This is a genomic window from Microbulbifer sp. YPW16 (assembly GCF_021290385.1).
Lineage (GTDB): Bacteria > Pseudomonadota > Gammaproteobacteria > Pseudomonadales > Cellvibrionaceae > Microbulbifer > Microbulbifer zhoushanensis.
On sequence record NZ_CP089928.1, the window covers coordinates 575,801 to 633,471 of the forward strand.

General features: G+C 61.2%; 52 protein-coding genes and 5 tRNA genes (2 of these 57 running past the window's edge). 22 read left to right on the forward strand and 35 right to left on the reverse strand.

Going from position 1 to position 57,671, the window contains the following annotated elements; genetic code table 11:
• From rfbD to LVE68_RS02510, 6 genes are all read right to left on the reverse strand, one after another.
• A protein-coding gene (gene rfbD, locus LVE68_RS02485) for a dTDP-4-dehydrorhamnose reductase (RefSeq protein ID WP_232942818.1) crosses the window boundary here: on the reverse strand, positions 1-292 show its beginning. Its footprint begins 617 nt before the window's first position; 292 of the gene's 909 nt are visible here — the first part of the coding sequence; the start codon lies at positions 290-292; its stop codon lies off the left edge, out of view.
• An 18-nt stretch (positions 293-310) separates the two neighbouring features.
• Complete coding sequence (gene rfbC, locus LVE68_RS02490; protein WP_232942819.1) at positions 311-868, reverse strand: dTDP-4-dehydrorhamnose 3,5-epimerase; 558 nt, start codon at positions 866-868, stop codon at positions 311-313.
• Between the two features lie 2 nt (positions 869-870).
• Entirely contained in the window at positions 871-1,749 is an 879-nt protein-coding gene (gene rfbA / locus LVE68_RS02495) for a glucose-1-phosphate thymidylyltransferase RfbA (protein WP_232942820.1), read from the reverse strand.
• 149 nt (positions 1,750-1,898) lie between these two features.
• Positions 1,899-2,834, reverse strand: coding sequence for a 1-aminocyclopropane-1-carboxylate deaminase/D-cysteine desulfhydrase (locus tag LVE68_RS02500; RefSeq protein WP_232942821.1), 936 nt, complete (start codon positions 2,832-2,834; stop codon positions 1,899-1,901).
• Between the two features lie 69 nt (positions 2,835-2,903).
• Positions 2,904-3,689, reverse strand: coding sequence for an RES family NAD+ phosphorylase (locus LVE68_RS02505; protein ID WP_232942822.1), 786 nt, complete (start codon positions 3,687-3,689; stop codon positions 2,904-2,906).
• A complete protein-coding gene (locus LVE68_RS02510) occupies positions 3,686-4,051 on the reverse strand; it encodes an MbcA/ParS/Xre antitoxin family protein (protein WP_232942823.1) in 366 nt (121 codons plus the stop codon). The genes LVE68_RS02505 and LVE68_RS02510 overlap by 4 nt, the downstream gene beginning before the upstream one ends.
• A gap of 224 nt (positions 4,052-4,275) precedes the next feature.
• Between LVE68_RS02510 and LVE68_RS02515 the strand changes: the two genes are divergently transcribed.
• Positions 4,276-5,256, forward strand: a complete 981-nt coding sequence (locus tag LVE68_RS02515; protein ID WP_232942824.1) for a zinc-dependent alcohol dehydrogenase family protein — start codon at positions 4,276-4,278, stop codon at positions 5,254-5,256.
• A gap of 122 nt (positions 5,257-5,378) precedes the next feature.
• Here LVE68_RS02515 and LVE68_RS02520 read toward each other — a convergent pair whose 3' ends face one another.
• From LVE68_RS02520 to LVE68_RS02555, 8 genes are all read right to left on the reverse strand, one after another.
• On the reverse strand, positions 5,379-7,337 hold the full coding sequence (locus LVE68_RS02520) for an acyltransferase family protein (protein WP_233006758.1): 1,959 nt from the start codon (positions 7,335-7,337) through the stop codon (positions 5,379-5,381).
• Positions 7,338-8,053: 716 nt separating this feature from the next.
• Positions 8,054-8,130: transfer RNA gene (locus LVE68_RS02525), tRNA-Asp, on the reverse strand.
• Positions 8,131-8,175: 45 nt separating this feature from the next.
• Positions 8,176-8,251: transfer RNA gene (locus LVE68_RS02530), tRNA-Val, on the reverse strand.
• A gap of 132 nt (positions 8,252-8,383) precedes the next feature.
• On the reverse strand, positions 8,384-10,756 hold the full coding sequence (locus LVE68_RS02535) for a DUF6351 family protein (protein WP_232942825.1): 2,373 nt from the start codon (positions 10,754-10,756) through the stop codon (positions 8,384-8,386).
• Between the two features lie 317 nt (positions 10,757-11,073).
• Entirely contained in the window at positions 11,074-11,697 is a 624-nt protein-coding gene (cysC, locus tag LVE68_RS02540; RefSeq protein WP_232942826.1) for an adenylyl-sulfate kinase, read from the reverse strand.
• Positions 11,698-11,914: 217 nt separating this feature from the next.
• Positions 11,915-11,990, reverse strand: a tRNA-His gene (locus LVE68_RS02545).
• A 288-nt stretch (positions 11,991-12,278) separates the two neighbouring features.
• Positions 12,279-12,355 (reverse strand) — tRNA-Arg (locus LVE68_RS02550).
• 20 nt (positions 12,356-12,375) lie between these two features.
• Positions 12,376-12,452, reverse strand: a tRNA-Pro gene (locus LVE68_RS02555).
• Between the two features lie 387 nt (positions 12,453-12,839).
• On the opposite strand from LVE68_RS02555, the gene folD reads away from it, so the two are divergent.
• The 3 genes from folD to LVE68_RS02570 all read left to right on the forward strand — a co-directional run bounded on the left by folD (position 12,840) and on the right by LVE68_RS02570 (position 15,532).
• Positions 12,840-13,688, forward strand: a complete 849-nt coding sequence (gene folD, locus LVE68_RS02560) for a bifunctional methylenetetrahydrofolate dehydrogenase/methenyltetrahydrofolate cyclohydrolase FolD (RefSeq protein WP_232942827.1) — start codon at positions 12,840-12,842, stop codon at positions 13,686-13,688.
• 106 nt (positions 13,689-13,794) lie between these two features.
• Positions 13,795-14,487 carry a 16S rRNA pseudouridine(516) synthase RsuA gene (gene rsuA / locus LVE68_RS02565; RefSeq protein WP_232942828.1) on the forward strand — a complete coding sequence of 231 codons (693 nt, stop codon included), beginning with the start codon at positions 13,795-13,797 and terminating at the stop codon, positions 14,485-14,487.
• Between the two features lie 34 nt (positions 14,488-14,521).
• Complete coding sequence (locus LVE68_RS02570; RefSeq protein WP_232942829.1) at positions 14,522-15,532, forward strand: class I SAM-dependent methyltransferase; 1,011 nt, start codon at positions 14,522-14,524, stop codon at positions 15,530-15,532.
• A 68-nt stretch (positions 15,533-15,600) separates the two neighbouring features.
• On the opposite strand, the gene LVE68_RS02575 is transcribed toward LVE68_RS02570, so the two are convergent.
• The 10 genes from LVE68_RS02575 to LVE68_RS02620 form a co-directional block, all read right to left on the reverse strand.
• Entirely contained in the window at positions 15,601-16,056 is a 456-nt protein-coding gene (locus LVE68_RS02575; protein WP_232942830.1) for a hypothetical protein, read from the reverse strand.
• 108 nt (positions 16,057-16,164) lie between these two features.
• On the reverse strand, positions 16,165-16,920 hold the full coding sequence (locus tag LVE68_RS02580) for a spermidine synthase (protein ID WP_232942831.1): 756 nt from the start codon (positions 16,918-16,920) through the stop codon (positions 16,165-16,167).
• The gene (locus tag LVE68_RS02585; protein ID WP_232942832.1) at positions 16,920-17,390 is read right to left on the reverse strand and encodes a GAF domain-containing protein; all 471 of its coding nucleotides are present in this window, start codon (positions 17,388-17,390) and stop codon (positions 16,920-16,922) included. The genes LVE68_RS02580 and LVE68_RS02585 overlap by 1 nt, the downstream gene beginning before the upstream one ends.
• Before the next feature lie 153 nt (positions 17,391-17,543).
• A complete protein-coding gene (locus LVE68_RS02590) occupies positions 17,544-17,996 on the reverse strand; it encodes a hypothetical protein (protein ID WP_232942833.1) in 453 nt (150 codons plus the stop codon).
• Positions 17,997-18,166: 170 nt separating this feature from the next.
• The gene (locus LVE68_RS02595) at positions 18,167-21,793 is read right to left on the reverse strand and encodes an ATP-binding protein (RefSeq protein WP_232942834.1); all 3,627 of its coding nucleotides are present in this window, start codon (positions 21,791-21,793) and stop codon (positions 18,167-18,169) included.
• 124 nt (positions 21,794-21,917) lie between these two features.
• Positions 21,918-22,691: a DUF4194 domain-containing protein gene (locus LVE68_RS02600; RefSeq protein WP_232942835.1), complete on the reverse strand. Its 774-nt coding sequence runs from the start codon at positions 22,689-22,691 to the stop codon at positions 21,918-21,920.
• Positions 22,684-24,144 (reverse strand): Wadjet anti-phage system protein JetA family protein, encoded by a 1,461-nt coding sequence (locus LVE68_RS02605; RefSeq protein ID WP_232942836.1) that lies wholly within the window; start codon positions 24,142-24,144, stop codon positions 22,684-22,686. Before LVE68_RS02605 ends, LVE68_RS02600 begins: the two co-directional genes overlap by 8 nt.
• A gap of 15 nt (positions 24,145-24,159) precedes the next feature.
• Positions 24,160-24,360 carry a DUF3012 domain-containing protein gene (locus LVE68_RS02610; protein ID WP_232942837.1) on the reverse strand — a complete coding sequence of 67 codons (201 nt, stop codon included), beginning with the start codon at positions 24,358-24,360 and terminating at the stop codon, positions 24,160-24,162.
• Positions 24,361-24,468: 108 nt separating this feature from the next.
• Positions 24,469-25,842, reverse strand: a complete 1,374-nt coding sequence (gene cysS, locus LVE68_RS02615; RefSeq protein WP_233006759.1) for a cysteine--tRNA ligase — start codon at positions 25,840-25,842, stop codon at positions 24,469-24,471.
• A 106-nt stretch (positions 25,843-25,948) separates the two neighbouring features.
• Positions 25,949-27,622 carry a glutamine--tRNA ligase/YqeY domain fusion protein gene (locus LVE68_RS02620; RefSeq protein ID WP_232942838.1) on the reverse strand — a complete coding sequence of 558 codons (1,674 nt, stop codon included), beginning with the start codon at positions 27,620-27,622 and terminating at the stop codon, positions 25,949-25,951.
• Positions 27,623-27,842: 220 nt separating this feature from the next.
• Between LVE68_RS02620 and LVE68_RS02625 the strand changes: the two genes are divergently transcribed.
• From LVE68_RS02625 to LVE68_RS02640, 4 genes are all read left to right on the forward strand, one after another.
• A complete protein-coding gene (locus tag LVE68_RS02625; RefSeq protein ID WP_232942839.1) occupies positions 27,843-28,352 on the forward strand; it encodes a peptidylprolyl isomerase in 510 nt (169 codons plus the stop codon).
• 21 nt (positions 28,353-28,373) lie between these two features.
• Positions 28,374-29,099 carry a UDP-2,3-diacylglucosamine diphosphatase gene (locus LVE68_RS02630; RefSeq protein WP_232942840.1) on the forward strand — a complete coding sequence of 242 codons (726 nt, stop codon included), beginning with the start codon at positions 28,374-28,376 and terminating at the stop codon, positions 29,097-29,099.
• A gap of 78 nt (positions 29,100-29,177) precedes the next feature.
• Positions 29,178-30,338 carry a saccharopine dehydrogenase family protein gene (locus tag LVE68_RS02635; protein WP_232942841.1) on the forward strand — a complete coding sequence of 387 codons (1,161 nt, stop codon included), beginning with the start codon at positions 29,178-29,180 and terminating at the stop codon, positions 30,336-30,338.
• Positions 30,335-30,799, forward strand: a complete 465-nt coding sequence (locus LVE68_RS02640; RefSeq protein WP_232942842.1) for a DUF2269 domain-containing protein — start codon at positions 30,335-30,337, stop codon at positions 30,797-30,799. Before LVE68_RS02635 ends, LVE68_RS02640 begins: the two co-directional genes overlap by 4 nt.
• 21 nt (positions 30,800-30,820) lie before the next feature.
• On the opposite strand, the gene LVE68_RS02645 is transcribed toward LVE68_RS02640, so the two are convergent.
• Positions 30,821-31,453, reverse strand: a complete 633-nt coding sequence (locus LVE68_RS02645) for a malonic semialdehyde reductase (RefSeq protein WP_232942843.1) — start codon at positions 31,451-31,453, stop codon at positions 30,821-30,823.
• A gap of 55 nt (positions 31,454-31,508) precedes the next feature.
• Positions 31,509-32,000, reverse strand: coding sequence for a DUF3429 domain-containing protein (locus tag LVE68_RS02650; RefSeq protein ID WP_232942844.1), 492 nt, complete (start codon positions 31,998-32,000; stop codon positions 31,509-31,511).
• A gap of 81 nt (positions 32,001-32,081) precedes the next feature.
• Between LVE68_RS02650 and LVE68_RS02655 the strand changes: the two genes are divergently transcribed.
• On the forward strand, positions 32,082-32,339 hold the full coding sequence (locus LVE68_RS02655) for a DUF3081 family protein (protein ID WP_232942845.1): 258 nt from the start codon (positions 32,082-32,084) through the stop codon (positions 32,337-32,339).
• A 70-nt stretch (positions 32,340-32,409) separates the two neighbouring features.
• Here the strand turns inward: LVE68_RS02655 and LVE68_RS02660 are convergent, their stop codons facing one another.
• Complete coding sequence (locus tag LVE68_RS02660) at positions 32,410-33,039, reverse strand: tRNA-(ms[2]io[6]A)-hydroxylase (RefSeq protein WP_232942846.1); 630 nt, start codon at positions 33,037-33,039, stop codon at positions 32,410-32,412.
• Between the two features lie 147 nt (positions 33,040-33,186).
• Positions 33,187-33,927, reverse strand: coding sequence for an iron-containing redox enzyme family protein (locus LVE68_RS02665; RefSeq protein ID WP_232942847.1), 741 nt, complete (start codon positions 33,925-33,927; stop codon positions 33,187-33,189).
• Positions 33,928-34,087: 160 nt separating this feature from the next.
• Between LVE68_RS02665 and LVE68_RS02670 the strand changes: the two genes are divergently transcribed.
• Positions 34,088-35,065: a hypothetical protein gene (locus LVE68_RS02670; RefSeq protein WP_232942848.1), complete on the forward strand. Its 978-nt coding sequence runs from the start codon at positions 34,088-34,090 to the stop codon at positions 35,063-35,065.
• Positions 35,066-35,086: 21 nt separating this feature from the next.
• On the opposite strand, the gene LVE68_RS02675 is transcribed toward LVE68_RS02670, so the two are convergent.
• The 3 genes from LVE68_RS02675 to LVE68_RS02685 form a co-directional block, all read right to left on the reverse strand.
• A complete protein-coding gene (locus LVE68_RS02675; protein ID WP_232942849.1) occupies positions 35,087-35,521 on the reverse strand; it encodes a hypothetical protein in 435 nt (144 codons plus the stop codon).
• 17 nt (positions 35,522-35,538) lie between these two features.
• Positions 35,539-36,486, reverse strand: coding sequence for a lipid kinase (locus LVE68_RS02680; protein ID WP_232942850.1), 948 nt, complete (start codon positions 36,484-36,486; stop codon positions 35,539-35,541).
• A gap of 84 nt (positions 36,487-36,570) precedes the next feature.
• Positions 36,571-37,026: a DUF1289 domain-containing protein gene (locus LVE68_RS02685; protein WP_232942851.1), complete on the reverse strand. Its 456-nt coding sequence runs from the start codon at positions 37,024-37,026 to the stop codon at positions 36,571-36,573.
• 320 nt (positions 37,027-37,346) lie between these two features.
• On the opposite strand from LVE68_RS02685, the gene acnB reads away from it, so the two are divergent.
• Positions 37,347-39,962, forward strand: a complete 2,616-nt coding sequence (gene acnB / locus LVE68_RS02690; protein WP_232942852.1) for a bifunctional aconitate hydratase 2/2-methylisocitrate dehydratase — start codon at positions 37,347-37,349, stop codon at positions 39,960-39,962.
• A 98-nt stretch (positions 39,963-40,060) separates the two neighbouring features.
• Here the strand turns inward: acnB and LVE68_RS02695 are convergent, their stop codons facing one another.
• Positions 40,061-40,642: a hypothetical protein gene (locus LVE68_RS02695; protein ID WP_232942853.1), complete on the reverse strand. Its 582-nt coding sequence runs from the start codon at positions 40,640-40,642 to the stop codon at positions 40,061-40,063.
• 566 nt (positions 40,643-41,208) lie between these two features.
• A complete protein-coding gene (gene katG, locus LVE68_RS02700) occupies positions 41,209-43,479 on the reverse strand; it encodes a catalase/peroxidase HPI (protein ID WP_232942854.1) in 2,271 nt (756 codons plus the stop codon).
• A 436-nt stretch (positions 43,480-43,915) separates the two neighbouring features.
• Between katG and LVE68_RS02705 the strand changes: the two genes are divergently transcribed.
• The 5 genes from LVE68_RS02705 to LVE68_RS02725 all read left to right on the forward strand — a co-directional run bounded on the left by LVE68_RS02705 (position 43,916) and on the right by LVE68_RS02725 (position 49,804).
• On the forward strand, positions 43,916-45,223 hold the full coding sequence (locus tag LVE68_RS02705; protein ID WP_232942855.1) for a cytochrome c: 1,308 nt from the start codon (positions 43,916-43,918) through the stop codon (positions 45,221-45,223).
• Between the two features lie 2 nt (positions 45,224-45,225).
• Positions 45,226-45,729 carry a (2Fe-2S)-binding protein gene (locus tag LVE68_RS02710; protein ID WP_232942856.1) on the forward strand — a complete coding sequence of 168 codons (504 nt, stop codon included), beginning with the start codon at positions 45,226-45,228 and terminating at the stop codon, positions 45,727-45,729.
• Positions 45,722-48,052, forward strand: a complete 2,331-nt coding sequence (locus LVE68_RS02715) for a xanthine dehydrogenase family protein molybdopterin-binding subunit (RefSeq protein WP_232942857.1) — start codon at positions 45,722-45,724, stop codon at positions 48,050-48,052. The genes LVE68_RS02710 and LVE68_RS02715 overlap by 8 nt, the downstream gene beginning before the upstream one ends.
• Positions 48,053-48,454: 402 nt before the next feature.
• Positions 48,455-49,033 (forward strand): antibiotic biosynthesis monooxygenase, encoded by a 579-nt coding sequence (locus LVE68_RS02720; protein ID WP_232942858.1) that lies wholly within the window; start codon positions 48,455-48,457, stop codon positions 49,031-49,033.
• A gap of 96 nt (positions 49,034-49,129) precedes the next feature.
• Complete coding sequence (locus LVE68_RS02725; RefSeq protein ID WP_232942859.1) at positions 49,130-49,804, forward strand: haloacid dehalogenase type II; 675 nt, start codon at positions 49,130-49,132, stop codon at positions 49,802-49,804.
• A gap of 22 nt (positions 49,805-49,826) precedes the next feature.
• On the opposite strand, the gene LVE68_RS02730 is transcribed toward LVE68_RS02725, so the two are convergent.
• Entirely contained in the window at positions 49,827-51,401 is a 1,575-nt protein-coding gene (locus LVE68_RS02730) for a hypothetical protein (RefSeq protein WP_232942860.1), read from the reverse strand.
• Positions 51,402-51,699: 298 nt separating this feature from the next.
• On the opposite strand from LVE68_RS02730, the gene LVE68_RS02735 reads away from it, so the two are divergent.
• From LVE68_RS02735 to LVE68_RS02760, 6 genes are all read left to right on the forward strand, one after another.
• Positions 51,700-51,975: a hypothetical protein gene (locus tag LVE68_RS02735; RefSeq protein ID WP_232942861.1), complete on the forward strand. Its 276-nt coding sequence runs from the start codon at positions 51,700-51,702 to the stop codon at positions 51,973-51,975.
• A gap of 100 nt (positions 51,976-52,075) precedes the next feature.
• The gene (locus LVE68_RS02740) at positions 52,076-52,468 is read left to right on the forward strand and encodes a thiol-disulfide oxidoreductase DCC family protein (RefSeq protein ID WP_232942862.1); all 393 of its coding nucleotides are present in this window, start codon (positions 52,076-52,078) and stop codon (positions 52,466-52,468) included.
• Between the two features lie 12 nt (positions 52,469-52,480).
• A complete protein-coding gene (locus tag LVE68_RS02745; RefSeq protein WP_232942863.1) occupies positions 52,481-53,143 on the forward strand; it encodes a flavin reductase family protein in 663 nt (220 codons plus the stop codon).
• Positions 53,144-53,178: 35 nt separating this feature from the next.
• Entirely contained in the window at positions 53,179-53,613 is a 435-nt protein-coding gene (locus LVE68_RS02750) for a DUF4174 domain-containing protein (RefSeq protein ID WP_232942864.1), read from the forward strand.
• 551 nt (positions 53,614-54,164) lie between these two features.
• On the forward strand, positions 54,165-55,010 hold the full coding sequence (locus LVE68_RS02755; RefSeq protein WP_232942865.1) for an alpha/beta fold hydrolase: 846 nt from the start codon (positions 54,165-54,167) through the stop codon (positions 55,008-55,010).
• A 304-nt stretch (positions 55,011-55,314) separates the two neighbouring features.
• Entirely contained in the window at positions 55,315-56,691 is a 1,377-nt protein-coding gene (locus LVE68_RS02760) for an MBL fold metallo-hydrolase (protein ID WP_232942866.1), read from the forward strand.
• A 37-nt stretch (positions 56,692-56,728) separates the two neighbouring features.
• On the opposite strand, the gene LVE68_RS02765 is transcribed toward LVE68_RS02760, so the two are convergent.
• On the reverse strand, positions 56,729-57,671 hold the 3' portion of the coding sequence (locus LVE68_RS02765) for a SulP family inorganic anion transporter (protein WP_232942867.1). It continues 845 nt past the right edge of the window; 943 of the gene's 1,788 nt are visible here — the last part of the coding sequence; its start codon lies beyond the right edge, outside the window — the gene reads right to left on this strand; its stop codon occupies positions 56,729-56,731.

The following is a 57,671-nucleotide window of genomic DNA, read 5'->3' on the forward strand; positions in this document are numbered from 1 at the left end:
GTACCAGGGGAATGCCCTGCTCTGCTGCGATAGCCGCGATATTCGCGACTGCCTGCTGGTTGAGGGCATAGGCCTCATCCCGCTCGGACTCCGCCTTGTCCACCGCCGTGTAGGCAGCGGCATTGATCAGCAGATCCGGCTCGAGCTCGGCAACCTGGCCAGCCAATGACGAGAATTCTTGCAAATCTACTTCTTCACGCCCACAAGCTTGTGCTTGCCAGCCCTGCGGGCAGGCACGCATTAGCTCCCAGGCGACCTGGCCATTCTTGCCCAGAATCAGTGCCTTCTTCATTATGAACCTCAATGATGACTAAGCGGTGGCAGGTAGTGTGGGCGCCTGGTCCAGTTGCAGGCCGTCGATATCTTTTTGTGACAACCTGGGCTGCTGCCCCTGACCGAGGGGCCAGGAGATCCCGATTTGGGGGTCATCCCAGCGGATACTGACTTCGCTCTGCGGGTGGTAATAATCGGTGCACTTATAGACGAACTCAGCCGATTCCGAAGTCACCAGGAAACCGTGGGCAAAACCAGCGGGCACCCAGAGCTGGCGGCGATTCTCAGCGGACAGGAATTCACCGACCCACTGGCCGAATGTGGGCGAGCCTTCGCGGATATCCACCGCAACATCAAAAACCTCGCCATGCACCACCCTGACCAGCTTTCCCTGGGTATGCTCCATCTGGTAATGCAGCCCGCGGAGGATTCCGTTGGCAGACTTGGAGTGATTGTCCTGTACAAAACTGACGTCAGCGACATGCTCCCGGAACCAGGAGTCACGGAAGGTTTCCATAAAGAAGCCGCGTTCGTCGCCGAAGACTTGCGGTTCGATAATCTTGACGGCGGGTATTTTTGTATCCAGCACCTGCATGATCAAAATACCCGGTCTTGCAGTACTTGCAGGAGATAGTCGCCATAACCGCTCTTGCGCAGCGGTTCCGCCAGGGATTCCAGCTGGGAGGCACCGATATAACCCATGCGGTAGGCCACCTCTTCCGGACAGGCGATTTTCAATCCCTGGCGGGCTTCGATGGTCTGCACAAAATGGTTGGCTGCCAGCAGGTTGTCGTGGGTACCGGTGTCCAACCAGGCCGCACCCCGCCCCAGAACCTCTACGGTCATGGTCCCGGCCTCAAGGTATGCCCGGTTGACGTCGGTGATTTCCAGCTCGCCCCTGGCGGAGGGCTGGATGGACTTGGCGATATCGATCACCGCATTGTCGTAGAAGTACAGGCCGGTGACCGCGTAGTTTGATTTCGGCTGCTCGGGCTTTTCCTCGATGGACAGTGCCCTGCCCTCATCGTCAAACTCAACCACCCCATAAGCACGGGGATCCTTGACGTGATAGCCGAATACGGTAGCACCGTGGTCCTTGGCTGCCGCGCGCTGCAGCAGACCCAGGAAGTCGTGGGAATAAAAAATATTGTCGCCAAGCACCAGGGCGCAGTCGTCATTGCCAATAAATGACTCACCGATCACAAAAGCCTGTGCCAGGCCGTCAGGAGAGGGCTGCTCCGCATAGGAAAGGTTGATGCCCCAGGATTCACCGGAGCCAAGCAACTTCTGGAAAGCAGGAAGGTCGTCGGGCGTGGAGATGACCAGGATATCCCGGATGCCCGCCAACATCAGCGTGGTGAGCGGATAGTAGATCATCGGCTTATCGTAAATCGGGATAAGCTGCTTGCTCACCGCTTTAGTCAGCGGAAAGAGACGACTCCCGGTCCCCCCCGCCAGAATGATTCCCTTTCGCACACATTCCCCCAGAAACTTCTTCTTTTGACGATTTTGTGACTATTCGCACCGCCGCATCCCATCGCCGAGGCGATCGGCAATTATGCAGGAGAGCGCCAGTCAGGTCGAGTCCGGGCACCCCTGTGTCAGGCCGCGTAATTGCACATTTTTCAACCAGAATAGCCGCGCCTTCCCTGCAATCCACCTGAGTGCAGCAGCAGGACTTTTGATCCCGAGGGGACCTTTCCGAGCAACAGCTCAGACTGCAATCCACAGGCCAACTTTGCCGTATAGACGGGATCCAGGGGAATGCCCTCGCCGCTCTCGAAATCCTGCATAAACTGGCGCAGTTGTGGCTTCATCCGCGCATAGCCGCCGAAGTGGTATCCCTCTCGAAGCGGCTGCAGTCGTCGCCGGCACCCCGACCGGTCGAGCCACCTCCCGGCCTGTTCAAAGATTGAGCTCCCCGCCTTGAGAACAGGCAGACCAATGACTGGCGTGCCCCCAAGGCCCGCCTGTATTCCGGCCAGCGACAAGCCAGTGCCACATGCCAGCCAGGCCTGGTCGAACTCCACCGGAGCGGTCTCCGCGATCACCTCGCCGAGCAACCTCAGGCCCATAAAGCCTTCCAGGTTCGCCCCGCCCTCCGGCACAAAACAGGCATTGCGACCATCCAGCCCGACCCTTGGCAGGAATTCAACAGAATGGCGCTGCCGGTATTGGTCCCTTGACACAAAATAGAGTTCCATCCCTAACCGCTCGGCATCACGAAGCATGGCACTGGGTGTCTCTGGCTTGTGCCCCCGGATAATCCCGACGGTCTTGAAACCAAACCGGCGGCCAGCCGCAGCTGTCGCATGTATATGATTTGACCAGGCGCCGCCGCAGGTAACGATGGTATCGAGCCCCATCTCCCGCATGCGCTGTATGTTGTAGAGCAGCTTGTAGGCCTTGTTACCCGAAACCAGGGGATCCAGCAGGTCGTCACGACGCATCCACACCTCTATACCCGGGAAGAGTCCCCCTTGCAGCCGCTGGTATGGAATCTGGCGAGCGACGCCGCGGATATAGTCCGGGTCAAAGCGGGTCAGGTAACGCGGGAGCATGGCTGGGCCTCGAGAGAAAGTTCCTTTGCCGGCCTGGAGCAAGAACGCACCAGGCCTGGCGGGCGCGGGTCAGGCCGGCTGTGGCAGGCGGCCGCCGACCCGGAAAGCAGTGGCGGGAAAGCGATGGGTAACGGTGCCGTCACCCAGCTTGAGCAGGAAGGCGACCCCATCGGCACCGGTTTCCGCCGTAACCTCCGCCTCCTGCATCGGCGCCCGCCGCAGCAGGACCTCCGGGGAGAACAGCGCCACATTGACGCCCTCACTGTCAGTGGGCGGAAATGGCGAGATGCCAGCCTGGCGGGCCCGGGCGGAGGGAGCTTCAATGCCGACAATTCCCGATGCCCGCATACGCGCCCCCAGTTGCTGGCAGAAGCTGTAATTCACCGGGTCGGCAATCCTGTCCCAGTGCGACTCCCAGTCCGGCGCCTGCAGGCGCACCCCGGGATCGGCGGCATAGCGGGCGGAGAAAATACTATGGTAACTGGTGATCGGCACCGCTGGCGGGATTTCCATGTCATTGAAGAACAGCTGGCGATAATAGGCGGATTCCGCCAGTACGGTGGGAATGGTCTTGCTGCCATAGAAAATGCCGTTCTCCGCAGTGCTGCCGAAGCGGGATCCCCAGGGCAGTGGTGGATAGCGGAAAGGCGTGGCCAGCAGGTAATGGAGTTGTTCTGTGCCGGGCAGGCGCTTCGGCTTACTGCGCTCGAGCAGGTTTTCCAGGGCCTCCTGCTTCTGCAGGCTGTCCACCAGGCTGCGGGTAGCGACATCCTCCTGTGACTCCACCATCCGGAAAAGCCTGCCCATCAGTCGCTGGCGGCTGTTGTCGATCAGCTGGCCCAGCCCGTCGCTCATACCTTGCCCCGCATGGCATCGAGGTAATTGACCACCCGCACCAGGCCCTCAATCTGGACAACCATTTCCCGCGGGGTGCCATTGAGTGACTTGTTGGGGGTATCGAACCAGTGCCGGGCCCCTTCCGCGCCGCCCATTAATACAAAGGCCGCTCGATAGGCCCGCACCAGCAACAGGGCCAGCTGGCCCGGGGCACTGTCCGGGGCCAGGCCGGATTTTCGCCTCAGGGTACGCTCATCCATATGGATGATGTCGGCCAGCTCGCGCTTGCGCAGGCCCAGGTAGGATGCGGTATTCAGCAGGGCCTCCAGCAATACCTCGTCTTCTGCCGGCTGCGGCTCCAGGGAAGGCATTGACGCCATATCCACCCCTCCGTTTTGGTCTGGACATATGACCAAATTTATCCGCTTTTCGGCCATTTGGCAACCCTGGCAAGGATCCACGGCACCGCCCTGACCTGACGCTTATCAAGCTGCGTGATAAGGCGCCATCAATGATTAAAAGTGGTCACGGCAAAAACAGATCGACTAAATTGCGGTCCATGGTTCTAACGGAAGCCAGAGACCCGAAACAGGAGGAGCAACAGATGCTCAAAGCAGAATACCAGTCCCGCGGCCCGGTACCGCAGGAAGTCATCGAAGCAGTCGAATGTGAAACACCCGAACTGAAGGAAGGCGAGGTGCTCCTGGAGCTCCTGGCCTCCCCCATCAACCCTTCCGACGTCCTGACCCTCACCGGTGATTACGGCATGCTGCCGCCCCTCCCCGCTGTCGGCGGCAACGAGGGGGTCGCCCGGGTGGTCGAACACGGGCCAGGCGTCAGCGCGCCAGAAATCGGGCAGACAGTACTGCTCCCGGTAGGCATCGGTACCTGGCGCACCCATTTCACGGTTCCGGCAGACAAGTTGCTTCCCCTCCCCAATGAGGCAGACCCGCTGCAGCTGTCGATGATTTCCATCAATCCGCCGACGGCCTCACTGATGCTCAGCGAGTTCGTGGATTTGCAGCCAGGTGACTGGGTAATCCAGAACGCAGCCAACTCCGGTGTGGGAAACTACCTGATCCAGCTGGCGCATATCCGCGGGTTCAAGACGGTCAACATTGTCCGCCGGGAATCCCTGGTGGAGCCTCTCAAGGCACAGGGCGCCGATGTGGTGCTGGTAGACGGTGACGACCTGCCTGCCCGGGTCAAGGAGGCGACTGGCGGGGCGGATATCAAACTGGGGATCGATGCCGTGGGCGATACCGCCACTGGCCGTATAGCTGATTGCCTGGCTGAAGGTGGAACCCTGGTCAATTACGGCATGATGAGCGGCAAACCGTGCAAGATCTCCCCCACCGCGCTGATCTTCAAGGGGGTTTCCATGCGCGGTTTCTGGCTGGCCCGCTGGTTCGAGGCCGCCTCCCCCCAGGACCAGCAGAAAGTGTACGGTGAACTGACAAAGCTGATTATTGCGGGCAAACTGAAAGCGCCCATCGACAGCACTTTCAGCGTGAAGGATATCAAGGATGCGGTTGCCGCAGCCGCGGAGGGCGGCCGGGACGGAAAGATACTCGTTACAGCCTGAACCTGCCTCCCAGGAACCCTCCAGTAAAAGCCCGCTACCGCGGGCTTTTTCTTGCACGCATGCCCGGCACTGAACTTCGGGACCTGGCACAATCCCGACATTGCAGAAGGCAAGTATTTAACCTACCTGGATGCCAGCTTGATAACACTGTCCCCCGCCAACTGGTACTCCCTTGCTATCGCGTCCCCAAACGCAAGGGAGAACTCAAGGCTCAAGTGATGCTGGTCGTAAGTAAAGGGGACACCATTGACAGACTCCGCGCAGTCGCCCTTCTCGCACATCAGCTCGAATTTGTTGATATACAATGGCTGGAGCACTTGCGCTACATCACTGCCAGACCATGCGGCAAAGGCCTCTGACTCATCGTCAGGGCCATAAGTGATGTAATCCGGATCGAGGCAGGCACCCATCTCCCCTGCCTGGCCGATGTAGTATGAGCAATCACGCCGCAAATTGAAGTAACCACCCAGCACGACAAACTGAATTTCCGGGTTAACAGCCTTCATTTCTGTAAACAGGCGGAAGAGGGAATCCTTGTTACGCGCGAATGGCCTGTTTGAATTGTAGACAACAATATCAAGTGACTGGACAAAGCTTTCATCACGCAGGTACCTGAACCGCTCGGCACACTTGCGCTTGTCGGGAACATCCGCGCCGGCATCCTCAATGAAGGCATTGCACGTGTTGGTAGAGCCAAATGAAATGATATTCTGTTCTGGTGTATCGAACGCCCGTTTCCACATGTTATAGCCATCGGGCTGGTGTGAATTCCCGATTACCAGTGTCTGCAGCCTTGCCGCTGTATCACATTGCCCGGAAGTCTCTAACTCATGCAGCCGGCAGCTCTTCCGGGTCAGGTCATATCGCTGGTTCTTACCATTAGCGACATCTTCGGCAGTGAGCGCGGTGGACCGAGCCAGAATTCCGCTATTTGTGTGGAATAAAACAGCACTCAACAGGCAAACAGCCAGGGAAGAGGATGCATAAATTGCCAGCGGGCTTCTTCTCACCGCATCACCTGCCGCCGAACCTGCAGGCATACTGGCAACTCGAAAGTACTGCTCCACCCAGCGCCAGCTTAGGTACCCGAGCCCGATGGACAACGCCACGATTGCGGCCTGGTCCCCGGCCTGCAGCCCCTCGGGATCGAGGTATAGCCAGAAAACCACCAGCGGCCAGTGGACCAGGTAGACAGAATACGAAATTTTCCCCAGCCAGAGCGCTGCCCGGTTCTGGAGCACAGGACGGGAAACGGCGTTTTCCCCGGACCAGATAACCAGGGTTGCACCAAAGCACGGCAGCATCGCCAACAGTCCCGGAAAACGCGTATCTTCCCCAAACACAAAAACAGGCACCAACATGAACAGCAGGCCTGTTAATGTGACCAGCCGCCGCTGCCACTCCCCCAGAAGTTGCATGGCACTGGGCAGGAAAACCAACATGGCGCCAATCACGAACTCGCAAACCCTGAATGGCAGAAGATAGAAAGCGGCCGAGGCCGAGTCCCTCTGAATAAGTATTTCAGCCGCCGCTAGCGAAAGTGCCCCAATGGCCAACATTGCAAGCAGCTTTGCCTTTTCTCCCCTCAATAAACTGAAGACAAGCAGTAGACTTGGCCAGAGCAGGTAAAATTGCTCTTCAACGCTGAGCGACCAGGTATGTAACAGCGGTTTCAGGTTTCCATCGAGGTCAAAGTAGCCAGATTCACTCCAGAAGAAGAAATTGGATACGGAAAATAGCGATGAAATAATCTCCAATCCAAAACGAGAGAGGTGTTCAGGAGAGAAAAGTGCCCAGGCCAGTATTGAACTAACTGTTACCGTGGCAAGCAAGGCGGGGTAAAGACGGCGAAACCTGCGGATATAGAACTCTTTAAGGGAGAAGCTTCCCGCATGAATGCTTTGCTGGATATTCCTCGTGATCAGGTAGCCAGAGATCACAAAGAAAATGTCCACTCCTGCATATCCCCCCGAGAAAAGGGATATATCGACATGGAATAGAAGTACCGCTAGAACTGCGAGAGCCCTGAGCCCGTTGATCTCGGGCCTGAATTTATTGCTATCAAGGACATTACCAGGCATTGCCGCCCCCCCATTTTTATTGTCCTGGCCACAGCCCTTCCAGGGCTTGTGCGCCACCCAGCCAACCTGGTCTGCCAGTCTCTGGCTCCTCAGCGGCCCTGTCTCTTGTTATTCCCCATAAGGGGATAGATGATTCACCGGGGCATTCTATCCGCTCCCCCATAACCGGTGAAGCAAACCCGAGCCCCACATGGCGCGTGACGCTCGAGCTGTATGAGTCTGCAGCGTGCAGAACTGTTCCAGGGAGTTTTGCCGCACGTCGATACAGCACATACAAAAACGCCCCTCTCTTGGATAGATCGTTCCGTGCCAGCTGAAAGATCTGTGGCGGGACTGACTCGGGCCATCCATGGCCCTCGCCCTGCGGGCGCCTTTCGGCGTCCAAAATTGCTCCAGGCAATTTAGTGACTCGGGCTATTCATGGCCCTCGCCCTGCGGGCGCGTTCGGCGTCCAAAATTGCTCCTGGCAATTTTGTCGAACGGGGGCTCTGTCACGACGATCAGCCATATACGAAAAAGGCCCACACTTTCGAAGAACGCCCCTGCCAACTGAAACTCCAGTTGCGGGACTGACTCGGGCCATCCATGGCCCTCGCCCTGCGGGCGCCTTCGGCGTCCAAAATTGCTCCTGGCAATTTTGTCGAACGGGGGCTCTGTCACGACGATCAGCCATATACGAAAAAGGCCCACACTTTCGTGTGGGCCTTTTTCGTATATGGCGGACCGGACGGGACTCGAACCCGCGACCTCCGGCGTGACAGGCCGGCATTCTAACCAACTGAACTACCGGTCCGCGGTAGGCGCATCTCTCAATTTTTGCAGGCTACTGCCAGAGAGATGGTGGGTGGTACAGGGGTCGAACCTGTGACCTACGGCTTGTAAGGCCGTCGCTCTCCCAACTGAGCTAACCACCCGTATTGCTCCGGGCTGTGCCTCTCGAGCGACGCGAATCATACCCGATTGGGCTGCCCTGTCAACAAATTCCGCGCCACAATTTGCATCTTTTTCCTTTCATTTCCGGCACTTGGGGTATACCAGTGCCGGCCTCAATCGCTGTTACTGGCCGGCAGGGCCACCGGCTCGGGGGTGACAGGGTCCGGGGCGTCTTCTTTGTCCCCGGCAAAGCGCTGGATTGGCTGCCGGTAGTCCGGCAGGATCATGTGGCCCGCGATCGAAACCGGGGTCCGGCCGGGTATCAGCTGTTCTTCGGGGCGGGCCAGGTCTGGCGCACTGTAGTCACACACCCCGGATGGGAACACCCGCTCCAGGTCCTGCAACCGCTCGGCGACGGATTCGGTTGCCCCACCGTATACCCCCCGCTCAACCGCTGCCGCAACGGGCTGAAGGCGACACTTGAATACGTCATCCGTCATCGGGCCACCAGCCATCTGGCGCGGAGTGCTATGAATCGGGTATTTCCGCATGCAGGCACCTGCCGGGCGGCCGTTCCATTCCCCGTCCCAGACACCCTCCCCCGCCGCAATCACATTGCCCTGGCTATCGAAACACTGGTCGCTGGCATCCACCGGGCGGTTTGCGGCAACCCCGAGTTGCGGGCTGTCGATGATGTTCTGCATCCACCGGTCTATGGTATCCAGGGCCTCATCCAGCGGCGTATAGTCCTTGTGGCTGGTCCAGATCAGCTGGTTATCCGCATGGCCGCGGGCCCGCCGGATGCGCTCCCGCGCAGAAAAGGAGGCCACACTGTGATGCATGTCCAGGTCGTCATCCAGGTAGTGACGCAGGTCGATAATAGGGATTTCCACATCACCCAGGAAAACATGGCCGGACCGGTAAATACCCTCGATTGCCGCCGTGCTGGCGCGGGATCGCGGCGCAGGATTATCCAGGCTACCCAGGTTCATGTTGTGTTCGCTCCAGACGGAGAGTTCCATCGGGAACACGCGCCCATTCAGGAACCACAGCTTCTCCCCGCCCTGGTTTTCAGGGGCCTTCCAGCCACCCACCGTGGCGTTCATCCGCAGGAAGGTGTCCATCGACAGGTCACCAGACCGCAATGCCTCCAATCCGTACTGGACGCCCTCGTTGTCCCAGGCGCTGTTGGCATAACCGGTTTCATCGGCACCATAGAATGCCCGCAGGTCCTCCCAGTGGGACCAGTGTGTTTGCTCCGCGACATCATCCGCATAGCTCTTGATAAAGTGCACGAAATTGGGGTTGTTAACCAGCGGCACCAGCCCCCGCCAGCCCTGGGTGCACTCGGTGGTGCCATCCCGCCCGGTGCGGTATCTCCCATCGAACAATGCGGCCGCTGTCTCCAGTACGTGGAAACGACTGGTGACCTCCCGGCTGGCCGGCAGCCCCTGCACCAGTGAACGCTCCGTGACCTGTCTCCAGCGGGGATTCTCCGCATCCACCACATCAAAAAAGTACTCCAGTGGCTCGCAATCGAATACGTAAATTGTCTGGCTGACCATATCCGGGTAGGAGTAAAGCGGCAGCGCCGCATCGATCAGCCCCGGGGCGTTCTGGGCAAAGAGATACTGCTGGATCGCACCACCAGAACCACCAACACCGACCGTATACAGCGGCTTTCCATATAGCGCGACAAACTGCTGCTTGAGACGGCGGGCCACATCCTCTGCGAGCCAGATGTTGTAGTGATTACTGGTCTGGTTACCGGACGAATAGACAATGGCGTAGCCGCGCGCCAACTGGTCGGCCCGGCGACTGACAATGTCACCCTTGCTGATATCCCCCTGGCGCCGGCCAACCCCAACGCCACCACGAAACTGGTAGATCAGCCGTCGATTCCAGTTGGCAGGGTTGGGCTTGCCGGCAGTTTCACCCTCCCCCCTCAATGCGGCGATGGCATAGAAAAAACGATTGATGGTCCCGGTCTCGAGCCGCACGACAAAATCGACCGAGCGCCCGTTGACCGTCACCTGGTCGATGTCCCCGTTCGCCGCCTCAAGCGGGTGGAAATCGCCGTCTTCCGTGCTCCGATAATAATAGGCAACCTGTGTGGGGTGACTGCAGTCCCTGCTGTAGCCGATCACTTCATCTGTCCGCTTGCCCTCCTCGTCCAGGGCAAATACAGGAACCCCCTCCCGGTCATGGTTATCCACTAAAGGCTGGCGGTTGGTCACGTTGTTTATGCCGCAGTAGAAGGGATAGGTCGAAGGCCCGGAAAACAGCGTCTCAACGGGTCCTATCTCGCCAATACTGATCGGGAAGGGAAAGTACTCGGGTGGTCGCTCTGTCGTGCGGGGGTGCGGTCCGGAATATGCCGGTGTGGGGGCATGCTCGAGTGCGCCATCCGGCACTCCCACGACCGGGGCCGGGGGTGTATCGGGAATATGCGGGAGGCGATCGATAAAAAACCATCCGCCAGCCGCCACTGCAACCAGCAGCGCGAGCCCTACCCCAGAGAGAATCCTTGCTCTCCGTCCCTGCATAATCGCCTCCGCTCAGCGAACTTCCTTTTGGTACAGCATGAGTATAAGAAGGGAAAACCCGACCATCCGGACAGATGGCGTTCCCATCAACGACAGTGCGGAGAGAGACGAACGGGGGGCGCAACAACAATTACCTACGACGAGAGAGCCGACACCCGGTTTGGAACCATGGCAGGGAAACCGGCAACAGGGTTATTGCTGGCTACGCAGGAAATGGGAAAGGATATTCTGGGAACAGCTGGGGGCGGATAACTGGGATTTCGAAGAATTAACCGGGCTGGCCCTTTATGGGAGGCCAGCCCGGCGCGCGATCATCTTCAGACGATGATCCCGCGCTCCTGCAGGTTCTTGATGATGGCATCAACTTCCTGCTCCAGGGTCATCTCGGCCGTGCGCAGGTGCAGCTCCGGGGCCTCAGGCGCCTCGTAGGGGTCGTCGATGCCGGTAAAGCCCTTGATCTCACCCGCCCGGGCCTTTTTGTACAGGCCTTTGGGGTCGCGGGATTCCGCTTCCTCCAGCGGGCAATCAACGAATACCTCCAGGTACTCCAGGTCATTTTCCTCGTGGATACGGCGCACCATATCCCGATCCTGGCGATAGGGGCTGATGAAGCTGCTGAGCACAACCACACCGCTGTCGGCGAACAGGCGGGAAATCTCACCCACCCGGCGAATATTCTCGGCGCGATCTTCCGCCGAAAAGCCCAGGTTGGAGTTGATCCCGAGGCGGATGTTGTCCCCGTCCAGGCGATAGCTCAGGACACCGCGGGCGGCCAGGGCCTTCTCCAGCGCCACTGCCACGGTACTCTTGCCGGAACCGGACAGTCCGGTGAACCACAGGGTCACACCCTTGTGGCCAAGAATGCTCGCGCGGTCCTGGCGATTCACCTCGCCATGATGCCAGTGTACGTTGGTTGCTTTAGGCTCTGCAGATACCGTCACCAAAATGTCCCCTGTTCCCGTTAAACAAAACCCCCGCTAAAGCGCGAGGGTGAATTAATCCAGATTGCGGACCAGCGGTCACAGCCGCCGCCGCGAGATGCCCATTATCCTGTATCCCGCCGGCTGGCGCAAAAGTTACCGCCATCGATTTCGGCATATACAAAAAAGCCCCGCTTATAAGCGGGGCTTTCTCGCGCCTCCGGGAGGAGGCAAAATATGGGGTGGCCGACGGGGATCGAACCCGCGACCTCAGGAGCCACAATCCTGTGCTCTACCAACTGAGCTACGGCCACCATTGAAAGTGCTATGTACAGCGTCTTGTGGCAACGCTGAACCTGCCCTGGCACGAAGCCTGGCAGGGCCGGAATAGTCCTGCGACTACAATCCGGCAGTGGACCAAGTCGAGACTGCCTGACTATGACCACCTTTTAAAGGTTGGCGCACCCGGCAGGGCCGCTGCAAACGCCTGCGAAGCACTGCTTCGCGTTTGCTTCGGCGCCGATCAGCCGGAATAGTCCTGCAACTACAATCCGGCAGCGGACTAAGTCGAGACTGCCTGACTATGACCACCTTTTAAAGGTTGGCGCACCCGGCAGGACTCGAACCTGCGACCATCCGCTTAGAAGGCGGATGCTCTATCCAGCTGAGCTACGGGCGCAAGGAAACCCGGTCTATGTCTGGTCGGGGCAGAGGGATTCGAACCCCCGACATCCTGCTCCCAAAGCAGGCGCGCTACCAGACTGCGCTATGCCCCGATACATCATCTAACTGTATCACGGAGCAACAACCCGGGCCTGCGCCAGCCCGACTCGCAGGCTGTTCGGGCCCGAAAAATGCCCCGAATCTCACCGGTCAGCTGCCGCCTCCCCTGCGAGAGCGCGCATAATACTGACACCCCCCGGGGGAGTCAACGCCGCTAAGCTATTCTTTTTGCAGAAGTTTACCCGATGACCAGCGACCGCAGCCGGGAACGGTGACCACATGGCGAAATTATTCTCGGCCTGTGCGAAAATAGCGCGCCCTGAGCCCGGCGCCCCTGCAGGTACGCCATTTATTATCCTGCAGACTGCGGCGTCCGGATGATTTCCCAAGCGGGTCCGCCACCAGCGGTCCCGCACTGACGGTTAAGTTGAGAATACTGTATGTCTGCACTGGTTCTGGACGGCAAAGCCCTGGCACAGAAGACCGAGGAAGAGCTTTCGGCCCGCGTGGCGGCCCTGAAGGAAAAGAGCGGGGGCCAGACCCCTATCCTGGCCACCATCCTCGTAGGTGATGATCCCGCTTCCGCCACCTACGTAAAGATGAAGGGTAACGCCTGCCGGCGCATCGGCATGGATTCCATGCAGGTAGAGCTGCCCTCTTCCACCACTACGGAAGAACTGCTGGCCAAGATCGAAGAACTGAACGCCAACGACAACGTGCATGGCATCCTGCTGCAGCATCCGGTGCCGGAGCAGATCGATGAGCGGGCCTGCTTCGATGCCATCAGCCTGGACAAAGATGTGGACGGGGTGACCTGCCTCGGCTTCGGCCGCATGGCCATGGGCGAGGAAGCCTATGGCTGCGCCACTCCCAAGGGCATCATGCGCCTGCTGGAAGCCTATGAGATCGACATCGCCGGCAAGCACGCTGTCGTGGTGGGTCGCAGCCCGATCCTGGGCAAGCCGATGGCCGCCATGCTGCTGAATGCCAACGCCACCGTCACCATCTGCCACTCCCGTACACAGGACCTGGCGGAACATATCAGCCGGGCAGATATCATTGTCGGTGCGGTGGGACGGCCGGAGTTTATCAAGGCGGAATGGATCAAGGACGGCGCCGTGGTGGTGGATGCCGGTTACCACCCGGGCGGACTGGGCGATATCGAACTTGCCCCGCTGGTCGACCGGGTCGCCGCCTATACGCCGGTGCCCGGCGGTGTCGGCCCCATGACCATCAATACCCTGATTTACCAGTCTGTTGATTCCGGTGAGCGCAAGATCGGGCGCTGATCCGTGCCCTTACGCTCCCCCGCGGGCATTGCGGCACCGGGGGAGCAAAGCCCACATCACTGACTGAAACCTCCCTCACCGGGAGGACCAGGGAGATATCATTCCCATGCGACTCGACAAAGCCGTCAGCCAGGTTACCGACCTGTCCCGCGCCGATGTGAAACGTGCCGCCCGCGCCGGGCGCATTACCGTCAACGGCGAACCCGTTTCCGACACCAGCACCAAGATCGCGGAAACCGACGAGATCTGCCTCGACGGCGAAACCGTCGGTGAGCCGGGCCCTCGCTACTTTATGCTGAACAAGCCCCTCGGTTACGTCTGCGCCACTAAGGACAGCGAGCATCCCACCGTGCTCGACCTGATCGACGAGCCCAACAAGCACCAGCTGCATATTGCCGGCCGGCTCGATATCGACACCACCGGCCTGGTGCTGCTCACCGACGATGGCCAGTGGTCCCACAGGATCACCTCCCCGCGCCACCACTGCGACAAAACCTATTATGCGCACCTGGCCGATCGCATAGAGGAAGACGCAGTCGCCAAATTCGAAAAGGGATTGTGGCTAGACAGCGAGAAAAAACGTACCCGTCCCGCCAGGCTGGAAATCCTATTTGCCAACGAGGCCCGGGTCACGCTGAACGAGGGGCGCTACCACCAGGTCAAGCGCATGTTCGCGGCGCTGGGAAACCGGGTGCTGGAACTGCACCGGGAACGTATTGGCGATATCGTCCTGGACGAGGAGCTGGTCGAGGGCGATTACCGCTCCCTGACCCCGGAAGAAATCAGCTCGGTGAAGTGACTATTGCCGGGAACAGGGAATAATACTGAAATCCATGCCACACCTGCTCCAACAGCTGCTACAGCAAAATCCACGCGAGACCCTGTGGATCGCAGACGAAAACAGTAAGGCCCTGCTGCAGGCCGGTTTCACTTTTGCGGGGGACCTGATCACCAACCGCTGGGATATCGCCCACCTCGCAGACGGTCGCTGCAATCGCAGCTTCTTCAGTGACTTCCATTTCACGGAGGCCGGGCGGCACTACCGCCGGGTCGTTTTCCCGGTTTCCAAGGAAAAAGCCGTGGTGCACCACATCATCAACTGCGTTCCCCGGATCCTTGGCGAGGGCGGTGAGCTCGTTCTACTGGGAGGCAAGCAAAGCGGGATCAAGACCTATGCCACGAAGGCTGCGGCTCGACTTGGTTGTGGCAAGAACCTGGACAAACACGGCCAGGAATACACCAGCACACTGGTTTTACACCATGACGGCGGAGAGCTGCTCGATGACCAGGACTATCCCCGCTTACGCCAGCTGGATTCGCTGGCAGGCCTGTACAGTAAACCGGGCTTGTTTGGCTGGAACAAAATTGACCGGGGCAGTGCCCTGCTGGCTGCCCAGTTCCTTACCCACCTGCCCGGACCCGGTGCAAATATCGTTGACCTGGGGTGTGGCTACGGCTACCTGAGTTGCCAACTGGCAAAGCTGGGTGAGTTTCATTTTACCGCCACAGACAATAATGCCGCTGCGCTGGTCGCGTGCGAACGCAACTTTCATGAAGCGGGAATTGCCGGCGTTGTAACCCCATCCGATGCCGGCCGGGACCTGCAGTCCGGGTTCGCCGACCTGGTGATCTGCAACCCGCCCTTCCACCAGGGTTTCCAGGTAGAGGGTGATCTCACCGGGCGCTTCCTGGAGAATGCGGCGCGCCTGTTGAAGAGTGACGGTATGGCACTCTTCGTGGTGAACGAGTTTATTCCGCTGCAAAAAAAGGCGACTGCCTACTTTAGCGGGATTACGCCCCTGGAACATCGGGATGGATTCCGTACCTTCCGGCTGGCACGTTAGCCACTCCCGCACATTATCCCATCACCGCGACTCACCGATTACCGGCGTTGCCCAGCAGCTGGCAATCATCAGTAGTCGCGCAGGTTGTAGAGGTTCATTGACAGGTGGTGCTCGTCCAGCTCCTCCAGCTCCAGGAGCCTCTGGAAGGCGTCCTTCGCCGAGGGCGTATCCGCATCCTGCAACAGGTCGCGATACTGGTCGACAAGATACATATCGATGTCCATGGCCAGTTTGGCGATGCCGTCCGCGTCGTGGAGGTCAATTTGCCGCAGGCGCTGCAGGAATTCAGGCTCCCGCCCCTCGGGCGCAAACTGAACCCAGGTATGCAGGGCCCCCGGGGACACATCCATGAGGAATTCCTCCAGCGTGTGAGTCATTTCATTTTCACGCCGCTTCAGCTGGTCAAGTAACAAGACCACCCGGCGATCCCCCGCCAGCTGTTCGTACTCCCCATACTGCCGGGCCAACTTCTGGTGGAACTCCCTGCCCTCCTGGATAACATCCTCGACGGTTTTGTAACGCATGCACCAACCCCGGAAATGACCGTGTTTCCATTGAGTATAGACAGCTAGTCGTAAATGACGCCAAATCAGACACGGTGAAAATCCTGGCGCCCCGGCTCCCGGGCAAACCTAACCGCGCAGGCGGCCCAGCTTGCAGTGAAGTCGGTTGGAGGCACTGGCGGGATTGATGGCGGCGGGCGCACGGGCAACCAGTTCAGCCCGGGACAGCGGTGCCCGACTGACTGCCAGGACACAGTTTTCGTAGCCTGGCAGTTCGGCGCTCCAGCTTCCCTGCAGGACCCGGCGTATCCCAGGTGAGCGCCAGCCACTGGCGAGCATTTCACGGCGACTGCCGAAGTTGCCGACCAGGACCCCCGCGGGGCTGAGAGAGCCCAGCAATCGATGGCACCAGGCAGGATCCGCGGGCACCGTGCGCCGCGCCTCGCCATCGATATGGCCGAACAGGTCATCGATCACCAGGTCGTACTGACTGGCCCGGGAAGTCGTGTCTGCCATGAATTCACGGGCATCCGCACATACCAGCTCGATCTGGCCGGTACCGGAGCCGGCACCGAAATAGTTACGGGCTACATCCAGGTGCACCGGGTCGAGGTCAACGCCGACAATGCGCTCAGGGCCGACAAAGCGTTGCAGGAGGCGAATGACCGCCCCACCGCCAACCCCCAGGACCAGCACCGATCGCAGCTGGCGCGCATCACGGAAAAATGCCGGCAGCAGCAACAGCTCCCACAGGGACCCCTTCAGAGGGTCACGGGGATTCCACTGGCTATGGAAGACACCGTTGGTGTACAGCCGCACGCTGGCGCCGTGGCTACGCACCTGGTAATGGTTCCCCTCAAGGTGCTGCTCCCAGACCAGGGCCATCAGCCGGTGGGCAGGTCGGACTGGGCCAGCAGGACACGGGCAAACGACTGCAGCCCGGCGAGGTCTTCCCGGGTAAAGCGCGACTTGCTGGGGCTGTCCACATCCAGCACCCCGAGGCACTGGTCACCGTTATAGAGCGGAATCACCACCTCCGACGCCGACACGGCATCACAGGCGATATGTCCGGGAAATTCATGCACATCCTCCACCAGCTGCGATTCCCCGGTAGCGACGGCGGTGCCGCAGACACCCGCACCTACCGGAATACGCGTGCATGCCGGCTTGCCCTGGAAGGGGCCGACCCGGAGTTCATCCCCATGCAGGAAGTAGAAACCCGCCCAGTTAATGTCCGGCAGCTCCATGAACAGGAGCGCACTGGCATTGGCGGTATTGGCGAGCCAGTCGCGCTCACCGGAAAGCAGGCCCTCGAGCTGTGCAGCGAGGGAGGAATAGAAATCACTGGAAGACATGGGTCTGACCTCAGCCGGGAAATCGTGTCCGGGAGGCAACTGGCAAGCCGGGCCGGAATGCTCCCGGCCCGGATACAGCGCCTCTCACTGCGCTGTATCTGGGGGCGGCGCCACGGCTTTCAAGGCGCGGGGCGCCGCTGATGGCAAATGGGATTACTGGTAGGGATCGGTGACTGGCTCCGCGTCAGTATCCGCCTCGCCCTCGGGGCGATACTCATCTGCGTCCATTGTCGGGCGGGCCCATTCGTCGTCCTCGGCCTCCCTGCTGATTGCCGGTCCCGCGGAGGTCACATCCGAGGCCACCAGGCCGCTGTCACTGGACTGCCCTGTGCGAGCCTGGCGCGTCTCGGCCGGCCGGGTCGCCTGGGAGCGACGAGCGCTCGCCTGGGAGATATTCCTGAGGCTTGGCCGGCGGCGCTCGGCTACCTGCGAGGCTTCCAGTTCACTGCGGAGCTGCTTGACCTCTGCCTGCAGATCGCCCACCTTCGCCTGAAGGTCGGTGATCTGGCTCAGGACACCCTTTACCTTGCGGCTTTCTTTCTCGTAAAAGACCGCCGCACCGCCAAATGCCAGTACGAAAAACACCAGAATCGGAAAATAACGCATACTATCCCCCCGATAAGTCCCTTTATTACAACTGTTCCAATTATGTAATCAACGTGGGGCTATCTTCTGCGAATCAGCGCAAGTCCCGCAAGCTACCCGGGCAGATTTTTGTGACCGGAAGCTCAATTTCCGGTCGCAAAGTCGCCCTCCCCCGGCCGCCAGGGCCCGGGTCAGGCATCCACCAGTTCCATAAAGTCCAGCGACGCCTGCTGGCGGATGGTGCGGCGGTGATTGGCCCATAGCTCGGCAATTCTCTCCCGGTTGCAGACCTTGCGGTCCACGAAAACCCGCGTGTTCAACTCGCCCACAGGCTGGCTGCTGGGACACTTGCTGAACACGAACTGGTTCGAGATCAGGTCCATAAATGGCCCCGACTTGCTGCTGGGCATGATGAACAGCAATTGCAGGCCCAGTGTCTCCGTCAGGTAACGAATCACCTCTCGCGAGCGGGTTTCATCCATCTTGGAGAATGCCTCGTCCACCAGCACCATCTGCAGGTGTGAGCTGCCCTCGTTGAAACGGAACGCCGAGGTCACAGCTGCCGAGCGGATGATATAGGCCGGCGTCTCCAGCTGGCCACCGGAACCGGTGCCGTACTGGCTCAGGGCGATCGGCTCCTTGCCCTCCGGCTCCTTGTAGATCTCGTAGCTGCGGTAATTACGGTAATCGCTGATGCGCTCCAGCTCCCGGCGGGCCAGCTGCTCGTCCTCGGTCAGCAGCATATCCAGCAGGCGGTCCCGCACCCGCTGGTGCTTGGCCGGCAGGTCGGCATCGAACAGGCTCTGCTCCTCGCCCAGGTTCGGCAATTCAATGACCGCCTTGAAGAAGTTCCAGTACTCACGGAATTCCGGCACCCAGCTATACGCGAAACGGAATCGCTCGCGGTCGGCGCCAAACCGGTGGTGTTCCAGCTCGCTGTTCAGGTCGTCCAGCACCCGCTTGCCATCGTTGATTGACTGGTAAATCGCATGGCACAGGTGGGTAACGAATGTGGTGTTGAAAGACTTTTTCAGCCCCTGCAACTGCTCGTGCCGCTCCACCAGCATGTTGTTCTTCAGCCGGTTGTGCAGCGTATCTACCTGGTCGCGTAGGCCACAGACCAGCTTGAAGGTCGGCTCGCCGTGCCCTGCACCCGGATCCGGCTCGAATACCAGGGTATCGCCAGCCGCGGTGGCGGCATTGTAGTCCATCACTGCCCGGTCCAGCTGGCGGCTGTATTTTTCCAGCCGCCCCTGCCATTCCTCGATCTCAGCAGCGAAGTCGAAGGTGTCACCGGCCTGCGCCACCTGGTCATCGGCGCGCTGCAGGGCCACCTCGGCGTCAAAATCCGGGTAAATAGCGGCCACCCTGCGTACTGCAGCCTCGCTGTCCGTCAGCTCCTCATCCAGCACATCCAGCTCTGTCGCCAGCGCCTTCAGCTGCTTCGCGGTATTCTCAAGGTCGCGCTCCAGCTTGCCCGCCGCTTGCAACAGCGCCGAGTGCGCCTGCTGCTGCCCTTGCAGCTGGGCTTTCAGGTCAGCCACCTGCTGCTCCAGTTGCTCACTGTCCTGCAGGTCAAGGTTCTCCAGTGCGGTTTCGGCGCTGCGCCAGTCCCGCTGCGCCGCCAACGCGGTATCCACCAGGGACACCAGGTCGAGTTCCTCCAGCTCCCGAACCGAACGGGCAACCCGGCGATATAGCGCATGCTGGCCATTGACCTGCTGCGCCTCAACCAGCAACTGCTCCAGGGCCTGCTGCTGGGCAGCGAGCGCCCGTGCCCGCGCGCCCTGGCCGAATACCAGTTCGCCCTCGTCAATATCGCAGCGCCACATGGAGTAACTGCCACTGGCTAGACCGTCGGCCGTCAGGCCCCGGCGGGTACCGCGCAGCTCCTCAGCATCCCGCACCTGCAGCACGGAACCATAGGATGCCCGCAGGTAGTCCTCCGCCGTGCGATGACTGAACGCCATCAGGTCGACAATCGAACCCTGGGCAGTGGATGCGCGTTCGGCGTCGCGACGCGCCTTGTCCCCCTGGATCACACGGGCCCGGCTGCCACGGCCGGAAAGGCCCCGCACGATTCGGATCGCCGTGGCCTCGTGCTCCGGCTCCACCAGGATCGCAAAGCGGGCACCGCCCAGGTAACCCTCGACCGCCATCTGCCAGCGTTCGTCGATGATCTCCACATAATCACAAAGGACCCGGGGATCAGCCTGCGGGCACTGCTCACGGATGGCTGCCAGGGCCAGCTCAACCGACTGCGGGTAGCGCACCCGATTGGCCTGCAGGTGCTGGATACGGTTTTCCTGCTGGTGCAACTGCTTCCGTGTCTGCTGGACCCGCAGCTCCCAGCGGGAAACCTGTTGGTTCAACTCCTCCCGCAGGGATACCTCGGCGGAACCGGAACCGGACAGCAGCGAACACAACCGATTGTGCAATACCTCGATGGAGGCGGCCCCCTCCCGCAACGGCTCCAGCGCTGCAAGGTCGATCCAGTCCTTGCCCAGCAACTTCTGCAGGTCGGGCAGGCTCTCCTCCCGGGCGACCTGTTTGATGGTTTTCACCAGCGCAGGATCGCGCAGCGCCGGCAGCTCCAGCTCCGCGGCGGAACCGTTCAACAGCGACAGTAACTCGCCGGCGGCCTCACGGTTGCCTTGCCAGCGCGTCTCCTGGGCCGAGAGTGGCGCCCCGAGACCGGAGAGCTGTTGGTGCGCGCGCTCGATACGCTGCTCCAGCTGGTCCTTGTCCCGCAGTGCGCCGACGCCAAGCCGCTGTGCCTGCAGTTCCACCAGTTGCTGCCCCAGCTGCTCGACCCGCTCCGCAGCCACCCGGGTTTCACGTTCGTTATCCCGCTGCTGCGCCTGAAGCTGCTGCTGGCTGTTCTTACCGGCAAGGTAGGTTTTCTGCACCCGCCCGTGACGATGGCGCGCCCGCCGGTACTCCTGCAGGCGCAGCTCCAGCCATTGTTCACGGTAGAGCCCGGCACACTGGGCAAGCTGGTCGAGGGAAGCGACACGATCGACGATCTGGCGCGCTTCCTGCTCCATGGAATGAATGGTTTTCATCAGCTCCGAGACAGAGCGGATGGCCTCCCCCAGGTCGCGCTTTTCCAGCACCTCCCGGGCGACAAAGTCATTGATACTCTTGACCGGCTTGTAGGCCATGAAGTTGGCGAAAGTACGCGCGGCATGCATGGCCTCCCGATCCGGGACAGCATCCCGGCGCCCCCGCAGCGCGCCATAGAGACGACGCAGGTAAGCCTTTTTCTTGTCGTACTGCTCCACCTTGCCGAACTGTTTGCCCAGCACCGGGTAGAACTTGTCCAGCGGGACCAGGTGCTTGCCGTCCTTGTACTCGCGGACAAAGTCCCCCATGGCCAGTTGCTCGCCGGGGAAAAGGAAGAAGCGCAGGTCATCCTGCCGCGCCTGGGCCGGGCGGCTGCTCCTGTCCAGGTGGGCACGAATTGCCATCACCGCGGTAAACGGCTCACCGTCTTCACCCTCAGTAGGGTGGAAAATTCCGGCAATGTAGCAATCGGTGGGTTGCAGGCGCGCATAGCTGCCATCGTCACAACCCAGCACATAGGAAGCCAGGGTCCGCACCTGCTTGCCGCCTCGCCCGCGCTGGGTGGTTTCATCCTGGCCCGGGTTGAAGGTAAACAGGGTGTCGTGGGCAGCCGTCATCAGGGTCTGGATGGCATCGGCAGCGGTGGTCTTGCCGGAACCATTGCCCCCGGAAAAAAGATTGATCGGCCCGAAGTCGTATTCGAGTTGCGGGATATTGCCCCAGTTAATCAGTATCAGTTTTTTTAGAAACATATTTTTATCTGGCGCCAGTGCCTGAACAGAGCGTTGATGCTGAATAGTGCCCTGCAGGGGCGGTCCGGCCGGGAGCGGTCCCCGTGGAATGCCCGCGCCTGCAGTTCTTAAATTCGTGGTCTGGTTATGATTCGTTGGCGGCGAAGAGGCTGTGGTCCTCGCTCTCCGGCGTGAGGCGCTCATCACTGCCGGTGGAGACTGCGGGCTCGCCCGCGCCAGGCTGGGCCCCATCCGCTGTGGTGGAGCCAGCCGGGTCACCAATCACCTGGTCATTCCCGGGTTCGAGCAGTTGTTGCAGTGCGGCTTCAGTCACGAAGTGGGCGATGGTCGGCCGCACCCTCAGCCACACTTCCGCCACCGATTCCGACTCTTCACCGGCCAGCTGTACCAGCCGCAGTTGCCGCAGGCGGCGCAGCAGGCTGCGACGCTCGGCCAGCTTGTCCGGCAGCGACATCTTCAGCAGATTGCGCAACCCCAGCTCCAGGGCCTCGAGGGACAGCGCCACGCAGCCATGCTCATCGACCTGGCCTTCGCGCAGTGCCTTGTCGTACTCCACCCGCAGCACCAGGATTGCGGCCACCTCCTGCTGCGTCAGGCGCGCGCGGAAGCCCCCATGGTGCGGCTCTTCCTGGTCCGGCATGCCCGGCACCTCGGCGCCCGGGGGATAGACCCGGATAAACTGGAAGCGACTGTCATGCTGCAGGCGCAGGCCGAGCGGCGCCAGCCACTCGCGCAGGAGTTGCTCGCAGCGCAGGAAACGGTCGTACAGCTGGGTCTCTACCTGGCTCTCGTCCCGGCAGATGACACCATAATCGAGCAACCGGACCAGCAACTCGGAAAATTCCGCTCTTGTCACGCGGCTCTGTGCCAGCGCTTCTTCCAGGGCCTGTTCAATCACTTTCTTTCAGCTCTAGGTAATATTCATCGTACGCGGCGAAATAATCGTTACTGGCGGTCTCGCCGGTAAACTCCACCGTCACTGCCGGACCGCCACCCTGGCTGACGGCGGCGGCCTCCAGCGCGTGACTCATGGCAAGCAGGTCGCGCGCAGTCTCCAGCGGCAGTTCGCTGCTGTGGACGCGGCGGCCGCCCCGCAGGGCCCGGGCCAGGTAGTCGCGCAGGTCAGCGCTATTGAAATTGAAAGCCTGGTCCAGCATCTGCTGCAACAGGATATCCCGGCGATTGTCCTCGCCCAGCTCCACTGCCTCTTCCACACGGGTGTTGACCGGTTCGCGGCGCTGGCGCTGCCAGAGTTGCGTCTGTTTGGGGTCAAACAGCCGCAGCTGGAATCCTCCCAGCTGATCGCCCAGGCTGCCCAATAACTTGTCCCGGTCGTCCCGCTCGCCCAGCTGCTGGCTCAGGTCGGCAAACTGGCCCTCGGCCTGGCTGTTGATATAGCTGAGCTGGCGAATAATGATATCGGCACGCTTGGTAAAACCCTGCAGTGCACGGCGCAGTGCCGGCAGTTTCACCTCGCAGGCGCGGCGCATACGATCCTCGATGGTGTCGAGCATCAGCCACAACAGCGACCGGCCCTCTTCCACAAATTCCGGCAGCAACTGCCGCAGGCGCCGCTCCCACTCTGCCTTGCGCTCCCGATCCTTGCGCCGGATACGGGCAATCACCCGACCGATCGCATCGCGGTGCTTCTCCACACTGTCGGCAGACAGCCGGATTGCCAGGTCCGGCTGGAACCGGCTCTCCATAAAGGAAAAGAATTCGTCCGTGGCCTGTTGCACCAGCAACTGTGCCTCCACCTCGCGGACCAGCTCGCGCTTGCGCTCTTCGAGCTCGGCAATCATATCGGTGAAGTCGGCGACGATACGCTCGGAGTATTCCCAGGCATCGATCAGGTCGTGGATCTCGCCGCGTGCGGCAAAGGCTTCCAGGGCGTTGAGGGTATTGCGGGTGTTGCGGTGTCGCGTGCGCACCCGGGCACTGTTTACCTCGACCAGCGGCTGGGTGAAAAGACGGCCCCGCCGGCTGAACGGGTAAGTCGCGGTCAGGGTGGCGCTGTCCACCTGCTTCTCCAGCCAGCCGGCCTCGAGCAGGCTGTTGAGGGTCCAGCCAGCCTGCTCCCGCAGGTTGCGAAAGCGATGCTCCCTGGTGGTGGCAGACGCATGGTTCCCGGGAGTCCCCGCCTCTCCCCTGTCATCCCCATCGAGCTGGGGCGCACGGGTCAGCGCCTCGGAAAAAATCTCGAGGATCTGCTCGCGCCCGAGCGACTCACCATAGTCCGCCTTGGCGGTGTAAAGCCGCTCGTAGAGCAAACGCAGGCACTCCACCACCTGCTCCCGGTACTTACCGGTGAGCGGGCGGAAGAAGTGCTGGTAGGGGTCATCGAAAAACAACGCGGTCAGGTCCGGTTACTGGCCGCTTTTGTCTTCGCCCGGCTTCTGGTTGAGCACGCAGTACTTGGTGTAATCGCCGGCGTCCTGCAGGGTCCACTCGGCCTTGGGAACGTCATCCATCTTCTTGCACCAGGCATCGGAACCGCGCTCGGGCTCGCAGGCAGTCAGGGTAACCAGGGCGCTTGCAGCGAAAATCAGGGTAAAGAGTTTTTTCATGGAACTGTTCCTTTTTATCAGGGCTTTGTTGTACGGCCTTGTTATGGAATATATGAGTAGGCTTTGCCGGCTCCCATCGCTCGCAGGCAAAGGGAAAACCGGCAGGTGTCATTCACGCCGCCACTTGGTTCCTTCGCGGCTGTCTTCGAGCACTACCCCCTGGGCCTTGAGCTCCTCGCGGATCTCGTCGGCGCGGGCATAGTTTTTATCCTTCTTGCTCTGCTGGCGCTCGGCAATCAGTTGTTCGATCTCTTCCTCGGAAATTGATTCCCCACCGCGCGCCTGCTTGAACCAGGTTTCGGGGTCCTGCTGCAAAATGCCCAGCAGCTGCCCGGACGCAAGGAGGGCAGCCTTGAGACGCGGTTTCTGCGCCTCTTCTGCCTTGTTCAGCTCGCGGGCGATACGGTGCAGCTCGCCGATGGCGACAGGGGTATTGAGGTCATCGTCCAGGGCCTCAAGGAATGCCGCATCCGCGGACGCGTCACCGTCAACCGCCAGTTGCTCCACATCACGCAGGAAACCGTAGAGCGTATCGAGGCTGCGCCAGGCCTGGTCCAGCAGGTCCGCACTGAAATTCAGCTCAGACCGATAGTGTGCCGACAGGAGCGCGAAGCGCAAGACCTCACCGGGGTACTGCTGCAACAGGTCATTGACCATACGGAAATTGCCCAGCGACTTGGACATTTTCTCGCCTTCGATATTGACGTAGCCGTTGTGCATCCAGTAGCGCACGAAGTCGGTACCGTTGGCGCAGCAACTCTGCGCACGCTCATTCTCGTGGTGCGGGAAAGTCAGGTCCCGGCCACCGCCATGGATATCGATGGTCTCGCCAAGGTGCTTCTTGATCATCGCCGAGCACTCCAGGTGCCAGCCCGGGCGCCCGCGGCCCCAGGGGCTGTCCCAGCCCGGCTCATCGTCTTTTGACGGTTTCCACAATACGAAGTCGCCGGCATATTTCTTGTACGGCGCAACCTCTACCCGCGCCCCGGCCAGCATGTCGTCAAGGGAGCGCCTGGACAGCTTGCCGTAGTCCGGCATGGACTCCACCGCAAACAGGACATGACCCTCGGCTACATAGGCGTTGCCCTTCTCCAGCAGGGCCTCGATCATCTCGATCATCTCCGGCAGGTGCTGGGTGGCGTAGGGAATGATATCCGGCTCGAGGTTGTTGAGCGCGGCCATATCCTCGAAATAGGCCTGGGAGAAACGGGCCGACAGGGCCCCGATCTCCTCACCCTGGTCTCGGGCGGCCTTCATGATCTTGTCGTCAATATCGGTGATATTGCGCGCGTAGACAACGTCGCTGAACTGCTCCTTCAGCAACCGGTACAGGGTGTCAAATACCACCGCAGGGCGCGCATTGCCGATATGGACCCGGTTGTAGACCGTGGGGCCACAAACGTACATGCGCACGCGGTCTTCCACCAGCGGCCGGAAGGGTTCTTTCGTGCCTGAAAAGGTGTTGTAGAGCTGGAGTGCCATAACTTCCTTCAATGCCTGAATCTTGTTTTGCACCATCTGGCGCACTCAGTGGGCGCTGGATTCCGGCCAGCGCCGGAACCCAGTGCTACAGCCGCTCAACGGGCTATTACTTGTTCTGCTCTTTCGCCCAGCTGTCCCGCAGGCCGATGGTACGGTTGAACACCGGCTTGTCGGCACTGCCGTAGCTGTTGTCGCGACAGAAGTAACCCTGGCGCTCGAACTGGTAGCCCTGCTCAGGCTCGGCATTGGCGAGGCCGATTTCCGCCTTGCAGCCGGAAAGCACTTTAAGGTTTTCCGGGTTTACGTGCTCGAGGAAGTTCTTGCCGCCGGAATCCGGTGCAGGGTCGTCGAACAGGCGGTCGTACAACCGCACCTCGCAATCCACATGGCGATCGGCAGACACCCAGTGGATCACGCCCTTGGGCTTGACGCCGTCAGCCGGGTCCTTGCCCAGCGTGTCCAGGTCCACGGAGCAGCGTACCTCAACGATCTCACCGGCATCGTCCTTGATCACTTCCTCGGCCTGGATCACGTAGGCATTGCGCAGGCGCACTTTCTTGCCCAATACCAGGCGTTTGTATTTCTTGTTGGCTTCCTCGCGGAAGTCTTCCTTTTCGATGTACACGGTCCGGCTGAACGGCAGCTCGCGCGCCGGGAGGTCATCCCGTACCGGGTGCCCCGGGGCCGAGAGCGTCTCCACCTGGCCCTCCGGGTAGTTGGTCAGGGTCACCTTGAGCGGCTCCAGCACGCACATGGCGCGGGGGGCCTTCTTGTCCAGGTCATCGCGGATGCAGTATTCCAGCATCCCCACATCCACCACGGAGTCGGAGCGGGTTACGCCGATCATCTCGCAGAAGTTGCGGATGGCCGCCGGTGTGACACCACGGCGGCGCTGCCCGGACAGGGTCGGCATGCGCGGGTCATCCCAGCCGTCCACGTGCCCCTCGTCCACCAGCTGTTTCAGCTTGCGCTTGGAAACCACGGTGTAGTTCAGGTTCAGCCGGGCGAATTCATACTGGCGCGGGCGGGCCGGAACCGGCAGGTTCTCGATAAACCAGTCGTACAGCGGCTTGTGGTCCTCGAACTCCAGGGTGCAGATGGAGTGGGTGATGCCCTCGACAGCATCGGACTGGCCGTGGGCAAAGTCATAGCTGGGGTAGATGCACCATTTGTCGCCGGTCTGGTGGTGGGCCATCTTCTTGATCCGGTAGATGACCGGGTCCCGCAGGTTGATATTGGGCGCGGCCATGTCAATCTTGGCGCGCAGGCTGCACTCGCCCTCTTCCATCTCGCCGTTCTTCATCTGCTCGAACAGCGCCAGGTTCTCTTCCACACTGCGATCCCGATAGGGGCTGTTCTTGCCCGGCTCGGTCAGGGTACCGCGGTACTCCCGTGCCTGCTCCGGGTTCAGGTGACAGACATAGGCCTTGCCCTCCCGGATCAGGTGCAGGGCCCAGTCGTGCAGCTGGTCGAAGTAATCGGAGGTGTACTTCACGTCGCCAGCCCATTCAAACCCGAGCCATTCCACATCGCGTTTGATGGAGGCCACGTACTCGGCCTCTTCCTTGGCCGGGTTGGTGTCGTCAAAGCGGAGGTTGCACATGCCGCCGAACTCCTGCGCCAGGCCGAAGTTCAGGCAGATGGACTTGGCATGGCCGATATGCAGGTAGCCGTTGGGCTCCGGCGGGAAACGCGTGACCACCTGGGACACCCGGCCCTCGGCCAGGTCCTCGCGGATGATGTTCTGCAGAAAGTGAGCGGGCTTGCTCTCGGATGTCATAATCTTCTCTTACAGCTGTGCAAACTTAAGCGGCGGATTATAGCCTAGTTGGCGCCGGGAATACCGACCGCGCACTGGTCGATTTTTGCGCAAAACGAACCCTGCAGCCCGGACGCGATCACTTTTCGACCACTGCTACGGTAGTCAGCGAAAGCCCGTTTCACAGCTACCAGCGAACAGGTATCATGCCGCCCCAACTTCACCCTGATTAGGATGTTTTATGATCACCCTACACACAACCCACGGCGATATTGCCATTGAACTCGATTTCGACAAGGCGCCGAAGACCGCCGCCAACTTCCTGCAATACTGTCGCGACGATTTCTATACCGGCACCATCTTCCACCGGGTGATCGATAACTTCATGGTCCAGGGTGGCGGCATGACCCCGGACATGGAGCAGAAAGCCAGCCGCGACGCGATCGAGAATGAGGCTGACAACGGCCTGAAGAACGACACCGGCACCCTGGCCATGGCCCGCACCATGGACCCGCACTCCGCCAGCTCCCAGTTCTTCATCAACGTCAACGACAACGACTTCCTGAACCACCGCAGCAAGGACGCACAGGGCTGGGGCTACTGTGTATTCGGCAAGGTTGTCGAGGGCATGGACGTGGTCAACAAGATCAAGGGCGTCAAGACCGGCAGCAAGGGCTTCCACCAGGACGTGCCGCTGGAAACCATCGAGATCACCGGTGTAACCATTTCCGAAGACTACGCCGATAAGTAAAGCAGACGAAAGGGCGTCACTTTGTCCAGTTACCTGATTTCAGACCTGCATCTCGATGAGAACCGCCCGGAGATTACCCGGGCCTTCTTTGACTTCCTGCGCGGGCGGGCCGCCGGCGCAGAGGCCCTGTACATCCTCGGGGACTTTTTCGAGGTCTGGATCGGGGACGACGACGATGCCCCCCTCGCCCGCGAGGTAGCCGACGAGCTCAGCCGCTACAGCGGCACCGGCGCCGAGCTGTACCTGATGCACGGTAACCGTGACTTCCTCCTGGGCGAGGAATTTGCCCACCGGGCCGGCGCGGTGCTGCTGCCCGACCCGAGCCTGGTCACCCTGGCCGGCCGCAAGGTCCTGCTGATGCATGGCGACAGCCTCTGCACCCGCGACGAAGAATACATGGCCTTCCGCCAGCAGGCCCGCGACCCCAACTGGCAGGCGGCTCTACTGGCCAAGCCGCTTGCGGAGCGCCGCCAGATCGCCGCGGAGATCCGCGCCGCATCCAAGAGCATGAACAGCCGCAAGGCGGAAGACATCATGGATGTCACACCCTCCGAAGTGGAGGCCGTTATGCGCGAGCACGGTGTCCGCACCCTGGTGCACGGCCACACCCACCGCCCGGCCACTCACGACCTGGAAGTCGATGGCGAAGCTGCGCAGCGCATCGTGCTCGGCGACTGGGGGGAAAACGGCTGGTGCATCCGCGCGGACAAGAATTCCCTTGATCTGGTCCACTGGCCCATAGCATGATTTCCTGAGATCGAATCTGGAAATGATTCACGGAAACGGCCAGCCCCGGTTTCTGCCGGGGCCGAACGGAGTGGCAGTTTGGTCAGGAACCTCAAAAAACGCGTACTGATTCTCGGCGGTTATGGGACCTTTGGCTCCCGCATTGCCCGGCTGCTGTCGGACCGGGACGACCTGCAGCTCATTATTGCCGGGCCCCACAGGTCAAAGGCAGAACAACTGGCTGCGGAATTGCCCGGCCCGGCCGAAGGCCTGCGGCTGGAGCGGGACTCAGTCAATCTCACAGCGCAGCTACAGACACTGCACCTGGATCTCCTGGTTCACTGCGCGGGCCCCTTCCAGGAGCAGGATTACCGGGTAGCCCGGGCCTGTATCGATTCCCGCACCCCCTATCTCGATATCGCCGACGCGCGCCGTTTCGTGTGTGACTTCCATCGACTCTCCCCCGCCGCCGAGCACGCCGGTGTGCCGCTGGTCTCCGGTGCCAGCTCACTGCCCGCCCTCAGCTCGGCAGTGCTGGCGGAGTTGCGTGACGAGTTCAGCCGCATTGATTCCGTCGATATCGCCATTGCCCCTGCACACCGTATCGACCGCGGCCTGGCCACCGTGCGCGCCGGATTCGAATCCCTGGGCCAGGGCTTCCCGGCCCTGCAGGAAGGACAGTGGCGGGAGTCCTACACCGGCGCCCAGCTGCGCAAGATCCAGCTGGCCCACCCGGTGGGGGACCGCTGGCTGTGCGACTTCGATGTACCGGACCTCGAGCTGTGGCCCCGCGCCCTGCCCGGGCTGCAAAATGCCCGTTTCGGTACCGGGGTCCAGCCCCGAACACTACAGCTGGGCCTGGCGCTCTGCGCCCGGCTGGCCCGTGCTCACCTGCCACTATCAATGCCGTGGCTCGCCCGGCAGGGACATCGCCTGGCTGCCCGCTGGCCGGGGGGATCGCCCCATGGCGGCATGGTGGTGCATATCGGCGGGCTCGATCACCAGCAGGCCCCACTGGGCTATCGCTGGCAGGTGCTGGGCCTGGGTGGCGATGGCACCTGGATCCCGGCCGCCCCGGCGGCCGCCATGGCCCGCAAGATCCTCGATGGCACATTCAGCGAAAGTGGGGCCCGGGCCTGCTGGCAATTGCTGGACCTGCGGGACATTCTGCTGGAGCTGAACCGCTTCTCGGTGATCAGTGCCTGTGAACGACTGGATGAAACCTGTGGCCGGCAGGTGCTGCCGGATTTCCAGGTATGAATGCATACCTTGTATTCAAGGCGCTGCATGTACTGGGCGCGATGGTGGTATTCGGCACGGGAATCGGCATTGCATGGTATGCGCTCCGTGGCTGGCGCACCGGCGATATTCATATCATGCAATGGATCAGTGCCGAGACCGTGGCGGCTGACTGGATTTTCACCGCCGCCGCGATTCTGCTGTTGCTGGGCAGCGCCAGCGGCATGCTGTATGCCAGCCCCACTCTTCTGGAAATGCCCTGGCTGCGCCTCTCCGCGTTCCTGACATTTCTGGTGTTTTGCCTCTGGGTACCGGTCGTGTTTATCCAGTACAACATCCGCAGGCGCCTGCGAACTGCGCCCGCCCGCGAAGCCGCCCCGGGCATCCGGCGCTTGCTGGTTTGCTGGTACCTGCTGGGTGCACTGGCCCTACCGCTGATGGTCGCGATCGTATTCCTGATGGTAATGAAGCCCGCCTTCTGACAACCGCACGAACCGTCGCAGTCAGAGAACCTTGCAGACCTCGTCAAAGTCGAACCGCGGACTGCGGGGATGCAGCATCTCCGGGTTGCCATAACCCAGGTTGCACAGGAAATTGGACCTGATGTGACAGCCCGGCCCATGCTCCTGCTGGAAGGTGATGCCATCACCCTCATCACTGAAGAACTCACTGTCTACCTTGCCGTTGTCGAAGCCCGACATGGGGCCACAGTCCAGGCCCAGGGAGCGCGCCGCGAGGATAAAATAACCGCCCTGCAACGAGCCATTGCGAAATGCCGTGGCTGCAGCCAGCTCAGCGTTATCGACATACCAGTCGCGCGCCGGGGCGTGGGGAAACAGTCTCGGCAGGTAATCATAAAACCGCATATCGTAGGCGATAATCGCCGTCACCGGGGCCGCCATGGTCTTGTCCACATTGCCCTCGTTGAGGGCCGGGCGCAGGCGCTCCTTGGCCTCCCTGCTGCGCAGGAACAAGACCCGCGCGGGGCAACAGTTGGCACTGGTGGGCCCCATTTTCATCAGGTTGTAAAGCTTTTTCAGGGTGTCGTCGGTCACCGGGCGCTCGAGCCAGTGGCTGTGGGTACGCGCCTCGGTGAACAACTGCTCCAGCGCATGCTGTGAAAGCGAATGGCCCATAAACATCTCCTGTCAGTCGGTTTCCATTTTTGCAACTGAAGCCCGCGAAATATCTTCAGCTGATTACTGGCTGGCGAATCAGCAACAAGGCCAACATCACCACGTGGCAGCCCATTACGATATAACTGACCCGGCTGCGTGTACGAAAGTATGCATAGAGCCCCGGCACATTGGGATTGAGCCGCGCTTCCGCCCAGCGCGTAAAGGCGAACCCAAATAGCAGCAGCGCCAATCCCATTGGCGAGCGGAACAACAGGAGCGCCACCCAGGCTCCAAGACATACAGCATTGCTCAGTATCCCCAGCAGGATACGATGCGGGTGCGCGCCCCGGTTCAAAGCCCCACCCCACCAGATGCCACAGAGGAAACTCAGGATGCAGGCACTGTAGGCCACGAACAGGAAAAGGCCGCCCACGCCCATTACCTCCACCCCCGCCAGCTCCATCAGGATACCGATCACAAACGGGGCAACACCGGCATAGGCCAGCATATTGAACAGGCGGGTACTGGGGGCTGGGGTTGTTATTGTCTCGCTGCCTTGAGTCATGTGGTCTAAGCTGACAAGCTGCAATTGTGCGCGCCGCCAGGTGGCAGTCCAAGCTTAGTCCATACAAAACCGGGAGTCCCAGTGGAACAGGAACACAAGATTGACGTGAAGCAGGCGCTGCGTGTGTTTGACCGGATCACGCGGGAGGGAGAAAAACGCGACGATGGCTGGCACTACCGGGGACTGACCGCGGAAACCGATTTCGATGGTTACACCGTGTTTATCAGTTCACCAAAAGTAAGGCTCACCGTGTTCTTCCATAACAAGTACACGGTGGACTACAAGAACGCGCACGAACTGGGGGAGTTTGTCGAACTGCTGAAGAAGCTGGATAAATAAAGGCTTCTCGCGCCGAACCGGCCCACTTCCCGGGGATTCGAACGCACCTCGTACTGGACGCAAACCAGCCCTAGCCCTTGGCAGGAACCCCACTATGGAAGCGGAACTCACCATCGACGTCCTGCACCAGTGACTTTTCCACTTCCAGCAACTCCTGCACACGCGGCGCTATATCCTCTTCCGTGGCTCCCTGCGCCAGCGTCAGGTAATCACGGAAATGCCGCGCCTCGGACTTGAGCAGTGAAAGGTAAAACTTCTGTAACTCGTCATCCAGCTGTGGCGCTATACGGGCGAAGCGCTCGCAGGAGCGCGCCTCGATGATGGCGCCACAGATCAGCGTATCCACCAGGCGCCCCGGCTCGGCACTGCGCACCTGCTCGCGCAGACCCGCCGCATATCGCGAGGCGCTCAGGTGGGGATAGGCGATACCGCGCTTTTGCATGATGGACAGCACCTGTTCGAAATGTCGCAGTTCCTCCCGCGCCAACCGTGACATCTTGTTCAGCAAATCGAAATTGTCCAGATAGCGGAACATCAGGTTCAGGGCCGTGCCGGCTGCCTTTTTCTCGCAGTTGGCGTGGTCCACCAGCATAAGTTCGGGCTCGGCCAGGGCTGCCTCGACCCAAGCATCCGGCGTGGGACACAGCAGGAAATCGTGAATGGCAGAGAGGTCGGGAACCTGGGCAGTCTTGTCAGTCATCGGCACACATCATCGGGCTGGCAGTATCAGGGGGCGCGATTATAGCGGCGTCACCGCTTCCCGTGAATCGCAGCAGGCCCGCGCCGGCGAACACCAGGCCACTACAGCCACACCTCCGGGAGGCCAGGATACCAGGAGTCCCGGGCCCTACCCGGCCGCCCGGACATGACCGGTCACCAGGCCACACTGCCCGGCCAGCTCATCCCGGTAATGGATCCAGGCGTGGAGCACGTGGCCCATCCACGTGAGCACCGCGGGGCGCTCCCGCTCATCGACAAAATCCAGCATCAGGTGCCAGGCGGCCTTGCGGTGCGCGCTGTTGACCGCGCGCTGCGCGCGCTCTAGAGCCAGGCAGCCCACAGGCAGGCCGTAGTGCTTTACCAGGGGGTGGTGGTGCGGTCGGGGCACGGGCGGCTTTTCCTGGCCCGGCTCGATTACCCACCGCTCGTGGCGTGACCCCTCCAGGAACAGGGTGGTAACCGCAGAAGCCACTGCCCAGCCTTTCTCTCCCGTGGCCTCATCCAGTACGGCGCGGTATGCGGCCGCCTGCGGCAGCAATTGCGGGTGGCGAAAACGGTCCACGTTCATCCCCAGGCCCCGGGGGATTTCCAGGAACAGCTCTGCATGGGGCCCAGAGCCACTGATCTTGCCGGTCTCCTCTTCATAGAGGCTCTCGGCCAGTTCCCGCCTGACCTTTGGCAGCGGGCACTGTGTATAGGCTCTCCCCAGGAATATGCCGTAGTCCCGTACCCAGGTGGCATATTCCTGCTCAAGCAGGATGTGCAGCCGGTCGGGCGGCAGCTGGCCATGCTCCACTGCCGGGTCGGACCAGTGCACTTTGCGCTCCATAACGCGCAGCAGGGAATCCCTGAATTCAGTTCGGTTCATAGCCGGGAATATTAGGGCGCAGCGGTCCCGGCGGGTAATCGCCCTGCCTGGCTAACCGTCGATGGTGGCACGAGGCCAAGATGGGACCATACAAAAAACGATAAATTGATAACGACTTATTACATGGCTATTATCTGGTTGTCCCAACAGGAGTTTTTTCATGGCGAACGAGACCGGGCCGCAACAACAGCGCGAGATCGCCCAGCTGGCGCGAAAGGTCGGGCCGCAACTGGAGAGGCTGCATCATTGCGCGCATGTGCTGCAGGGCGATCTGGAGCGCATGCAGGCGTCGTCCCGGCAGTGGGAGCATTACCTGCTGCAGCCGGCGTTTGCGCAGGACGCGGCACAGCAGCTTGGCGGGAGTTTCGAGCGTCCCTTCTCCCTTGCCGGCGCGCTTTATTCCGCCCTGGAACACACCGATCTCACGGGCGGGGACGCCCGCGGCACCCTGCAAATTCCCGGGGTACTGGCAGTACCGGAGAATGTGATCAGCGCAGCGGCGGAACTCAACAGGGCCAAGGAAAGCTTTGCCGGGGCCGTGAGTGCTTTCCGCCACGCAGTCGAAGACCACCCTGCCCCGGAACGGGACCGCCGCCTGCGCGACCTGTTTGCAGAAGTCGGCCATCCGCGCACGCACCTGCGGCAGTGTTACCGCCAGGTGCTGCTCTGCCCCACCCATCCCGACGCTATTGCGCTGAGCTGGATCAAGGCGCGCAAGTCGATCCGCAAGGTCACGGTCAGCTGGTGCGATAGAAAGCTCGTAGCCATGGATCCACAGGGAGCAGATCCGGGTATCCAGTACCAGCGCCAGCTACTGGCCAACCTGCCTCGGAACCGTCATGACGACCTGCGCCAGGTGCAGGTACAGAGCCGCCCCAACCTCCAGGTGGCGGAGATTTTCCGTGAAGACGTGAATGGGCAGGGTTCGAGTGATGGGAGCGCGGGAGAAAGCTATCGCCAGGTGGGGTACGCGGCCATGCCGGTACTGGTGAGATCGGATGCAGCGGGCCGCCTGCCCGACTTCAGTCGCGTGGACCACGAGCCCGGCGCCGGCCGGCGCCGCCAGCGCCGTGACCTGGCCCTGCCCCGCGAGCCTTTCCTGGCGGCATTGCGGGTGCACCTGCGCGGCGGGAGCTGAGCGCCCAACCGGCACTGAGGCTTATTCGCTGTCGAAATGCGCCAGCGTGTCGCTCACACTCGCCCGGCAACGCAACAGGAGGTCGCTGTAGCCTTTTTCCAGCGGCGATAGATCCTCACCCTCCAGCCAGGTCAGCAGCTCCCGGTCCGCCTCACGGCGCTGCGCCATGACCTCCCGGGCCTGGTCCGCCGAAAAGAGGGACTCCAATCGCTGCAGCAACTGCTCGCCCACCTCGCGCTCACTGTCCGGAACCGCCGGCAGGTCACCGGCTTCGCGGACCGCTGCAGCCACCAGGGCGGCCAGCTTGTCACGCTCACTGGCAATGCTCCGGCAGCGATTGCTGGCGCCCGCATCGTTGAGGAAATCAGCCGCGTGGCTGTAGCTATCGGCGCTGTGTTTCAGTGCCACATGCAGGTCGTGCAGGGCCACCTGTACATCATCGCGAATCAGAGCCATCTAAGCCTTTCTCCCTGTTATTGCCCACTCAAATTATTTTCCGCCGCTTCCGGCCCGTTAGCGGAAAGCCCGGGCGCATCCTGGGGCACAACCACCTCCAACACCCGGGGCAACACCCTGAACATCGCCGGCGTGCGTGTCACCGGCTCGCCGTCGGCATGCACCTCCATCCCTTCAGGGACCGTCACCAGCTCGATCTCCCGGCCCGATGTATTGAAGACCCGTCGGGCCAGGTCGTGGCGGCCACCTCGTAGCAGCGGCGCCAGGGTCAACAATTCCCAGAGCCGCTGCGGACGCAGGCTGTAAAGATTGAGTAACCCGTCATCAATGGTCGAATCGTCATCCACCACGTTACCACCACCATAAAAGCGACCATTGCCAATCGCCAGCTGGATGGAGCGCAGGACCCTCTTCTGGCCGTCGATCATCAGCCGCACGCGAAACTGGTTGCTGCGGGCCAGGGCCAGGCCCAGGGCCCGGAGGTAACTGAAGACACCCCAGCGCTGCTTGACCTCGTCCGACAGCTCCCGCGTCACCATAACGCCCAGCCCGATATTGGCGACATTAAAAAAGTACTTGCCGTTCACCTCGCCCAGGTCAATCTGCCTGCGGTGATTGGCCGCGATAACCGAAAACGCCTGTTGCAGGTCATTACCTATGCCAAGGGAACGCGCCAGGTCATTGGCGGTACCCAGCGGCAGGATTGCCAGGGGCAGTTTGCATTCCAGCAGCACCCCGGCAGCGGAACTGATGGTGCCGTCCCCACCGCCGATGATTACCAGGTCAAATTCACCACAGCGGCTGCGGATAGCCTCGCGCGTCTCCTCGGGGCTGCTGGAGGCAACCTCCTCCACTTCCATGCCGGCATCGCGCAGCAGCGCCAGCCCGGCATCCAGGTCGGCACTGGAACCACTGCGACTCTTGGGGTTCAGGACGAGCAGCGCGCGCAGGGGCGCCGACGGCATCTGGCTGATAGGCAGAACTCCTGTTCACTGCGCGGGCCCGGCCGCGCGCTTCTTCCGATTCTAGGCCAGCCGCCGGGCGACCGGTCAGGCGCTTTGCAGGCCCGGGGTGACAAAACGCAGGTAATAGGCAACCGACAGCGCGTAGAAATCCTCATCGATCCGCCGGCGCAACTCCACCAGGGAAGCATCCCGGCCCTGCACCGTCGGCTGCAGGCCGTAGTCGGCCGGGTCGCTGATCTGGCTGGCGCCGGCGCGCAGCAGTTCGAACACCCAGCAATAGGGATTCTGCTGCTCGTCGAATCGGATCTGCTGGTGGCGCAGCTGGGCCTCCAGCAGGCGCTGGTCGACAATCTCCAACTGGCTGCGCACCGCGTTGGCCAGGTATCCCTCGCGCCGTTCGGCAATAATACGGCGCTGCTCCTCGGTGTAGGCATTCCAGTCGATTACCTCGTGGGCAAAGCGCTTGCAGCCACGACAGACATCGTCACCGATACCGGTGGAGCAGACGCCAATACAGGGAGTGCGGACTTTCTTGTACATCAATTAACCAGAAGTTGCGCGAAGTTTTCACGGGCCGGTCGCCGGGCGGCGGTAAAATTGAGCCCGTAGACTATTTTGTTTGCATTCCAATGGGAAGATGCCAGACCGTCGCTGCATATTTTACGACCAGAATTCACCAGACAAATAGTGGCAATTCGCATAAGTTATTGATTTTTCAATAAACTTAACAGCCGTGGGGCTTTCCTGTAGAATCCGCGCCCATCCCCAGCGGCCAAGAAACCGGAAAAATCCGCACTGAAATAACTGCGGTGAATTCCACCAGCTGTTGGTCCACCCCACACACAAAGAGGGACTTATCCGTGCTTGAAGCCTATCGCAAACACGTCGCCGAACGCGCCGAACAGGGTATTCCGCCCAAGCCCCTGGACGCCGAACAAGTGGCCGGGCTGGTTGAGCTGCTGAAGAACCCGCCGGCCGGCGAGGAACAGGAACTGGTCGACCTGATCACCCACCGCGTACCGCCGGGTGTGGACGAGGCCGCTTACGTGAAAGCCGGCTTCCTCTCCGCCATCGTCAAGGGCGAGGCAGAATCCCCGCTGATCGACCGTGAACACGCTACCAAGCTGCTGGGCCAGATGCTGGGCGGCTACAACATCTCCACCCTGGTGGACCTGCTGGACGACGGCGACCTGGCCGGACTGGCAGCCGAGCAACTGAAAGGCACCCTGCTGATGTTCGACGCCTTCCACGATGTGGAAGAGAAAGCCAAGGCCGGCAACGAGCACGCCAAAGAGGTGATGCAGTCCTGGGCCGAGGGCGAATGGTTCACCAAGCGCAACAAAGTACCGGAAAGCATCAAGGTTGCCGTGTTCAAGGTAACCGGCGAAACCAACACCGATGACCTCTCCCCTGCCCCGGATGCCTGGTCCCGCCCGGACATCCCGCTGCACGCGCTGGCCATGTACAAGATGAAGCGCGACGGCCTGGAGCCGGAAGAGCCGGGCGTTACCGGCCCGCTGAAGCAGATCGAGGAAGTGAAAGCCAAGGGCATGCCGGTCGCCTTCGTGGGCGACGTGGTCGGCACCGGCTCCTCCCGTAAATCTGCCACCAACTCCGTGCTGTGGTACTTCGGCGAAGACATGCCCGGCGTACCCAACAAAAAGGCCGGCGGCATCTGCATCGGTGGCAAGGTGGCCCCGATCTTCTACAACACCATGGAAGATGCCGGCGCACTGGTATTCGAGGCACCGGTCGACGACCTGAACATGGGCGACATCATCGAGATCCGCCCGTACGACGGCAAGATCCTGAGCGAGGACGGCAAGGTCCTGTCCGAGTTCGAACTGAAGTCCGAAGTACTGCTGGACGAAGTCCAGGCCGGTGGCCGTATCAACCTGATCATCGGCCGTGGCCTGACCACCCGCGCTCGCGAGGCGCTGGGCATGGAGCCGTCCGACCTGTTCCGCAAGCCGGAGCAGCCCAACGACACCGGTAAGGGTTTCACCCTGGCGCAGAAGATGGTGGGCAAGGCCTGCGGCATGGAAGGCGTGCGCCCGGGCACCTACTGCGAGCCGAAGATGACCACCGTGGGCTCCCAGGACACCACTGGCCCGATGACCCGCGACGAGCTGAAAGACCTGGCCTGCCTGGGCTTCCAGGCCGACCTGGTAATGCAGTCTTTCTGCCACACCGCCGCCTACCCGAAGCCGGTGGACATCGACACCCAGCACAAACTGCCGGACTTCATCATGAACCGCGGCGGCGTTTCCCTGCGCCCGGCGGACGGCATCATCCACAGCTGGCTGAACCGTATGCTGCTGCCCGACACCGTGGGCACCGGCGGCGACTCCCACACGCGCTTCCCGATGGGCATCTCCTTCCCGGCCGGTTCCGGCCTGGTGGCCTTTGCCGCGGCTACCGGCGTAATGCCGCTGGATATGCCGGAATCCGTGCTGGTGCGCTTCAAGGGTGAGCTGCAGCCGGGTATTACCCTGCGTGACCTGGTCCATGCAATCCCCTACTACGGCATCCAGCAGGGTCTGCTGACCGTTGAGAAGAAGGGCAAGAAGAACGCCTTCTCCGGCCGCATCCTCGAGATCGAGGGCCTCGAGAACCTGACCGTGGAGCAGGCCTTCGAGCTGTCCGACGCCTCTGCCGAGCGCTCCGCCGCCGGCTGTACCATCAAGCTGTCCAAGGACACCATTGCCGAGTACCTGCGCTCCAACATCACCCTGCTGCGCTGGATGATCGCCGAGGGCTACGGCTCTGCCCGCACCCTTGAGCGCCGTGCGCGCGCCATGGAAGAGTGGCTGGAAAATCCGGAGCTGATGGAAGCCGACAAGGACGCCGAGTACGCCGAGGTGATCGAGATCGACCTGGCCGAGGTCAAGGAGCCCATCGTGTGCGCCCCGAACGACCCGGACGATGCCCGCCTGCTGTCCGAAGTAGCCGGCGACAAGGTAGACGAGGTGTTCCTGGGTTCCTGCATGACCAACATCGGTCACTTCCGCGCCGCGGGCAAGCTGCTGTCCCAGCACAAGGGCAGCATCCCCACCCGCATGTGGATCGCTCCGCCCACCAAGATGGACGAGCACCAGCTGATGGAGGAAGGCTACTACAACATCTACGGCGCTTCCGGTGCCCGCACCGAGATGCCGGGCTGCTCCCTGTGCATGGGTAACCAGGCGCGCGTGGCGGCCAACAGCACCGTGCTGTCCACCTCCACCCGCAACTTCCCCAACCGCCTGGGCGACGGTGCCAACGTGTACCTGACCAGCGCGGAGCTGGCCTCTGTGGGCGCCATCCTGGGCAAACTGCCCACGCCCGACGAGTACATGAAGTACGCCAACAACATCAATTCCATGGCGGCAGAGATCTACCGCTACATGAATTTCGACCAGATCGAGGAGTTCCAGAAGTCTGCCGAGGAAGGCAAGCGGATCGCCGCGACCGAGATTCAGGAAGTGAGTGTTTAAGCGCTAGCCTGGCCTGAAATGAAAAAGCCCCGCATCGCGGGGCTTTTTTTTGCCTGCAGGACCGCGGCCCAGGCATGGCCCCGGCATTGAGACCTAACTCAACGCTTCCTGAGGGTTGAACCCCGGGCGTCAAGTCCCGCCAGGATCGCTTTCATCTCAGCGGCCTCTTCCTCGGCCCGCTTTGCCCTGGCAGCTGCGATGGCCGCCTTCTCGGCCTCGATGGCCTCCCTGATCTTCTTTTCCTTGGCGGCGCTGCCGGTACGGCCACTCGGCAGCTTTTCCTTGACCACCCTGGTGGCAACTTTGGAATTGGAGCTACTTTCTGTCTTGGTCTTTCTGGAGGCGGAGGTTCTGGACCCGGGCTTGGGCCGTGGCGCCAGGGCCGCTTTGGTGGTGCCGGGTCGGACCGTTTTTATGCCCGCAAGGCTTTTCCCCCCATAGGCCTCCAGCGCCTCCTCCAGGAGCATCTTCAGTTCTGCCGCATCTTCCGCCGCTGCGAACAGGTTCACCGAGAAAGCATCCGGGCCAAATTCCTTTAGTTCCTTATAAAAGGGATGGTCAATCCCCAGCTCAAGCGCATCCTGAAACTGCCTGAACCGGGCTTCCGGTGACACACCCTCGCGCGCGGTGCCAACCCAGACATCGTCCGTCACTTCATTAATAAGGGTAAATACGATCATACAACCTCAAACAACAACACTGGCACCCATTCAGAAGTCTCCAAACGGGTAAATGGGCGCGCATTCTAATGAGATATCAATAAAAGTGCAGTCTTGACGTGGTGGGAATACAAGCAGAATTGAGCCGGTCCGCTCAGGCAGTATCCAGCGGTGACCGTGTTCAGAAATTAAACAGGGTTTGGTTTCCCCTCGCCAGCCACAACCGACGGGCTGTGTATGGCCGGCGGCAGCTTCACAGCGGCTTTTACCTGGTTCTTTATGTTGAGCAATCTAGCAAAAAGTAGCGACGTTGCAGCTGCGTTACTTAGGCATTGGACTTCCAATTAACGGCCGTGGCACTTGCGGCATGGTTTTATCCGTCCCGACACGCGAACAGCTTACTGCTCCGGATTGACAATAAAGGCGATTGGTAAATTCAGCGGAAAGCATTGGGCGGGAAGCTATGACTTCCCGCCGCGTCAAGAAGGAGTCGGGAATAGCGCAGCTGCCTTTTTACGTTTACAACCTGCCGCCCTAAAGTCAAGGAAACAAAAAAGGGGCCTTTCGGCCCCCTACCCGCCCAGCAGTCACCTGCCTGCGGTCTGCTGCGAACCATCTTTCGGTTTATCAAACCGATCCAGGTTCATCACTTTCACCCAGGCATCCACAAAGTCATTCACAAACCGCTTCTCGCCATTCTCCGTGGCGTAGACCTCAGCCACGGCCCGCAACTCGGAGTTGGAGCCAAAGATCAGGTCGACCGGGGTGGCGGTCCACTTAACCTTGCCACTCTTGCGATCCTTGCCTTCGTAGATGCCCTCCCCTTTCGAGGACTTGGACCACTCGGTATCCATGGTCAGCAGGTTGACGAAGAAGTCGTTGGTGAGGGTACCGGGCTTGTCCGTGAATACACCGTGTTTTACGCCTCCGGTGTTGGCATCCAGCGCCCGCATCCCGCCGACCAGCACGGTCAGTTCCGGTACGGTCAGCGTCAGCTGGTCGGCGCGGTCCACCATCATCTCGGTTGGGGACATACTGTTGTCCTTGCCATAGAAATTGCGGAAGGCATCCGCCCTGGGTTCGAGGAAAGCAATAGAGTCCACTTCGGTCATCTCCTGGGTGGCATCGCTACGTCCGGCCGTGAAGGGCACGGTGACGTTATGGCCGGCTTTTTTAGCTGCCTGCTCAACCGCGGCATTCCCGCCCAGCACGATGACATCCGCCAGTGATACCTTTTTGCCACCGGACGCGGATTTGTTGAAGTCCTGCTGGATGCTCTCCAGCTTGCTCAACACAGAGGCAAGCTCCTGCGGATCATTTACCGGCCAGTCTTTCTGCGGTTCCAGGCGGATACGGGCACCGTTGGCGCCACCGCGGAGGTCAGAACCACGGAAGGTGGAGGCCGAGGCCCAGGCGGTGCGGACCAGCTGGGGAACAGTAAGCCCTGAATCGAGTATTTTGGCTTTCAACTGTTGGATGTCCCCGTCACTGACCAGCTTGTGATCCACCTTGGGCACGGGGTCCTGCCAGATAAGGTCTTCGTCGGGTACTTCCGGGCCCAGGTAGCGGGATTTGGGCCCCATGTCGCGATGAGTCAGCTTGAACCAGGCCTTGGCAAAGGCCTCCTCCAGCTCTTCCGGGTTGTTCTTGAAGCGCTCGGAGATCTTGCGGTACGCAGGGTCCCTTTTCAGTGACAGGTCCGTGGTCAGCATCACCGGCGCATGACGCTTATTGGGGTCATGGGCATCCGGTACCAGGTTCTTGGCATTCTCATCCTTGGGAATCCACTGGATTGCCCCGGCCGGGCTCTTGACCTGTTTCCACTCGAAGTTATACAGGTTCTGCAGGTAATTGTTGCTCCACTTGATCGGGCTGACTGTCCAGGCGCCCTCCAGGCCGCTGGTGAAGGTATCCTTGCCCTTGCCCTCACCGCACTTGTTCTTCCAGCCGAAGCCCTGCGCCTCGATGGGCGCCGCGGCGGGCTCGGGGCCGATACAGTCGGGCTTGACGGCCCCGTGGTTCTTGCCGAAGGCATGGCCACCGGCAATCAGTGCCACGGTTTCCTCGTCGTTCATGGCCATGCGGCCAAAAGACAAGCGGATTTTTTCGGCTGCAGCCAGCGGATCACCATTGCTGCCCGGCCCTTCGGGATTGACGTAGATCAGGCCCATCACAGTGGCGGCGAGGGGGTTCTGGAGTTTCCCGCCATCCTTGAAGCGCTCCTTGTGCTCCAGCATCTTTGTTTCGGGCCCCCAGTACACCAGGTCGGGCTCCCAGTCATCCTCGCGGCCACCACCAAAGCCAAAGGTCTTGAAGCCCATGGACTCCAGTGCCACGTTACCGGTAAGCACCATCAGGTCGGCCCATGACAACGCTTCACCGTATTTCTGCTTGACTGGCCACAGCAGGCGTCGCGCCTTGTCCAGGTTGGCGTTATCGGGCCAGCTGTTAAGGGGATCGAATCGCTGCTGGCCCCCGCCGGCGCCGCCACGACCATCCGCCACGCGGTAGGTACCGGCACTGTGCCAGGCCATACGAATCATTAACGGGCCATAGTGGCCGTAATCTGCCGGCCACCAGTCCTGCGAGGTTTTCAACGTCTTTTCTATATCGCTTTTGACCTGCTTGAGGTCGAGACTGTTAAACGCCTCGGCGTAATTAAAATCGGCGCCTAATGGATTGGACGCCTCACCATGGGCTCGCAGGGGCGACAGGTCGAGCTGGTCGGGCCACCAGAACTGGTTGGATTTCGGTTGCCCGGGTTGTGGTGGATCCTGGGCTTGTGCCGGTCCGTATGGGTTCAGCAATGCGAGTGCTAATGCAAACGCCCCGCAACGGGATATCGTTTTATGAAACATGGCGGTGTTCTCCTCCGGAATAGCAGACTGCATACCGGTAAGAAATATAAGAAAGATTCCGGACGAGAGAGCTGAAAGAAGCAGCAAAAGAAAATTCAGGCGGCAATAGACGCCAATGAATGTCATAGGTTAAATCAATGACACCAACACTGGTGTAGTCGGGCACCCGGTTCAACGGACAGGGGCAGCATGTAGATATGGATGCCAGAAGTTTGAATGGACCCATACACGACATTTCCACTGCCGTTTTCATGCTATAAGGTGACGTAACAATCTACGGCTACGTGTGTCGGTAACGATGTAGCAGTGGCCCGGACACCAGCGAACCCGGGAAATATTGATAAAACGATGCAAGGTCCACTAGGTTCCGGGCCGCCAGGGAGCCACAGAGCGAATCAGGTCCAATCGAATACCCGGATGCCAGGGAGCACTTACCATGGCCAAGCGCCTGTCTTTAGCGGTGTGTATTTTTCTTTTTGCCGGGATTGCTCTCGCCAGCTGGCGGCCCCCCCCTTCGGCAAATGACGAGCGAGACCAAGGCAAGTTTGACCCCGCCCTGGTAAAAACGGGAGAGGTACTCGCCGGCATAGGCAACTGCAGTACCTGCCACACGGTGTCAGCGGACAAACCCTATGCCGGCGGCGTCGACTTTCCCACCCCGTTCGGCACACTCTATTCCACCAATATCACTCCCCACCCCCAACAGGGTATCGGCAGCTGGTCCCGCGAGGATTTTTTCCGGGCCATGCGCGAGGGCGTGTCCGCAGACGGATCGCACCTCTATCCCGCTTTTCCCTACACCCACTACAAGAATGTCACCGACGAGGACCTGGACGCCCTCTACGCGTATTTCATGACGCGAGAGCCGGTGGACCACACCCCACCGGAGAATGCCCTGCGCTTCCCCTTTAACCAGCGGTTCCTGCAGTGGGGCTGGAAGCTGATGTATTTCGATCCGGAGCCCTGGCAACCGGACCCGGCACAGAGCGACCAGTGGAACCGGGGCGCCTACCTGGCCAAGGGCCTCGGCCATTGCAGTGCCTGCCACACCCCCAGGAACGCCATGGGCGCCGAGGAGAAGGACCGGGCCTACGCCGGGGCGCTGGTGGACAACTGGTATGCACCGGCGCTGGACGCGAGCCAGCCGGTGCCGGTGCACTGGGACGAGGAAGCGCTGTACCAGTATCTGCGCAGCGGGCTCTCCGCGAATCACGGGGTCGCAGTGGGTTCCATGGGTGAAGTCGTGCACCGGGGCCTGAACCGCGCCGCGGACGATGATATCCGGGCGCTGGCGACCTACCTGGTTTCCCTCTCGGGGGAAGAGAACAGCACCGAACAGGTTCAGCCCGCCGAAATCATCACCGCGGCCCAACAGCGTGCCGATACGGACCACAGCGCTGGCGAGATGCTCTACGTCGGTGCCTGCGCCGCCTGCCACTACAACGCTGCCGATAAACCGATGGCAGCGCGTGCAGAACTCAGCCTCAACAGTGCAGTAACCGCCGAGGACCCCACTAACCTGATCCGGGTGGTGCTCGAGGGCATTGGCACAGACAGTGGTACCCCTGTCCTGGTGATGCCGGGCTATGCGGCCCTGAGCGACAGCGACCTGGTAGCGCTGGCCCAGTTCCTGCGGCGGCGCTCGGGCCTGCCGGAATGGAAAAACCTCCGGCAGCGGGTGGAAGAATTACGCGAATTACACCGGCAGTCGCAGGTAACCGAAGCGCAACAGGCAGGGGAATAAGCATGGCTATCAAGTTCAAGATCAACCGCGAGCCGGTGACGGTCGATGTCCCGGCAGATACCCCGCTCCTCTGGGTCATCCGCGACGATATCGGGTTTACCGGTACCAAGTTCGGCTGCGGTATCGGCCTCTGTGGTGCCTGTACCGTGCATGTCAATGGCCGTGCCACACGCGCCTGTATCACCCCGGTAAGCAGCGTGGAGAATACCGTGGTGACCACCATCGAGGGGCTGGCGGAAAACGGCCACCCCCTGCTGGAGACCTGGGTCGAGGCCCAGACGCCCCAATGCGGTTATTGCCAGCCTGGACAGATCATGCAGGCGGCGGCCATGCTGCGCGATTTCCCCGATCCCACCGATGAACAGATCGACCAGGTGATGAGCGGCAACCTGTGCCGCTGCATGGCCTATATCCGCATCCGCGAGGCCATCAGGATGGCAGCAGGTCGCCTCCGGGCCGCCGCGCCGCAGGGTAACGATGAAGACCGGGAGGCCAGCCATGCTTAAGTACCTGACCGGCAGGAACCAGCAGGGCCCGGGGCATACCAGGGATAACGCGGACACCGAACTGCCCTCCCCCGGGCGCCGGGGATTTATCATCGGTATGGCCGGTGCCGGCCTGACTCTGGCCTTCGCCCGCTCGCCACTGGGCCTCGCCAATCCGGCCAGGGCCGTGGCCGATGGTGCCTTCGAGCCCACCGTGTGGTACCAGATCCAGCCGGACGGGCGCATCATCGTCAATATCGCCAAGGCCGAGATGGGCCAGCATATCGGCACCGCGCTGGCCCGGATTGTCGCCGACGAACTGGAGGCCGACTGGGACCTGGTGGAACTGCACCACGTGGACAGCGACCCCAAATGGGGCTACATGGTGACCGGCGGCAGCTGGTCTGTATGGCAGAGTTTCACCCCGTTGAGCCGGGCCGGAGCCGCCGGACGCCAGGTACTGATCGAAGAGGGGGCGAAAAAACTCGGTGTTCCCCCGGATCAGTGCCGGGCACGCAACAGCCGGGTTATTGGCGGGGGCCGCTCCATCAGTTATGCCGACCTTGTCAGCAGCGGCAATATCAGCCGCAGTTTCACCGACGAGGAGCTCAAGCAGATGCCGATAAAGCCAGCCTCCGAGAGGCGCATTATCGGCGGGCAAACCCGGGCGCTGGATATCCCCGGCAAGGCAGACGGCAGCACCCTATATGGCCTGGACGCCAGCCTTGAGGGCATGGTCTACGGCCGCCCCATTATCCCCCCGACCCGCTATGGGTCCGCCATCAAGAGCATCGATGACAGCGCCGCGAAGGAGATACCCGGCTATCGCCAGACGATTACACTGGAAGACCCTTCAGGCACCGTGCCCGGCTGGGGAATGGTGATCGCCGACAGCTTCCATGCCGCCAACCTGGCGGTGGATCGGATCAAGGTGGACTGGTCTGCCGGCAAGACGGCCGGTGTGGATGAGCAGGCACTGCTGGATCGCGGCCGCGAGCTCATCGGTACCGCCGACCAGGGGGTACTGGTGCTGGACGAGGGAGACGTGGACGGCGCCTTCAGCAATGCCGCGGACACCCTGGAATCCGAATATATCACCCACGGGGTTTTGCACTTCCAGCTGGAGCCGGTCAATGCCGTCGCCAGGGAAAAAGACGGACGCTGGGAGATCCATACCGGCAACCAGTGGCAGTCGCTGATCCTGCCTGTGCTGTCCAAGGCGCTCGGGGTGCCCGAAGACCGTATCGTCATGCGCACCTACATGCTGGGGGGTGGTTTTGGGCGGCGCCTGAACGGGGACTACGCCGTGCCCGCCGCCCTGGCGGCCAAGGCCCTGGGCCGGCCGGTAAAAATGGTCCTCACCCGGGAGGACGACACGCTGTTCGATTCCATCCGTTCGCCGTCGGTGCAACGGGTACGCATGGCCTTTGACGACGACGGCAGGATCACGGCGATGGAGCACCACGCCACCGCCGGCTGGCCCACCCAGGTGATGGCACCGGGGTTTATGGCCGAGGGGGTCAACGGCAAGTACGATCCCTTCGCCATCCAGGGCGCCCTGCACTGGTACAGCATGGACGGGCACCGGGTAAGGGCCATCCCCAATGACCTGGCCAACGATACTTTCCGCCCGGGGTGGTTGCGCGCGGTGGGCTCCGGCTGGGTCAACTGGGCACTGGAGAGTGCCATCGACGAGGCGGCACACAAGGCCGGCGAGGATCCGCTGGAGTTTCGCCTGCAGCGGCTGAAGGCCGAGGGCCGCAATGCCGGCAGCGCGCCCAATTCGGTGGGCGGTGCCGCGCGCCAGGCCAATGTGCTGCGGCGGGTACGGGAAATCTCCGGCTGGGGCGAAGAGATGCCGGCGGACACCGCCCTCGGTGTGGCCACCACCTACGGCCAGGAACGCAACATGCCCACCTGGACCGCCTGTGTGGCCCGCGTCCGGGTGGACCGGGAGAGCGGTCGCCCTACGGTGGAAAAACTCACCCTGGTGACCGATGCCGGCACCATCGTGCATCCCGACGGCGCCCGTGCACAGGTTGAGGGCGCAGCCCTCTGGGGCATGAGCATGGCCCTTTACGAGGGCACCACCTTCAGGGATGGCAACGTGGTGGATAACAACCTGAACACCTACACCCCGCTGCGGATGCGCGATGTCCCCGAAATCGAGATGGAGTTTGTGGACAGTACCGAAACCGCTGTGGGCCTGGGGGAACCCGCCACCACGGTAGTAGGTCCCGCAATCGGCAATGCCATTTTCGCGGCGGTGGGCGTGCGCATGCGCGAGATCCCGATCCGCCCGGAGGCAGTACTGGCGGAATTGCAGAAGAAGGCCGATGCCTGAGTCATTCCAGCTGGCCCGGTAATCGGCAACAGCTATCTCCCGTGCCTGCCGGCGCCTGTTTCCCCCGCCTCCGCTGCGGGACAGGTAAGTGTGCACCTGCAGAACCCACGGCCCTGCTAGCAAATTTAGTGCAATTTCCTGGTTGCCGATCGGCGGAAGCGATACGGCATTTGCGGGAAAGCATCACTGGCTGCTAATTCATCAGGGAGCCACCACACGCTACTGATGCGACATATTCTTGCTATATGTACCCAGTGGGACGGGAGCCAGGCCTTGCTACATGCAACTCCCCGGAAAATCACTCTATAACCGACTGTGCTCCCCCCTGTTTGGTCAGGATTTTCCCCAGGGGCGGGACATTGCCTCCCAAATCCACGAACCTTGAACGGGGCTTAACGTCCAATGGAAATAGAATCAGGATCGAAAGATACGGAGGACCCGGGAGCAACTGCAGTAATCACCCACCGTGTGTGCGAAGAACACCAGGCTGCCTATGAGCAGTGGCTGGATGAAATTGCACCCAAGTGCAAAGCATATCCGGGTCACCTGGACTGGAGTATCATTCGTCCGATCCCCGGAATCACTTCCACCTTTACCGTGGTGATCCGCTTCGACACCAAGGCACACCTGCAGGCATGGATGGACTCCGGGGATCGGCAACGGCTGATAGACCAGGTCCAGCCTTTGTTACTGGAGGGCGATGATTTTTATATCAGCAGTGGTCTCGATTTCTGGTTCACCCCCAGTGGCGCCAGGGCGCAGTTACCCACCCGCTGGAAGCAGTTCCTCGCGACCTGGTCGGTAATCTATCCCCTGGTACTCGGCATGCCGTTGTTGATTTTGCCGGCATTGCGTGCAGCAGGATCTCCCGAAAACCGGCTACTGGACACTTTCGTGCTCACCGGGAGTATCGTGTTCCTGATGGTCTATGTGATCATGCCCCGCTACACAAAGCTCATTCGACACTGGTTGTTTGACTGACAGGCATGCCTGGAAGCCCTGCCAGCCTGCTCACTGCCCGCGTAGCTGCAGTCAAGCCCGGGCAATACCCAGGTGAACTGGAAAACGGGAGCCACAATGTCTGGCCGCGTTATTTTTTTTGATGTGATAGAAACCCTGTTCTCTCTGGCTCCATTGCACGACCGCTTTTCCAAGCTGGGCCTGCCGGAGCAGACAGCACCGCTATTTTTCACACAGTTGCTGCGGGATGCTTTTGCCCTGTCGGCCGCCGGCAGGTTCCAGCCCTTCCCGACGATAGCTCGCGCGACCCTGGAAGTTGTGCTCACCAACGCCGGCAGTCCTGTGAACGATGACCGGGTCGAGCGCATTCTGGGTGAATTCTCACGGCTGCCCGCGCACCCGGATGTGCGCCCGGCGCTCGAGCGGGTGCGGGCAAGCGCCGATACCCGGGCGATACTGCTGACCAACGGCTCACGGGACAATACCGAGAAGCTGGTACAGGAGGCGGGACTCGAATCTCTGGTGGACGATATCGTCTCCATCGAGGAATTTCGCGTATGGAAACCCATGGCACAGGTATATCGGCAGGCCGCTGCGCGGGCGGGCGTTGCACCGGAGCAGGCCACCCTGGTCGCGGCCCATGCCTGGGACACCAATGGCGCCATTGAAGCCGGACTCAATGCAGTCTGGGTCAGGCGCCAGGACACTACCTACCATGCCCTGATGGCCACGCCGCGGGCCTGTGTGGCAAACCTTGAAGAGGCTGTGCGCGCAGTGCTCAGCCCCACCTGAGCGGGTTGCCAGCTGCGTCCACTCAATACCCAGGTTCCAGGCACTGGAAGTTTCCCGGGGGCTGGCTGCCGGGCTTGGCATTCAGCAGCAGGAAGCTCATCACGTGCAGGTTCTCGAAACGCGCCTCGTAGGGCGGGAAGCTCTCCACGCCGTGCGGGAAGGCGTTCAGGTGGCAACGGGCACAGCTGAAGCCCTTCTGGGTATAGGTTTCCAGGGTGGTGTTCACCAGGTTCTGCACATTGGAGTGCTGCGGCCCCGGGATACCGGGACCCAGGTGCGGGTTGGGCTCACGCAGGTTCTTATTCTGGGTCCCGATCAACTGGTAGTAGGACCAGACGCTGTCCTTCAGCAGCGCCTGGTATTTGTAATTCACCAGCTGCACATCCGGCGGGATCGGGGTTACCCTGGAGACATTGACCATTTCCCGCTCTTGCTGCGGTACCAATGCTTCGCCCGCCTTGTACGGTAACGGGATAACATTGGCCACCCCGCCCTCGCCGTTCACCTCGTAGCCATTGGGATAGCGGGCCGGGCGGCCATTGACCCCACCGGGATTGAGGGCCGGGCGCGCCGGTTTCGGCAGCGTATCGAACAGCTTCCTGCCCACTTTTACGTTATCGATATGCTCGAAAGTGGATGGCAGGTGACCAAACGGCGTCACCCGGTGAATATGGAACCCCACCAGCCCCATCAACGTGGGTTCGCTCAGGGAGCCATCCGGCAACGGGAACTGCAGCACCCGGCGGAAATAGCGGCCGGGAATATCGGCATCCTCACCCTCGGTCTTCAGTACCTTCCAGGCCGCCTTCACCTCGGTCATGCCCTGCTGTGCCCAGGGAGGCAATGCATCAATATAAAATTCGGTTCCCTCCGGCACCCGCTGGAAATAACGCCGGGCCGGGTCACCCGGGTGTTTTGCCAGCGGCGGCGCGGCATTGTTGGCATCGGCGTAGTCGATGTAATCCTGCACCACCTGCGCCTGGGTATCGGCATCGTAGTAACCGAACTGCTTGATATAGGTGAAATAGGGCTGGCTCTGGGTGACCTCGACCCGCAGGTAGCGGCGGTTCTGGTCCACCACCGGGCCGGTGGGTACATTGGCGTTGGTGTATGGCTGGTTGATACCCGGGGCAAAGGGCTTACCGTAGGCGTAATCCCCCACGTAGCATGGGGGGCGGGCCACCCGTTGCAGGCCGGTAAAGTCCGGCTGCCCCCACTCCACCGGCCACTGCTGCGGGTGGACGAATACGGTCTCCGGCGACATATAGGTTTCCCATACCACGACACGCTCGGGATCGTAGGTATTCGAGATCGGGGCCAGGCGCGCCCGCGGATCCGGTTCCCCGCGCAGGCCACCCTCGCGATAGGGCCAGTTCAGGGCAATAAAGCTCTGCCAGGCAAATTCATAGATATCCAGCTGGCTCGGGTCACCGGCCGGTGTATTGCCCGGGAGTTGCGGCCGGAAGCGCTGGTTCACGTCGAACGGCATGATCCAGGGCCTGTCCACGAGCAGGGATTCCGCCGTGACGGGCGGCGCCCCCCCGGCAGCGACAATCAAAAACAGCCCCAGCCAACCAATTCTGCCCGCCCTGTCCATACGCCGATATCTCCCTACTTCAGTTGGAGTGCAACTGGCGTTCCACACCTAAAGCCTAGATCGGGATGGCCACCGTTCCCGCGATCCCGGGATCATTGGCGCACGTTTGCTCCCGCAGCACGCTGGAATGTGCCCGGAGCAACGCAGCCGGCCCGGGTTTTGCCATCAACTACCCGGTTACTTACACTGGGCTTTGGTAAATTCGCGGGTCCTGCCCCCTCACACGAAAAGTGGTTTGCCCATGCGAAAACGACAGGAACAAGTGCACCCCCAGTCGAAAATCAGGCGGGGGCTGTCCATGGCGGTTATCCCCATTGCCGCGGCGGCCGGGCACCTTGCCAGCGCGGCCTTTGGTGCAGGTGAAATTTCTGTCGAACCAGCTTTCGCCCTACTGACCGTACTGGCCAGCGCCATCGTCTTTGTGGCCAGCTACTGGCTCTATGGCTGGTCCGAACGGGCTAACTTCCGGCACGCCCCAAAAAAACCGCTGCGCCGGCTGGCCTCGCCCGTTTTGTGGATGCCCATGATTATTGTGCTGCTTGCCGCTTTCGCGCACCTGTTGAACCAGTCGTGATGCGCCGGCAGGCCGCCAGGCGCGGGTTGATCCCGGCTACTCTCGCGTGCGTATATAAACTCAATGGGAGCGGCACAGAACAGGAAAGCGCGGGGATACCTTGGCCGATAACCGATTCACGATGTTTTACGATGGTCGCTGCCCACTGTGCATGCGGGAAATCCGCCACCTGCGCCGCTGGGACACCCGACATCGCGTAAATTTCATCGACATCAACTCGGCCGACTTCAGCGAACGCTATCCGCAGATCGACCGTGAACGCGCAATGGCAGTATTGCATGCGCAGCTACCTGATGGACGTGTGATCACCGGTCTCGATGTGACCGTGGAGACCTGGTCCCGTGTAGGCAAGGGGCACTGGGTCCGCTGGCTGCGCTGGAGGCCGATCCGCCCCTTCAGCAACCTGGCTTATCGCTTCTTTGCCCGGCACCGTGACCGCGTCGCTCAACTACTGACCGGGGAGCGCCGCTGCCCCGACGACCACTGCAAATGACCGGGGGACGCATTGCAAAAGACCAGACACTGGCACCGCGCCGATTTTGACCAGCTGGAAAAACTGTACCGGGTAAACCTGCTCAACAGCCTTTCCGGCTTCAAGAGCGCCAACCTGATCGGCACTGCCGATGCCAGCGGCCACCCCAACCTGGCGATGTTCAGCTCGGTAGTGCACCTGGGGGCCAACCCGCCCCTGATCGCCTTTATCAACCGGCCAGACAGTGTCGAGCGCCATACCCTGGAGAATCTTTTGGCCACCGGCTGGTTCACCGTCAACCAGGTCAATGACGACATGTGGCAGAAGGCCCACCAGACTTCCGCCCGCTACCCGCGGGAGGTATCTGAATTCGACGCCACCGGCCTTGGCGTGGCTACCTGCCCGGTGTGCCCCGCCCCGTTTGTCGCCGAGAGCCGCCTGCGCTTCGCCTGCCGCCTGGTAGAGCACCAGACCCTGCAGGTAAACGGCACCGTGATGGTTATCGGGGAAATCGAGTACCTGGAGGTAGAGGGCGAGGCCGTCCGCAATGATGGCTATATCGATATCGAACGCCTGGGCACGGTGGCGGTGAGCGGCCTGGACAGCTACCACCGCACCCGGCGCCTGGACCGGCTGCAGTACGCCAAACCGGACCGGCCGGTGCGCCCGCTGGGCAGTGCAGGCGACCGGGACTAACATAGCGCTGATAGCTTATTATGCGAGGAGGCGGTGTGAACAAATCAATCTTACTGATGGGCGCCGTGCTGGCACTGTTGCTGGCAGCCGGAGCTGGCGCCAGTCCCCCGCCGCTCAAGGACCTGTCGTCGCTCGTGTCGCAGAAGCGGGTACTACTGATCAGTGGCGTCCCCGCAACTGCTGGTTACCCGCAGCGGCTGCGCGAGGCGCGCGTCGAAATAGCCGAGCGCGACCTGGTGTGGTTTCGGCTGACGCCGCCGGCGATCGAGACCAACTATGCCGGACCGCTGGCACCCGGGTTCGGAGAGGCACTGGCACAGCGCTATTTTGGCGACGAAATCCCCGGTGCCACAGTGGTCCTGATCGGCAAGGACGGGACGGTGAAGGTGCGCTACCGGAAACTCGACCTTGAGGGGCTCTTCGAACGTATCGACAGCATGCCCATGCGCCGACAGGAGATAAGACAGTAGCGGACCCGATAGCGCCGCGCGGATGCCGACTGAGTTGCCCGGCTCTCCGCTGGCGCGGCCAATCACCATTTGGCCTGAACAGCCACAAAGTGCCCTGCCAACTGGTCCAGCCCGCGCTGTGGATCGTCCTCGGCACGCGGTCCGGTACCAGGGCACTGCTGTATTTCGTGCTCGCTGCGTTGACAGGCTTCCTGCTGCCTGAAACTGTCAACTACATTAAGCACTACGGCCCTGCCACGGGCAGCTGGCATGCGGTCGCAACGGAGGGGTGACGCCGGCGCACTCCTGGAGCGCCAGCCATCAGAGTGGGCACGTGTCGCTGTTTGAGCTTTCGCGCCACTCCGATCATCATTTCCGCGCAGGCCGCAAATACCCGGTGCTTCGCCACCACGACGGCGTTCGCAGATGCCCAGCGGCTGTCCCGGCATGATACTGCTGGCGGCCGTGCCCGTGCCCTGATTCCGGGTAATGGACCGGCGGCTGCAGCAGAACAGGCAACCGGTAACCGGACCCGATATCATGTCGAAAACACACAGAGAAAGGATGCAGCCATGCCAGTCGTTCAGAGAGACAGCCTCGCCCTTCACTACGAGATCCAGGGCAGCGGGCCCGCCCTGGTACTTCTCCATAGTTTCCTGTGCTCGGGCGCCATGTGGCGCGAGCAGGTGGAGGCACTTGCCGAGCACTACACCGTCATCACCGTGGATATTCGCGGCCACGGCAAGTCATCAGTTCCGCAGCAACCGTTCAGTATCTACGACCTGATGGAGGATGCGCTCGCGGTGCTGGACCGTGAGGGGATCGACAGCGCCATCTGGGCGGGCCTCTCCATCGGCGGCATGATCGCACTACGGGCGGCGGTCAAGGCACCACAGCGGGTCAGGGGCCTTATCCTTATGGATACCCACGCGGGGCCGGAAAAAATGCTCAAACAGCTTCGCTACCGCCTCATGGTTCTCGCGGCGCGCATCTTCGGGATCCGGTTGCTGTTACCGCAGGTAAACAAGCTGATGTTCGGTGACTTCACGCTCGTCAACAAGCGCGACCTGGTAAATGAATGGCAGGAAGAATTTGCCCGCGTGCCCATGCCTACCATTGCCCACGGCGTCAATGCCCTCTGCAGGCGCGACTCACTGCTTTCCCGACTGGGACTGATAGAGAAGCCGACACTTGTGATTGTCGGCGACGACGACCGCTCCCTGCCACCACACCTGTCCAGGGAAATTGCCGATGGTATCGAGGGGGCGCGACTGGAGATGATCGCCAAGGCCGGGCACCTGACGGCACTGGAGCAGCCGCAAGCAATCAACGAAAAGATGCTCGAGTTCCTCCGGGAAATCGACGCGGGGGAAGCGGCGTCCTCACCGAGCGAAAATTCCACGCCGGAACATTCCTAGGCTCCCGCACGAGTCACTCGGGCCCGTCATGCTGGCGGGCCCTTTTCATTGTATTTTTCAATCGCCCTAATTACCGGGTGTATGGGAGCGGCCATAGAGGGACGCTCTCCAGCAGCGGTTTAAGCCGGCAGGGCAGTAGTTCGCAGCGTGTGCCGATACCTGAATTAAACTTTTACATCGACTCTCCGGAAAAATCATCCTGTTTGCACATGCTCCCTGCAGTTTATTAGGCTACTGGGCACATTTTCCGCGGGCGAGTTCGCACCGGCCGCGAACCCGACACCGACCACTTACTGGAGGTCCAATGTTTGTCGAATCGATCAAGTCACCCGGCCTGGCACAGATTTCCTACCTGATCGGCGATGGCAGCGAAGCAGCTGTTATCGACCCGCGCCGCGACTGCGAAATCTACGCAAAGATGGCCCGCGAAAAGGGGTGCCGAATTACCCATATTTTCGAAACCCACCGCAACGAGGACCTCATTTCCGGCGCCCCCATCCTGTCGGGCATCACCGGCGCCCCGGTCCACCACGGCCCCAATCCCGCAGATGACGTTGTCTATGCCGATACCGTTCGAGAGGGCGACTCTTTTACCTTTGGCCACATGCGAGTTGCGGTGCTGGAAACGCCGGGACACACTGACGACAGTCTGTCGTTTGCAATTTACGACGACAACTTCGGCGATGAAGCAGTGGGCGTCTTCACTGGCGACGCACTATTTGTCGGCGATGTCGGGCGCACGGATTTTTATCCCGATCGCGCCGAGGAGGTGGCCGGCAACCTCTATGACAGTCTGAAGAAAATTACAGGGCTTGGCGACCAGGCGATTGTCTACCCCGCTCACGGCGCCGGTTCTGTATGCGGTGACAATATGGCCGACCGGGATTTTTCCACGATTGGTTACGAGCGCCGGAACAACCCGATGCTGGGAATTGAAAAGCGGGACGAGTTCGTAAAGCGCAAAGTCAATGAGCACCACTACCAGCCGCCCTATTTCCGTGTGATGGAGCGCCTGAATCTCGAGGGCGCCGCGCCCGTCGCATCCGTCGTTACCCCACGGGTGCTGGACATGCAGGCGTTCGAGGAGCTGTCCCGCAAGGGGACGCTGGTGGATGTCCGGGGGATCGCGCCTTTCCTCGGTGCCCATATTCCCGGCAGCCTCGCCCTGCCCGTGGATATGATCACGGCCTTTGCCGGCTGGTTCCTGGATGAAAACGATGAGCTGATACTGGTTGCGGACAGTGCGGCCCAGGCTGAAGAGGCGGCCCGTAACCTGGCGCGTATTGGCTACGACTGCATCCTCGGCTACCTGGATGCCGCCATGCCCGGCTGGGCGGCAGGCGCGCGCCCTTTCGAGCGCGTGCAGGTAATCGACGCGGATGGCGTGCAGAAAAGGATCGACAAGGGAGAGGACAACTGGGCCCTGCTGGATGTGCGTGGCAAGGGCGAAGTGGAACAGGGCATCATCAAGGGTGCCGAGACGATCTACGTAGGCAAACTGCCACAGGAGATGGACAGGCTTGCCCGGGACCGGCATTACACCGTCATGTGCGCCAGCGGTGCCCGGGCAACTGTCGCCGCGTCGGTGTTGCTACGCGCCGGTTTCCAGAATGTCGATGTATTCCTGGGCTCCATGGGCGCCTGGCAGTCAGCCGGCCACAAGGTTGTCGAGCCCGGCTGAGTGCCAAGTCTGCTGCAGCGGCCAGCGGCTCCCGGCTTCAGGCCGATTCGGAGCCCGCTGCCGCTGCGGCGGCCAGGTCGCGGGATGCCGACCCCCTCGCCACCTGGGCACGGGCCGCATTAAAGGCCTGGAACTGCGTCAGGTAAACCTTACCGGACAGGTGGGCCAGGAAGCCGGTGCGCTTCAGGCTGTCCATCACCGGTCCCTTTACCTCCGACAGGTGCAGGCCGATACCCAGCTCATCCAGGCGGTGGTTGACGGCCTCCAGCACTTCCAGCGCACTCCAGTCGATCTCGTTGATGGCACTGCACATCAGGATCACATGCCGCACCTGCCGGTTTACCGCCAGGTCACCGTAAATCCGCTCTTCCAGGAAGGCGGCATTGGAAAACATCAGGCTCTCGTCGACACGGATGGTGAGGATCTCCGGTACCGTGAGCACCTTGTGGCGACGGATATTGCGAAAATGCTCGGTGCCCTCCACGAGGCCCACTTCGGCAATATGGGGCTTCGAAGTACGAAACAGGAACAGGGCAATGGACGCGCCCACACCACAGGAAACCCCCGCCTCCACCCCGAACAGCAGGGTCACCACGATAGTGACAAGCACCGCGAAGAAGTCGCTGCGGCTGAAGTTCCAGGTCTTGCGCAGGATGGAAAAGTCCACCAGGGTGAGGACCGCAACGATAATGGTTGCCGCCAGAGTGGCCTTGGGCAGGTAATAGAGGTACGGCGTCAGGAACAGTGCCGCCAGGGCGATGCCGATCGCTGTGAGGATGCTGGCCATCTGCGTCACCGCGCCCGCGTCGAAGTTGACCACCGAGCGGGAGAAACCGCCGGTAACCGGGAAACCACCCGAAAGGCCCGCACCCAGGTTGGCCGCGCCGAGCCCCACCAGCTCCTGGTTCACATCGATTTTTTCCCGGCGTTTTGCCGCCAGCGTTTTGCCCACCGACACCGACTCCACGTAACCGATGATG

Excerpts from the sequence above, each read along its gene's own strand:
- LVE68_RS02695 (WP_232942853.1), bottom strand. The coding sequence starts at position 40,642 with ATGATCGTATTTACCCTTATTAATGAAGTGACGGACGATGTCTGGGTT.
- LVE68_RS02520 (WP_233006758.1), bottom strand. The coding sequence starts at position 7,337 with ATGCCTGGTAATGTCCTTGATAGCAATAAATTCAGGCCCGAGATCAAC.
- LVE68_RS02685 (WP_232942851.1), bottom strand. The coding sequence starts at position 37,026 with ATGTACAAGAAAGTCCGCACTCCCTGTATTGGCGTCTGCTCCACCGGT.
- LVE68_RS02570 (WP_232942829.1), top strand. The coding sequence starts at position 14,522 with ATGCCACACCTGCTCCAACAGCTGCTACAGCAAAATCCACGCGAGACC.
- cysS (WP_233006759.1), bottom strand. The coding sequence starts at position 25,842 with ATGGCACTCCAGCTCTACAACACCTTTTCAGGCACGAAAGAACCCTTC.
- katG (WP_232942854.1), bottom strand. The coding sequence starts at position 43,479 with ATGTTTCATAAAACGATATCCCGTTGCGGGGCGTTTGCATTAGCACTC.
- LVE68_RS02505 (WP_232942822.1), bottom strand. The coding sequence starts at position 3,689 with ATGAGCGACGGGCTGGGCCAGCTGATCGACAACAGCCGCCAGCGACTG.
- LVE68_RS02515 (WP_232942824.1), top strand. The coding sequence starts at position 4,276 with ATGCTCAAAGCAGAATACCAGTCCCGCGGCCCGGTACCGCAGGAAGTC.
- LVE68_RS02620 (WP_232942838.1), bottom strand. The coding sequence starts at position 27,622 with ATGACATCCGAGAGCAAGCCCGCTCACTTTCTGCAGAACATCATCCGC.
- LVE68_RS02730 (WP_232942860.1), bottom strand. The coding sequence starts at position 51,401 with ATGGACAGGGCGGGCAGAATTGGTTGGCTGGGGCTGTTTTTGATTGTC.
- LVE68_RS02645 (WP_232942843.1), bottom strand. The coding sequence starts at position 31,453 with ATGGGCCATTCGCTTTCACAGCATGCGCTGGAGCAGTTGTTCACCGAG.
- LVE68_RS02725 (WP_232942859.1), top strand. The coding sequence starts at position 49,130 with ATGTCTGGCCGCGTTATTTTTTTTGATGTGATAGAAACCCTGTTCTCT.
- LVE68_RS02640 (WP_232942842.1), top strand. The coding sequence starts at position 30,335 with ATGAATGCATACCTTGTATTCAAGGCGCTGCATGTACTGGGCGCGATG.
- LVE68_RS02720 (WP_232942858.1), top strand. The coding sequence starts at position 48,455 with ATGGAAATAGAATCAGGATCGAAAGATACGGAGGACCCGGGAGCAACT.
- LVE68_RS02675 (WP_232942849.1), bottom strand. The coding sequence starts at position 35,521 with ATGGCTCTGATTCGCGATGATGTACAGGTGGCCCTGCACGACCTGCAT.
- LVE68_RS02595 (WP_232942834.1), bottom strand. The coding sequence starts at position 21,793 with ATGTTTCTAAAAAAACTGATACTGATTAACTGGGGCAATATCCCGCAA.
- LVE68_RS02760 (WP_232942866.1), top strand. The coding sequence starts at position 55,315 with ATGTTTGTCGAATCGATCAAGTCACCCGGCCTGGCACAGATTTCCTAC.
- LVE68_RS02585 (WP_232942832.1), bottom strand. The coding sequence starts at position 17,390 with ATGTCTTCCAGTGATTTCTATTCCTCCCTCGCTGCACAGCTCGAGGGC.
- LVE68_RS02710 (WP_232942856.1), top strand. The coding sequence starts at position 45,226 with ATGGCTATCAAGTTCAAGATCAACCGCGAGCCGGTGACGGTCGATGTC.
- LVE68_RS02590 (WP_232942833.1), bottom strand. The coding sequence starts at position 17,996 with ATGCGTTATTTTCCGATTCTGGTGTTTTTCGTACTGGCATTTGGCGGT.
- LVE68_RS02650 (WP_232942844.1), bottom strand. The coding sequence starts at position 32,000 with ATGACTCAAGGCAGCGAGACAATAACAACCCCAGCCCCCAGTACCCGC.
- LVE68_RS02665 (WP_232942847.1), bottom strand. The coding sequence starts at position 33,927 with ATGAACCGAACTGAATTCAGGGATTCCCTGCTGCGCGTTATGGAGCGC.
- folD (WP_232942827.1), top strand. The coding sequence starts at position 12,840 with ATGTCTGCACTGGTTCTGGACGGCAAAGCCCTGGCACAGAAGACCGAG.
- LVE68_RS02610 (WP_232942837.1), bottom strand. The coding sequence starts at position 24,360 with ATGAAAAAACTCTTTACCCTGATTTTCGCTGCAAGCGCCCTGGTTACC.
- LVE68_RS02625 (WP_232942839.1), top strand. The coding sequence starts at position 27,843 with ATGATCACCCTACACACAACCCACGGCGATATTGCCATTGAACTCGAT.
- LVE68_RS02755 (WP_232942865.1), top strand. The coding sequence starts at position 54,165 with ATGCCAGTCGTTCAGAGAGACAGCCTCGCCCTTCACTACGAGATCCAG.
- LVE68_RS02670 (WP_232942848.1), top strand. The coding sequence starts at position 34,088 with ATGGCGAACGAGACCGGGCCGCAACAACAGCGCGAGATCGCCCAGCTG.
- LVE68_RS02705 (WP_232942855.1), top strand. The coding sequence starts at position 43,916 with ATGGCCAAGCGCCTGTCTTTAGCGGTGTGTATTTTTCTTTTTGCCGGG.
- rfbC (WP_232942819.1), bottom strand. The coding sequence starts at position 868 with ATGCAGGTGCTGGATACAAAAATACCCGCCGTCAAGATTATCGAACCG.
- LVE68_RS02510 (WP_232942823.1), bottom strand. The coding sequence starts at position 4,051 with ATGGCGTCAATGCCTTCCCTGGAGCCGCAGCCGGCAGAAGACGAGGTA.
- LVE68_RS02715 (WP_232942857.1), top strand. The coding sequence starts at position 45,722 with ATGCTTAAGTACCTGACCGGCAGGAACCAGCAGGGCCCGGGGCATACC.
- LVE68_RS02680 (WP_232942850.1), bottom strand. The coding sequence starts at position 36,486 with ATGCCGTCGGCGCCCCTGCGCGCGCTGCTCGTCCTGAACCCCAAGAGT.
- LVE68_RS02500 (WP_232942821.1), bottom strand. The coding sequence starts at position 2,834 with ATGCTCCCGCGTTACCTGACCCGCTTTGACCCGGACTATATCCGCGGC.
- LVE68_RS02580 (WP_232942831.1), bottom strand. The coding sequence starts at position 16,920 with ATGGCCCTGGTCTGGGAGCAGCACCTTGAGGGGAACCATTACCAGGTG.
- rsuA (WP_232942828.1), top strand. The coding sequence starts at position 13,795 with ATGCGACTCGACAAAGCCGTCAGCCAGGTTACCGACCTGTCCCGCGCC.
- LVE68_RS02660 (WP_232942846.1), bottom strand. The coding sequence starts at position 33,039 with ATGACTGACAAGACTGCCCAGGTTCCCGACCTCTCTGCCATTCACGAT.
- LVE68_RS02535 (WP_232942825.1), bottom strand. The coding sequence starts at position 10,756 with ATGCAGGGACGGAGAGCAAGGATTCTCTCTGGGGTAGGGCTCGCGCTG.
- LVE68_RS02575 (WP_232942830.1), bottom strand. The coding sequence starts at position 16,056 with ATGCGTTACAAAACCGTCGAGGATGTTATCCAGGAGGGCAGGGAGTTC.
- LVE68_RS02735 (WP_232942861.1), top strand. The coding sequence starts at position 51,700 with ATGGCGGTTATCCCCATTGCCGCGGCGGCCGGGCACCTTGCCAGCGCG.